Source organism: Hymenobacter endophyticus, from assembly GCF_032464715.1.
Classification (GTDB): Bacteria; Bacteroidota; Bacteroidia; order Cytophagales; family Hymenobacteraceae; genus Hymenobacter; species Hymenobacter endophyticus.
On the sequence record NZ_JAWDJT010000014.1, the window covers coordinates 1 to 56,503 of the forward strand.

Sequence of the window (56,503 nt, forward strand, 5' to 3'; positions counted from 1 at the left end):
GGTGAATCTGTGGCGGATCGTGGACTGGCTAAATACCGTGCCGTTAGCCCAGACTCGTCAGGCTGCTTTTGAGCGATTGATGCCTCCGGCAATGACCTAAAACCAATTCGCCAACAGTATCCCGTTGGAAGAAGAACCCCATAGTCAAGAATGGCCAACGGCCTACTACCGGGGTGTGGAAGGCGTACCGGAGGAGTTGACTCGAATCAGCGAATGCACGGGGCGCCAGGTGGTATACGTCGGCGAATGGCATTCCCATCCGGACCGGTGCAGCGTACGGCCCAGTGAGGATGACAAAGAGTTGTTCGCTTACCTGCAGCACGAACGCCTGACAGACGGGTTACCAGCGGTAATGGCCATTGCTGGGGAGCATGGTACTACGGGATGGTACGTAGCCGATATTGCAGCTGGTGCAGAGCATCGCCTACCAATTTAGGCCGTGATGTGCAGCTCAACCCACAGTCGCTCGGCGCTGGTATCTTCCCGCACCTGGTCCAGGAAAGGCTGCCATTGGCTGGCGGATACCCCTTCAGGGCGGGCAGGTATTCCCGTATCTGCCCGTAACAGGCGGCCTTTCGTTTTGGATTGTAGCCGTTCGTAGAGTGGACCGAATGGCATGGCCCACCGCTTACGGCGAGCCTGTTCCTCGTCGACCGGCACCAGGGCCACTAAGTCCTCTCGCTCCATAAGCTCAAGGCCCTGCACCGATAACGTCGCGTTGTGGCTACCGTGGTGCCCTACTTTATAGACAGCTACCCGGCGAAGTAAATCAAGCCCACTAACTGATTTACCGCCGTCCTGCCACCGCACATCTGCCCACGATAGCCAGTTTCCGGCTTGCGCATCGCCAGGAAACAGCAACACTTTGCCACCCGGCAACTCGAAGGCTAATACCAAGCTGGTATTGTTCGTGTCGCTATCTAGGTCAAGTGCCAAGTGCTCGGCTGCCCCAAGCCAGTCTTGGTCGATGCGCCGCCAAGCGGGACCACCTTCACTTACGCCCTTAAAGCCGTAGTGGTCACGGAAAAAATGGGCGTGCTCTATCTGCTTATGCGAGTCGGCCAAACTGCCAAGGGGCAGCACAAACTGTTGGTTGAAGGGCGCGTCTGTCGCCATATTGTCTGACAACGCTGCCGCATAAAAGCCGCCGGAGCGTAAGCTGGCCTCCTGGTCCGCAAAGGCTTGTGGTCTGGCTTGCTCGTACACCTGTCCTTTTCGCGGATTAGACCGCTTGAGCAGTAGTTCATCTTGTGGTGGACCTAGTACGTAGGTCTGCACAGCAGGGGAATTAGGCAAAGCACGGGGCGGTTGCCCAGGCCAGCAATAGCGCACGGGTCCAAGAGTCTGCACAAACTGCATCTGCTCGGCCGTACTGGCCATTGCAGCCGCTCCCATTTCGCCGTGAAATGCCAGTACCTCTTGTAGTTCAACGGCCCGTGGGTCGTTGGCTGCCTGCATGCGTTGGGTGGCCGCTACCAGAGCGGTCAGAGCCTGTTGCCGGTTTTCACGCAGCTGACGCGCCAGTGGGTTTTGCATGTCTTCGGTCCAAGCGACCCACACTTCGCCGATGTGCAGGCGCTCAAACACTTCCTTGGCAAAGCTGAAGCCCGCAAGGTGGTCCCAATGCTCATGGGTGGCCACCAGAATATCTAAACGCCCCCCGGTGGAAGCCTCGATGTCGGCGGCAATGAGTTGCATGCGCTGTTGCGCACCAGCAGTTCCGAAGAAGACGCCACAATCAATTAACACATAGCAGGGAGACTCACCTGGCCCAGCAAAAGCCAGTAAAAAGCAGTCACCTAGCCCGCCTGAGCGATACATTCGAATAGTAGCTCCCGTTGGTGGGGGCAGTAGTAGTGCAGCCATGGTGTGGTAGAGTTATGATTGAGCGCCTTGGCGGTGCAACATCGCAAAAGGCTCTGGCAGGCCATCCTCTTTTAGCTCGCCGCGACTACCGAAATAGGTGCCGCGCACCGCTGGAATCCACTGTTGTTGTAGGTGCCGTCGCTGTTGTTCGAGCCGTTGCTCGCTCAGCACATCCTTGCGAATAGCATAGCGCACCGCTCCCGAGTCCAAATCAACGAGTAGGGTGCAGCCCCCGCGAAAAATAAAGTCTGCGGTTGGCGGCTCCATGAGGCCCTGGTCTACTTTGGCTTGAGTGGCAGCATCGAAGTAGCCGCGCCGGCGCTGCGTTGCTACGATGACTAAGTCGGTGCGTACCTCCCCGCTCGGACCGATGCGCCTTGCCGGGCGCACCGCATGAATTTCTATGGTCGGGTAGCCCTTAAAAGTAGAACTTGGGAAAAAGGATGCCGGCACCTCGGGGCCGATGGTGAGACCTAGGGCACGCACAGCGGCCAAATGAGGCGGGTCAAATAATCCATTCTGTAGCTTTTCCTGATTCCTTTGGGCCTGGTCAAAAACTGCCCGCCGGTTAGACGACAGCCCCCAGTCCGGGCATAGGCCTCGCAGGACAGCTGCGTCACCCAGCGCATTGGCTAAAGCAGTTGCTTCTTCATCTGTAGGAGCCTCCCAAAGCAGGCTTTCTTCGGATAGGTTACGAACCCCTTCCGGGTAAATACCCCAACGTCGAAAGGAGTCGATAAGGGCTACGCGGTAATAAAGCGTATCATCAGCGACCACATCCCGGTCGGCCGTGATAAGTGCCCGTAGGTAGTCACCAAAGGTCAGGTCCACGGGAGGGCAGTAATCGAGTGCCCGTATGCACATCCGCAGCATGTGCCGGGCCGCGCTAGCGGCCTCCTGTGCCAGTCGATTAATAAGGTCGGGGTGCAGGGCCCCAGCTGGCAGAATACCCGTGCCGGCCGTAGCAATACGGAGCAAATCTGCTGTACGAGTCTGATAGATTTGCAGGAAGGCGCCGAAAATCGCCGCTACCAAGATGCTGCCTCTGGCGTGTGGCTCGGTGGCTTGACTTAAGGCCAGCGGGTCGGGTACCACAGGATGCCAGGCGTTTGTAACCGGGTCGTGCCTGCCGAGAGTGTCACGTAGAGCCCCATGCGAGCCAATAGCCTGCCCAAATTCTTGGGCCAGCTCGCCAAGTAGATTTTGGCTGGCGAGGTCCCCTCGCGTACGGGCTAGTTGATGACGCAGTACATCCGGATAAGAAAAGTGCTGCAGCAGTGCCACTAGGTCGGCAAAGGCTTCGTGAAAGGCCAGCACGTCCGGATTGCTCGGCTCGGCGAAGCGGCGATGCATGCCATCGAGTAGCGCGTGCGTGACTTCATGCGCAATAACATCGTGCGACAAGCAGGTAAACACCAAACCCCCAGGCAATGCCAAGGCCGCTTGCCGGGGGGTAGCATTGAAATAGCCGAATAACAGCGCTTTCTTGTCCGGGCTATAGTAGGCGTTGGCCTCGCGCAGTGCATGCGGATAAATGCGGAGCCGCTGCACATACTGCCATCGGTCAGGCCCGGCGTGGCCTTGCCGGGGGACAGACCAGAGCACCCGCCGACCAAGAGCCTCTTCAAACCGCTGAATGGTAATCATGGCCACGGCATACAGCATCTGCTGATGGAAGCGCGGGTCACCTTCTGACGGAGCCAAGCCATCTTGTGCGAGTAGATAGGGGTCGTTTAAGTCTACTGGTGGATAAGCTGCCCCCGACGCCGGGTCCACATCCACAATCTCCAAGTATTCGCCTACTGGCCCCGGCTCTAGGTTTTCCCAGGCCACCGAAAGCGTGAGCTGGTTGATGGCAACGGTATCAAGCCTGGTCGTAAGACTCGGGTCAAACGCAAATACCCGCAGGCGGCGCTTAGGTGGTACAGGGTACGAAGCCATGGGTAGAAACTGTGCTAGGTCAACTTAATTAAGGCTTAGCGGAAAGAGGCGCGTTTGGTGCTTGGCGTCGCAACCGCACCCACGGTGGTCAGCACGTAAGTTCTTGGGCATATGTCCACATTGCTGGCAAGCCAAGGCCTCGGCTAGGTCGTAGGCGGCTTGGCCGAACTCACGCACGTCGTTATCCGACCAGTCGTTGCCCAATGAGTTAAAGTGAGCACCTACCTCATTGCGGATAAGCTTTATTGCATCGAGCTTTTCGTGGTGCCGTTTCAGCGCAATCTTTATCCAGTTTTCTTCCAGATGGGGTGCTATGGGATTCCCCTGAGCATCGCGCCGCACCCGCTGCACTTTGGCTTCTTGAAATAGCTTTTTGGTGGTGCGGAGTAAGTCTCCTAGCGTGTGCCCACGACCAGGCCTGTATTTCAAGCTGCACTCATAGTAGGCTGCCAAATTATCCAACACATTTTCCAACAGGACGCCGGCTTTAGACGCTACCGCTTGCCGGTCAAATATGTCTGCTTCCAATGCCAATGCCAATTCGGCTATCAAGATTTGGTCTTCATGAGGCCGCAAACCACGGGCTAAAGTCCAGCGTTCGAGCTTGAGGAGGTGCACACCGGCGCCACTTATTTTATAGTAATCGTGCCAGAGTCGGTTGTGCGTGGCCACAATGACTTGTTGGAAATTTGATGCTTGTGCGGCCAACAAGTCGGATATGCGGCGGAAATGCTGCGCATCAACAGAGGTAAATACGTCGTCGAGCACGAGCACGATCTGCTTCGGGTTGTCGCGCTTGGCTAGCGCTAACCAGAGGCAAAAACCAAACGTGTCGAGGTGAGATTCGCTAAAATAAGCTTGTGGCACGACGCCGCTTTTATCTTCAAAAGTGGCCTGCTGTTCGAGCGAAGCCCTTTTGACATCATCCATTTCGAGGCGGTGAAGACCGATTTTTTCACCGGGGTGTATGGCTTGATATAGGGTGTTTACTTCACCGATGATATCATCCAGAATGGTTTGTACAAATTCACGCCGCTTATTAACGACCAAAGTGCATGCACCGCGCAGCCTTTCTAAGCTGGTGTTTAGCCTAGCCACTTCAGCCGTGCTCTCGTTCAGCAAACGGGCCTGCGTTTTGATGTTATTATAAACGGTAAGTCGAGTTTGCAGACTCTCGTGTTCGCTTCCTACCGCTTCGCTTATTGCCATTAAACGCTCACTGAGGGCGACAATAGAAGCGCTTGTGGTATCGCTAGGCTCTGCAACGGCCAATTCGGCTTCATGTGCTTTCCAATCTAGACTCAGTGTCCCTACCGCTGCTGGTTCGTAACTCGCAAAGTGCGTAGTTAGAACCTTCGCTACCCGGACCGTTTCCCGGTTGCAACGGACATTCTCATCGGCCGCCGTTTTTAGACGAATTTGCGCATCACTTAACTTTTGTAGCAGCGAGCGGGAGGTCTGCAGCTGCTCAAGTTGTGACTGAATGCGCAGGCGAAGTTCATCTGCCTGCACTCCATTATCACATAATGGACAGGTGCTTGGGTCAGCAGGCAATGCTAAGTAGCGCTCAGCTGAGCTTAGTAGGCTAATCAGGTCAGAGCTGCGTTCATTGGCACCTTGGTTCAGGTCCTGTAAAGCAGTCTCAGCTGCATCCAACGTGCTTTTCTCTTTGATGTAATTCGTTTGGGCATTTTGCCACTGGGTAACAATAGCTGCTACCTGTTGCATGGCGGCATGCCCCTTTGCCAACTTGTCCAGTTGGTCTTGTAGGTCTCCAGTACTTTCCGCCGCTCGATACGTGGCCCAGGCTAGTGGGTCACTATCTGGCTCTCCCGACTGTTTTTCCTGTTCCCAAAGGGCGCGCAGGGTCTTCTCAGCTTGCGCTCTGGCAGATTCAGCGTTATTAAAAAGCTTTTCTACAGTATTGCAGTCAGTCCGCAACGCCGCCTCTGCATTGTCCACGCCAGTCACGGCAATAAACTCTTGAATGGCCTCGTAGCGTTTTGCCGGTGTGGCCTCGATGAGTTGTAGCAAGTCACGCCGCCGCAAAACCCGAATCTCGGGCATAATAGTGTCGGGGCTTCCTGCGGTGAGGACCACTGTTTTACCGCTCAATTTAGCCTTGCACGTGTGGCCAGCTTTCGTTGTCAGCTCAACCTCTACTGACTGAGCATCTTTGGTAAGCGAGGCAACGTGCTTTTGGGGGGCTTGGATACCAGGACGAAGCAGTGAACCAAAAGAGGCGTTACCGACCACATCAAGTGCATCTACGATGGTTGATTTGCCCGTGCCGTTCTCACCGAAGATGACCACGACATTGGTTTTCAACCCGCCCTTTTCAGGTGTGAATTTTACCGTAACCGGCTGCGTCGCCCCACGAAAGTTCGTGAGCTTAAGATGCGTAATGCGTTGTGGCATGGTCGGTATTGGTAGAGGGTGAAGGTGCAGATTGACTCTTTTCGAGCAACCGGTGCCAGTCACCGGCTTTGGCATTCCCAGTCGTAAGTAGCACAGTAGCTGCCTCCTCGTCTGAAGCACTGATAAACTCGTCAGCACGCAATGCCGACACTATTTGTGCGGCTAATTCTTCGTTGGCGGTAGGCGGCGGGCCCGTTGCGGCGGATAATGACTGGGGCATTTGCGATTTAGAGGAGAATATAAGTGAATTAAGGTAGGTTACGGCGCACTTTGCCCGAGTTCCTGCAGGTTAAAGTTAAAGCCCTAAATGCTGAGCAGCATTAAAGTCCTCCACATCGTTGAGGCGAGCGTAGCGCTCAATCATCGCATCGGTCTTTTGCTTGGTCTGGTTCTTAATGGCCTTGTTGGATTGGCCCTTCTGGACAGCCACCGTCACGAAGGAAGCCCGTAAGGAGTGAGCAGTAAAGTGCGCCCCAAAATGCTTTTGGACCAGCTCATTCATGCCCTTTGCTGTCAGCCGATGCTTGCTCAGGCGCGAGGGCTCGCCGGCCGCTCCCCGGGCCAAGCGCACGAACAAGGGGCCAGTATTTCGTCCCAGTAACTCTTTCCATTCCAGCACCGCCCGCACCGGGCAGAACAACTCGTCCGGGGCGTAGAACACCGCTTTGTTTTCCAGCTCCCCGTACTGGTTGGTTTTGCTGCTGCCCATGTCGATGAGCAGGGACTTCGAGGTGAGCCGCACGTGGTCGACGTCCAAGGCTTCGAGTTCCGAGCGGCGGAAAGCACCGGCGAATCCCAGCAACAACAGGGCCCGGTCGCGTAGTCCAGCGGGCGTGGCGCGGTCCAATCCGCGAATCACCTGCTTGAGATGGTCGACCGTGAAGGCCGGCGCCTGCTTTTGGCGTTTGCCCTTGAGACGGGCGATGCCATCGAGCACCGCGGCCAGTTCGGGTGCCGCGACGGCCGAGTCGTAGCCGCGCAGCTGGTGGTTTTTCTGAATGGCGGCCAAGTGACGCTTGAGGGTTGCAAACTTGCGCGGAGGCCGGGGTGCCGTGGTGGGCCGGGCATTAGCGCGGGGCTCGGGAGGCGTGTCGGCCAGGAAGGTCACGTACTCGATGAGCGTCGCCACGTCGGCTGGCAGCGGGCAGCGGTTGTGCTCGGCGCAGAACCGGTCGAACACGCCTAGGTCCGACAGGTAGGCCCGGCGTGTGTTATCTGCGCCCTGCAGGCCGGCGTCCAGGTAAGCGGACGCGGCCGACGAAACCGTGGAGGACAGGCTGGCTCCGAATGGTTGAGGAACTGGCGCGGGGAGGTGGAACATATATATAAGGAGTAGCCACAGCGGAAAGCCCGCGAAAGAAGAAAAATGACTGCTGCTCCAAAAGTAGGTAATTACCGTCGATAAGTCTTAATTATCGACGGTAATTAATGCAAGTTGAAGAGGACTGTGGTAACAGAGAACATAATGGATTCAAATACCAAAATTGGCATAAGCGCACAAGACCAATTCAACTTACATTTGAAGGCTGTATTAACGCCTACATTCAAACTTGGATTCGCTGGCTTCAGCTTAGAACTTATCGCAGAGCTACAATCAAACAGTCTTTTATATGCAGCAGGTGGGCAAAACGCAGCAAGTTTCAGTGTCCGAGCCAACATGGATTACAACTCATTGGAATGATACCATTTCTTTCTTCACGGAGAACGCTACAGACATAAAAGTCAACGTATTAGGTGCCGCGCTTGGTGCGTTCTTAGGCTTGGTTGCCGCGTATTATGTCTACAAACTGCAGGTATGGGCCTCTAACCGAAGTGAAAAGGAAGCTGCACGCCGAAAGCATCAAGAACACCTCAGCTATTTTGCTGGCGTTCTGCAAGACGTTTTAACGTATGCTACCGCCCAAGCGGACGCATTGGACAAGTTCGTGTCTGAGATAGCTGCGGCGCCCACAACTATTCAACGACTTGGGCTAGTCGTTAGCGGTTCTGTAGGCCGTCTGAACAGGGCAGACAGTGAAGCTACCTTCCATGCTTACAATGCCCTATTTGCCGATAACGCTGAGCATGAAAAGAATTATAAACGCATGCTTTCGCTTACTGATTCTTTGACCGCTCGCGTTGGCGCAGTGCGAGACTCGTTCGAACGCTATAGAGATAGTGCGTACCAGCGCCATTTGCGCTTCAAAGAACAAGTGCAAAAGTCATCCAACGATGTGGCTGCTTTATTGGATGAATATGATGCTTCCCGAACGGAGCGTATCATCAAGCGCGCTGACCCTACAGCCCAAATCATTGCAGAAGCGGAGCTAGGCAAGCTAAATGACTTATTGCTGGATTACGGAAAGCTAAATGCTCGGGTGGTTCCACTTGAATTGTATATGGAACAATATGTACGTCCCTTGAAAGAGTGGCTCAGTGAAAATAATCGCTTTCTCACTCCCAAAGGCAAAAACCTTCGCGAATTGCTCAAGGATGCTTCCGTCGTCTTCACCGACTTGAAGAAAGATGCGTTAGATTTTCAAGCAGCTTTTGCTTCTGGTGATATTCGCAAGACCATCAAAGCTTTAAGTGAGTCGCGCGATGCCTTAAGTTCATCTGTTCCTGAACAGCCAAGCTTGCATAAGGAATAGCTGGTGTCATGCTTCTAAAGGTTATATATTAATAAAAGGCCCATTTTACTTTCCCATTTATGGCAAAACGCTACTTTCTACCCTTTCTACTTCTACTAGTAAGTCTCCCAACGCTGGCCCAGCGGCCCAAGCCTGCCGCCGTTACTCTGCCCCCGGCCGATACGGTCTACTTTGACCGCGACTGGGAGCGCACCGAAACGCTGGAGGAAGTCAGCTACGCCCGCATTGCCCGCCACGACGCAGCCGGTAAAACCGTGGGCACCGTGCGGGACTACTTCTACCCCTCGTGGAAAAAGCAGTGGGAGGGCAAAATGGCCAGCGAGTCACCGGACAAGCCGACCGGTCTGTGCTGCGGCTGGCACGAAAACGGCCAGGTCAGCTTCCGAGGCACCTACCTGAACGGAGTGCAGCAATCGGATTTTCGCAGCTGGCAGCCCAACGGACGCGAAATCAAGTGCATCTATACAACCGAGGATGCCCTGCCCCTGAGCAATGCCACCATCCATTGCAGTACCTGCGTGCATTTGAGTCGGAAAGTGTTTGAAGTGGACGTGCCGGAGGGCACGGCCGGCATCGTGTACAAGCTCGACATCCGCGACGGCGAAACGGCCCCGTCGTGGTCCACGGCCATCGGGCTGGCCAGCGCGCTGAGCAACCCCGCCACGGGCACGGTTGCTTTGCTATCCATGGTATCGGCCACGCTCTCCAAGCAGAACACCGGGCCCACGCCGACGGTGAGCACCAAGTGCCGCTGGTACATCACCACGGACCCGGCGGCGGTGCAGCAGTTCATGGATACGAAAGGCTCAATTACCATCCCCAATTCGTGTTTGCGGGTGGCCAGCAACACGCCCCAGGAAACCCGGCCTATCACCCTGCCACCGGGCACGCGCCGCCTGTACGTCTGCGTGAACAACGATAATTACCGCGCCGACGCTACCGCTACCTTGAGCGTGACAGCCTTGGTGAAAGCCTGTAAATAAGCAGCGCCGGCTTCTGCCTTTAGTAGTGAATAGTCAGGCCGGCGCCCCACTTGTAGTCACTGTCATAGTTTGTGCTCAGGGAAAAGTACTTGCTGACCATGTAGCGGAAGGCGACGTTGTACTCACGGTCGGTGTTCACCAGCAGGTCGGCGAAGAAGTTGTTACTCAGGGGCAGGTCGGTGCGTTCCAACTGCAGACGCACCTTGCCGTTGCTGTCCAGGCGCAGCTCCGAGCGCACGAGCAGCGGCAGCAGGTAGTAGGCGCCCACATCGAACACGCGCCGGTTGTTCTTGGTGTTGCGCTCGCCCTCCGCCAGCAACGTGCGGTTGTTGCGGTAGTCAAAGCCCACGAACGCGGCGAGAAACTGCCGGTTATCAAGGTAGCGCAGCAGGTGGGTTTCGGTCTCGAAGTTGCCCTGGTAGTTCACCCGTCCCTCAAATTCCAGCGCGTTGCGGTTGTTGGTGAGGGTAGTTTCCAGGAAAGCGCCCTGCGAGTGCGCCATCAGGTCGGCCCAGAGGTAGGGCCGGTTGTCTTCCTTTTTCAGCTCCTCGTAGTCGGTGCGGGCGTACTGGTTCTGCGGGGTGCCCTCGTAGCTCACGATGCGGGCCATGCCGGCCATCATGTGGTAAAGGATGTGGCAGTGGAAAAACCAGTCCTGCTCCTCGTTGGCATCGAACTCGATGGTGACCTTGCCCATGGACTGGATGTCGAAGGTGTGCTTCATCGGCGAATAGGCGCCCTGGGCGTTGACGAGCCGGAAAAAGTGCCCGTGCAGGTGCAGCGGGTGGCGCATCATGGTGGTGTTGGTGAAGGTCATGCGCACGTTCTCGCCCTTGCGGATGGGAATCTTGTCGGCCTCGGACAAAGTCTTGTTGTCAAACGACCACACGTAGCGCAGCATGTTGCCGGTCAGGGTCAGGTTAATTTCCCGCCACTGCTTGGTGGAATCCAGCGTGGTGGGGTTGAGGGCCCGCAGCTGGTTGTAGTTGAAGTCACCGGCACTGCCGCTCATTCCGGCCATTCCTCCCATGTCCATGCCCGCCATGCCGCCCGTATCCTGCATGCTGCCCATGCTTTTGCCGGCTTTTTCCTGGGCATTCGCTGGCCGGTTCTGCGGCGAGGGGGCCGTGGTGGCGGGTGCCGAGCCGTGCTGCATGTCCATCCCTGGCATCTGCGAGCCACTGGCCGGCTTCTGGCCCGACATGCCCATGCCTTTCATTTCCCCACCGCTCTGCTGCTTGGTCATGCCGGCGCCGCCCATGTCCATGCCACTCATGTTGCCCATGCTGCCCATTTCGCGCATCATCTGGAAGTAGTTGATGCGGGGCAGGTCAGGCGCTTTCATCGGCTCGCCCTCCCCGATGTAGGTGGAGGTGTAGCCCGTGATGTCGTTGGCCGTGGCCCGAAACTCGGCTGCGCCCATCGCGGGCACCGTGACCAGCAGGTCGTAGGTTTCGGCCGTGGCAATTTCGAGCTTGGTGACCGGGAAGGGCTCCACGTTAATGCCGTCGGCAGCAATTACCTGGATGGGGCCGCCGGCGTACTGCAGGAAAAAGTACGAGGAGGCGCTGCCGTTGATGACGCGCAGGCGCACCACTTCCCCGGGCTTGGCGTCCTTGAAGTAGCCCTTTTCCTGCCCGTTGGTCAGAAACTTGTTGTAGTAGATGTCGGTCAGGTCCATGGCCGGCATGCGGCCCCACTCCTGCTTGAGCTTGTCCTTGAAGTAGCCGGCGGCCAGGGCCTCGCCGTAGCTCTGGGTGGCCCCTTTCTGCACCGCAAACCACTCGCCGGTGCGCTTAAGGTAGCGCAGCACCTCCTTGGACTTGTGGTCGGTCCAGTCGGAGAGCACCAGCACGTACTCCTTCATCTCGTAGGGAATCCGCTTGGGGTGAATGACGATAGAGCCGTACACGCCGTCCTGCTCCTGCAGCATGGTGTGGGAGTGGTACCAGTAAGTGCCGCTCTGAATCAGGGGGAACGTAAACGTGTGGGTGCCGCCGGGCTCGACCGGTGCCGTGTTGAGGTATGGCACGCCGTCCTGCTCGTTGGGCAGCAGCAGGCCGTGCCAGTGAATGGAGGTTTCCATGTGCATCTGGTTGTGCACCCGAATCACGGCCGTGTCGCCCTCGTTGAAGGTGAGCGTGGGGGCCGGAATCTGGCCGTTTATGCCGATGGCCCGGCGGGTGCGGCCGGTGAAGTTGACTAGGCGCTCGTCGACGTACAGGTCGTATTCTACCCGTTTGCCCACGTAGCTGCTGCGGGGCGTCACGACTTTGCCTTGCAGCTCGGCGGCCGGCGGCGCGGACTGGGTCAGGTGGGGCTCGGTGCCCTTGCCCATACGCATGCCGGGCATGCTCTGGGCCCAGGCGGGCAAGGTGGCCAGCAGCGCAGCCAGCAGAAGGATTACTCGCATCGTCAGTTAGTTATTGCTTTTGGGTTGGTTGCGCGCCGGGTTGTTGTCCTCGAAGCGAAACTTGTCCATCGGGCTGGGCATGGCCATGCCGGGCATCGTCCCGGTGCCCTTCATCTCCATTGGCTTGCCATCCTTGCCTTTCATGTCCATGTCCTTCATATCGCCCATGCCGGGCATGGACTCACCCTTTTTCATGCCTGGCATCCCCGACATGTCGTTTGATGCTTGGCGGGTTGCGCCGGGTTTCTGACCGCCGGCGGGCTGCATGCCGGGCATGTTCTCCATCCCCTTCATCGTGCCCATGTTGCCCATAGCAGGTTGGTTCCGGGGTGTGTTTTTCGGGCGGGCGGGCCCCATGTCCATGCCCGGCATGTTGCCCATGTCCATTTGAGCGGGCTGCGCTTTGCGGCCAGGCGCTTGGGCCGAGGGGCGCGGGGTGCTCATGCCGGGCATGTTCATTCCCGGCATATCCGCCATGGCCCCCGGCCGCACGCTGCGGCCTGCCGGTGCTGGCTGCCGTTGGCTGCCCCGCGGTTGGGTGGGCATGTTCATGCCTTCCATCGGCTCCATGGATTGGCTGCGCTTGCCTGGCTGGGCGGCCTTGGGGTCCATGTTCATGCCTTCCATGCCGGGTTGGGCGTTGTCTGGCGGTGTGCCGGCTGGTTGGCGAGTCCCGTCGCTTGTGCCGGGCTCTTCGCTGTGGGCGTCTGCATCCGAAGTCGGCATGTCCATGCCGGGCATTTCTTCCTCCCCACCGTGGCCGTGGCTTTTATCGAGCAGGTTGCCCTGGGGACCCACGCCCTCCACGTACACCAGCTGCGCGCCCCGGTGCCCGGCCACGGAAAGCGCGCCGGCCGCCGCCACTGCCGCCACCAGCACCAGCACCTCGTAGGCCCGGCGCTGCACTTTAAAGTAAAACCCGATGCCGGCTAACAGCAGCGTGATGCCCGAGAGCCAGGTAGTGTAGCTGGCAAACTGTTCGTGGGCCGCGAATACCGCCGCTGCCCGGGGTGATAGGCCCAGGGGCATGGCATGAAACACGGTGCTGGCCGCTACCGCCCCGGCGAAGCCCCCGGCCATTACCGCCAGCGCAATCCAGCGCACCTGGGGCCAGTCCTTAAATACCAGCAGGGCCTGCAACGCCGCGGCGAGCATAATTAGGACAATGGGTAAGTGCACCACCAGGGGGTGCAGATTGGGAAAATCTGAAAACATAGAGCCGAATGAGCTAAGGCTGGTGCACGGAAAAACCCCGGCTCACTGCAAGCAGCAGCGCCGGGGCATTTCCCGATGGACGATGGAGAGGCGGTGCGGACCGCCGGCCCGGGATTTGTTGCTATTCTCTGTAGTGTACCATACGTAGCCGGGCCGAGCCAATGTTTACACGCCAAGGGCCAACCAGTTGCATAATTTCAAGCACCCCGGTAGCTGAGCAAATGCATCGTTCTTGGAGGTAGGCTGCTTTAGAGGGACGTTAAAACACAAAACGCCCGGCTGCGGGGCCGGGCGTTTTATCGGTTTTGATGGTTGCGGTCTAGGCGCCACAGGAGCCCAACTGGAATGACTAGGCCTTAGTCGCCTTGAATCCAGCATCTTCCACCAAGGCCAGCACCTGCTCTTCGGTCACGTCACCGGTCACGGTAAGCACCTTGCTGGGGTTCACCGTGTCCACTTGCCAGGAAGTGATGGCTTTCTCGCCGTTGAGGGTGGGAGTTACGGCTTTGATGCAGCTGCCGCAGTTGATGTTGGTGTTGAATTGAAGGGTTTTCATGGGAGTTAAGGAAGTGTCGCCCAAATCGGGCGGGTTCGATATAAGAACACCCAAAACTAGCGCGCGGTGCACCGTTAGGGGTACAGAATTAAGCTTCAGGCTTGCATGATTTGTGGCCGCTATTCCGCCACCGGACTGCTTGCCACTGCACTGACCGATGTTTTTAGTGGTGGCCCATGCCTCCGCTTAGCAGGTGTTTGCCCACCGCAAAGAGCACCAGCAGCACTAACCCGGCGATAAGCAAATAGCGGCCCCAGGGCGTCGGCAGAGCATCTGCGTGGCCCGCGGCCACGGCTTGGGCGTGAGCCTGCTTTTGCTGCCGCCACTTACCGATGCGCCCCCAGGGTTTGTAGACCGAAATGGCGGTGGCCGCCAGCAAAACCACCAGCGCGGCGGCTGCGTCGGCCAGCAGCTGCAGGCGCAGTCCGCGCAGGTCAGTCACGGATAGGTCGGTTTTGGCAGCTACTTCGGCCAAGTAGGTAACGGGCTGCATGTGCAAAAGCAGCAAGAGTGTGGCACCCACGGTGAGCACCAGCTTCACCAGCACCCAGTAATGCTTGAACAAGCCCCAGGGCGTGCCCAGCGCCTGCACCACGCCGGTGGCCAGCGCAGCCAGGCTGGAAGGCACGATGATAAACCAGCCACTCAGCCCCATGGCCAGGTAGGCCGTGCGCACCAGCAAGGCATCGGAACTGGTGAGGCCGGTGATGGCCAGAGCCAGGAACACGGCCACTGCACCCAGCCAGCCCACCGAAAACGTGATGTGGGCGGTGAGCATGAATTTACGCAGGGTGGGAGCCAGGGTCATCGGCGGGGCGGTTGAGGCGGGTAAATGACCCCGCAAAAGTAGGAGTGTCGCATAAGCTAGGCGTACAGAATTAGGCCGCGGACCAGCATAATTACCAGGTGGTAGCTCACGAAAAAGCCAGCCCGTACGCGACGGACTGGCTTCACAAGGTATTGAGAATACTTAAGCGGCAATGCCCTGACGGCAGGCCTGCTCGCAGCGGCGACAAGCCTCAGCGCATGCGCGGCAGTGCTCGGAGTGGGCACCGTGCTTTTCGCATTCGTCGGCGCAGGCCTTGCAGATTTCAGCGCACTCGCGTAGCAGATGGGCGGCGTGCTCCGAGCCGCGGGCCACGAGGCGGGCGGTGAGGGCACACACGTCGGCGCAGTCGCGGTCCAACAGGACGCAGCGGGCCATCATCTTCACATTGTCTTCCTGCAGGCAGGCCGTAGCGCAATGCTCACAGGCGGCGATGCAGGCGTTGAGGGCGTCGAGCAGGCTTTGGTTTTGGGTATGCATGGTTAAGAGGTGTAAGTGAACGAATAGGGCAGCCCAACTGGGCAGCTGACTAAGTATACCTGCTCTGTGGCCCACAGTTTTACATATTAATCTTCTTCCCTTGCATGATTTGGGGCCTCGTCTTTCACAACCGAAACCATTTCGGCGCGCAGCAGCCGGCGATACGCGGAAGGCGAACAGCGGGCCAGGCGCCGGAACTGGCCGGAGAAGTGTGCCAGGCTGGCGTACCCCAGGCGCCGGGCAATGAGGCCCACGCTCAGGGAAGAAGAAAGCAGCAGCTCCTGGGCATAAGCCAGCCGTTGACTTAGAATGTAGGCCGCCAGCGTCTTGTCACCCACCAGGCGGGCAAAGGCCGCACTCAGCTGCCCGTGGGTCAGGCCCAACTCCCGGGCCACCGCCGCCCCGAAAGCCCGGTGCCGCAGGCTTTCGCCGGGCTCGCGCAGCAAACGGTTTACCGCCACGCTCACCCGTTCCACCAGGGTCTGGTGAAAGGTTTCGAGTAAGGCAAACCGAGCCGCTTCGAGCGTGGCCCGCAGGCGGGGCCAGTCCAGCTCTTCGGCCGCGCCCGCCACCGTGGCGGCGCCCAGGCGCACGTCGAGCACCTGCAATCCCAAACCTTCCAGCTCCTGCCGCACCACCCGGATACCGCGCGCGCAGACCATGTGCTTGATGTAAAGCACAGTAGTGGGCGGAGCAGAATCGGGGCGATTAGGCATCAAGAAGGGAGGTTAAGGCAGGTAGATGCCGCGCTGCCAGCACTCGGTGTAGTCGAGCACCATGTGCAGCAGAAAGCCCACGGCCCAGATGCGGGTCCGCTCAGGCAGCAGCAGCAGCACGTAGCCGCCGATGGCCCAGTAGGTGTGAAAAGTGTGGAAGTTGATGCTACAGCGGTCCGGGTCGTAGAAGGGCGTGGCCCACAGGTGGTCCAGGTCGAGCAGCAGAGCAGCGGCCAGCACCAGCCATACGCGCCGCCAGTGGGGGCGGTGGAAGGACAGGGCGTACAGCCCCGGTACCGTGATGTGGAAAAAGGCGTGCAGCATAACCTAGCGGGTGGGCAGCACCGGATTCCGGTCCGAAGCCGGCGTAAGCGGCTGCGCGTCGAGCTCTTGGGGGTGGTCGTCCAGGCCCGTTTCCTGGTGAGAAGCGAAGTATTGGGCCAGGGCCTTTTCGCCCACCAGCCAGAACACCACGGGCGTCACGATGATGTCGAGGAAGGTGGAGCTGAGCAGGCCGCCCAGAATCACGGTGGCCACCGGATACAGGATTTCCTTGCCGGGCGCGTCCTTGGCCAGGGTGAGCGGCACCAGGGCCAGGGCGGCCACCAGGGCCGTCATCAGCACCGGCACCAGGCGTTCCAGGGAGCCGCGGATAATCATCGGAATGCCGAACTTCTCGCCCTCGTGCTCCACGAGGTGGATGTAATGCGAAATCATCATGATGCCGTTGCGCGAGGCAATGCCGGTGAGCGTGATGAAGCCTACCAGCGAGGCAATGCTAAACGTGCCACCCGTGAGCAGCACCGCCACCACCGAGCCGATGAGGGCCAGCGGGATGTTGAGCATAATCTGGCCCACCATCCACGAGGACTTGAAGTGCGAGAATAAGACCAGGAAGATGCCAGCCAGCGAAAACAAGCTCAGCCACATAATCTTCTGCGAAGCCGACTGCTGGCTCTCGAACTGTCCGCCGTAGGTAAGGTAGTAACCCGGCGGCAGCTTCACCTGCGCATTTACCTTGGCCTGAATCTCCTTGACGGTGGAGCCCAGGTCGCGCTCGGCCACGTTCAGCGAGATGGTGATGCGGCGCTGGGTATTTTCGTGGTTGACGGTGTTGGGACCCGGCTCGTAGACAATATCAGCTACCTGGCTCACGGGTATCATGGCGCCGCTAGGCGTTTCGATGCGCGTCTGCCCAATGGCGGCGATGTCGTTACGCTGCTGCTCGGGCAGCTTCACCACTAAGTCAAAGCGCTTCTGTCCGTCAAGCATCTGCGAGACGACGGCGCCCTGAAACAGGGTTTCCAGGTCGCGCACTACTTCGCCCCGGGCCATGCCGTAGGCGCGCAGGGCCTCATCGCGGGGCCGGATGAGCAGCTGCGGAATCTGCACCTGCTTCTCGACTTGCAGGTCCACCACGCCGGGCACGGTTGCAGCGGCCGTCCGCACTTCGTTGGCGTAGCGGCGCAGCTCCAGCAGGTCGTTGCCGAATACCTTGATGGCTACCTGGGCCCGTACGCCCGACAAGAGGTGGTCCAAGCGGTGGGAAATGGGCTGGCCGATGTTGACGTTGACGCCCGTAATCAGGCTCAATTTCTCGCGCATGTCGGCCAAAATCTCGTCGCGGCTGCGCATGGTTTTGCCTTCCTTTTCCAGCTCCTCCTCGGTCTTGAAGGCCACCTCGATTTCCGAGTTGTTCACCGATTCGGCGTGCTCGTCGAGCTCGGCGCGGCCGGTGCGGCGGGCGGTATAGGCCACTTCCGGAATCTTGAGCATCTGTTGCTCGCCCAGGCTGCCCAGTCGGTTGGATTCGGTGAGGGAGGTGCCAGCCGGGGCCGAGAAGTTGACCGTGAGCGAGCCTTCGTTGAAGGGCGGCAGAAACTCGGTGCCGAAGAAAGGAATCAGCGCCATCGCCGCCACGAACAGCGCCCCGGTTACCCCGAGTATGGCCTTAGGGTGCTGCAGGCCCCAACCCAGCAGGCGGGTGTCCTTTTTCTTGAGCCAGCGCACCAGCCCGCCGTCGGTTTCGGGGTGGTCCATCTGCTTCATCTTCGGCAGCAGATAGTAGCAGAGCACCGGCGTGACGGTGAGCGACACGAACAGCGAGGCCACGATGCTGGTGATGTAGGCGATGCCCAAGGGCGCGAAAATGCGGCCTTCCATGCCCTCCAAAGCAAACAGCGGCAGGAACACCAGCACCACGATGATGGTGGCGTACACGATGGAATTGCGCACCTCAGAGGAGGCGGCATAGATGACCTTGAGCACCGGCTGCGGGTGAGCCTTTTGCTTGTTTTCACGCAGGCGGCGGTACACGTTTTCCACGTCCACGATGGCGTCGTCCACTAGCTCACCGATGGCAATGGCCAATCCGCCGAGCGTCATCGTGTTGATGCTGATGCCCGCCGCCCTAAACACCAGGGCCGTGACTAGCAGCGAGAGTGGAATGGCGACCAGCGAAATGAAGGTGGTGCGCACGTTCAGCAGGAAGGCAAACAGCACGATGACCACGAGAATGGCGCCGTCGCGCAGGGCTTCCTCGACGTTGGAAATCGACGACTTGATAAATTCCGACTGCTTGAACAGGCGCGTGTTGACCTGCACGTCTTTGGGCAGCGAAGGCTTCAATTCTACCAAGGCTTTCTCCACCGCTTCGGTCAGGCCCACGGTGGCGGCGCCGGGCTGCTTCTCGATGCTGAGAATTACGGCCGGCTTACCGTTCACGCTGCCGTCGCCGCGCTTGAAGCGGGCACCAAATTCTACTTTGGCAATGTCGGCCACGCGGATAGGCGACTGCTCGCGGTAGCCGACGATGATATTTTCGATGTCCCCAACCGAGCGCAGCCGGCCCAGGTTACGGATGAGGACTTCCGAGCCCTGGCGGTCGAAGAAGTTGCCGGTGGTGTTGAGGTTGGACTGGCGCAGGGCTTCCTCTACCTGGTTTACCGTGAGGCCCGTGGCGTTCAGGCGCGGCATGTCCAGCAGCACCTGGTACTGCAGGTTGTCGCCGCCAATGGGAATGACCTGGGCCACGCCCGGAATGGAGAGCAGGCGCTGGCGCACGGTGTAGTTCGCCAGCGTGCGCAAATCGGCCGCGTTCGTTTCTTTCCCTCCCGACAGTCCCACCAGCATAATCTGACCCATAACCGAGGAAATGGGGCCCAGCACCGGCGTGATGCCCTCGGGCAGCTGCTCGCCGGTGGTTTGCAGCTTCTCGCTCACAATCTGGCGGGCGGTGAAAATGTCGGTGCCGTAGTCAAACTCCACGAACACCATGCCCAGGCCGATGGCCGAGTTGGAGCGCACCGCCGACACGCCGGTGGCCCCGTTCAGGGCCGTTTCTACGGGTAGCGTCACCAGGGCTTCCACCTCTTCGGGGGCCATGCCGGGCGCTTCCAGAAACACCGTTACGCGGGGCCGGTCCAGGTCGGGCAGCACATCCACCGGCAGCTGGCCAGCCGTGTAGGAGCCGGCAATGATGAGGCCCACGGCAAAGGCCAGCATCAGCAGGCGGTTTTGCAGGGCAAAGCGAATTATCTTGTCAAGCATCGGTTGTTAGCGCAAAGAGGAAGAAGCGAGAGTGGCCTAGTAGCCCCTCCCCTCCGGAAATTCAGCAGCGTCTTGGATGGTAGCCCAGGCCCGCCGGATAGCTTATTTTTTGACCCGGGGGGTGCGGGCCGAGGAGTGGGTGCTCATGATTTGCCACTGCCCGGCGGCGTTTTTGCGCAGCACGGACGTGGCCACCCCGCGGCGCACGATGGGTGCTTTGGCTTCCTTGTCCTGGGGGCCTTTCTTGAGGTTGATGGTGTAGGTATAGGTTTCCGTCGCAAATGCGTAGGGTCCGTCTACCTGCACGGCAGCTTTGTAATCGCTGAAGGTGAACGCGCTGAACTCCTTGAGCTCGGGACCCAGGTGGTGCTCGGCGTAGTGGCGGTAGGTGCCTTCCACGCCGCCCGACTCGAACACCTGAGAGTTGGCCGTGAACAGGCGGGCGGTGCCCGTGGTGTCCAGCTTTTGCACGGCCTGCTGGTACTTGGTCAGCACCGCTTTCACGGCAGCCTCGTCGGCGGCGGAGCTGGCGGCCGGAGCCGTCTGGGCCTGGGCGCTGGCAGCGGTGAGGGAAAGCGTGGCGGTCAGGACCGCGAGGGCAAAGAGGTTTTTCATGGGGAGGGAGGAAGCAGCCACGGCGGAGGGGGACCTATTGGTTGAGGTAAATGGATTTGAGCTGGTAGGTGCCGGTGGTGACCACGCGGTCGTTTTCGTTGACCTGCCCCTGCACGAGCACGGTCTGCTGGCCGTTGACGGCCCCGGGCTGCACGAAGCGAATCTTGAACCGCTCGGGCTCGGTGTGCACGAACACCACGGGCTTGCCATTCAAATCGGTGATGGCCGAGGTCGGCACCACCAGCTGCGGGGTGCCCCCGCCGGTCTGGCCCACGACCTGCACGTTCACGGCCTGGCCGGCGCGGTAGGCGCTGCCTTCCTGCGCGTCCAGCTCCAGCACCAGCTGGCGGGCCTGGTTCACGGGGTTCACCACGTTGCTGAACACTACGAGACTGGCGGGTACGCCGGCTTGACCTTGCAGGCCTTCCACCCGGAACCGGGCCCCGGGCGTGACCTTGGCCAGGTCCTGGGCAAACACCTGGGCTTCGACGCGCAGCTTGCCAGGGTTGATGACGCGAAACAGCTCGTCGCCTTGGTTGACCTGTTGGCCCACGGCGAGGTTGAACACGTCGACGGTGCCGCTCACGGGCGAGGTGATGCTCACGCGGCGCTGGCTGGCCTGCCCGTTCTGGATGCCGGCGTTCTGGCGGGCCTGGCGCAGGCGCAGCTCGGCGGCCACCACGTCCTTGCGGGCGGCGATGTCGGCGATGCTTTGCAGGCGGGCGTAGTCCTGCTGGGCGGCGCGCAGTTCTGCCTGAGCATTGGCCCGCTCGGTGCTGAGGCCGATTTGCTGAGTCGCGTCCAGGGTTTGCTCGATGACGGCCAGCGTCTGCCCGGCGCGCACGGTTTTACCCACCTGCGCGGCGAGGCTCACGATGCGCCCCGTCTGGGGCACCACCACTCGGCCTTCGCCCCCGGCCGCGGCCGATACCGTGCCGTAGAGCGTGGCCCGGCTGTAGGTGGTCGAGTAGGCGGCCAGGCTTGTGCGCACCTCGAACAGGAACTGGCTTTCCTTGGGCAGCAGCACCTCGTCGGTGGACGCCACGCCGGTGCTGGCTTTGGCGGTGCCGCCGTGGTCTTCGCCCCCGTGGGCCTGCACCAGGCCGGGTGGTAGGAGCAGTACCGTGAGTACCAGTCCCGCGGCGGCCGTAGCCGCCAGGAATTTATGCTTGGTTTTCATATCGGGTCGCATTAAGGGAAAGGGGTGCGGCGGCTGGCGGTCAACGCCTGCTCCGAGGTTTGCAGCACTGGTTCCGGGGGCTGACGCCGGCGCCGCATGAGCAGGGCCGTCAGGCCGATGCCGAGCACAAAGGCGCCGACCAGGGCCAGGATGGTTTTCCAGGAAGAGAAAAGCGAAGTGGCGGCGGCGGGGGCGGCGGCCGCTACGGGCAGCTTCTCTCCTACCTTGATGCCTTCGAGCAGCAGCAAGTCGGCCGTCTCGCCGGCCACGATGTTGAGGGCAAAGCTGTAGGCCTTGTTGGCCGGAAACTGGCCTTCCACGAGGTAGATGCCCGGCTCCTGCTCGGTCACCGCCCATTTCAGGTTGGCATCTTCCGGGGTGGTGAGCGTGAGCTTGGCGCCCTTGATGGGAGTATTGGTGGCGTAGTCCGAGAGGAACAGGCGCAAATCGGCGGGCTTGCCCCCTTCCAGGGGCTCGTAGCGCAGCAGCGCCTCGAACTGCTCGGAGAGCGCGACCACCGAAAACGAGGTCGCGCCGGCCGCCGTGCCCGCTTTGGGTCCGTCGCCGTGGTCCTCGCCCCCGTGGGCGTAGGCCGTGCCGCATAGCAGCAGGCCCAGCAGCATAATGAGGAGTTGTTTCATGATGGTTGACGGTTATTCGCCCCGCAGGTAGTTAAGCTCGACCAAAGCCTGGCGGTAGTCGCGGATGGTGGTCAGGTAGGTATTCTGGATGGCAAAGGCCTGGTTCAGGCTCAAAATGAGCTGCAGGTAACTCACTTCCCCGGCCCGGAACAGGCGCTGGGACTGGCTGATGATGGCCCGCGACTGGGGCAGGCCAGTCTGCTCGTAGTAGCCCAGCGAGGCCGAGAATTTGCGCGTATCGGCCACGGCTTGCTGGTATTGAGTGCTGAGCTCCAGGCGCTGGGCCTGCAACTGGTAGCTGGCCGCTTGGGAGCGGGCCGTGGCTGCCTGCAGCTGCGAGCGGTAAGTCCAGAACCAAATGGGCACCGACACCCCAAATTGGAAGCGGTACTTTAGGGCTGAGTTCTCAAACGCCTGGTTCTGATAGCCCACCGTCAGAGCCGGCGTACGCCGGGCCCGCACCAGACTGATGCCCGATTGGCTGAGGGCTACGTTTTGGGTGGCAGCGGCCAAAGTGGGGCTGCGCACCAGGGCGCTGCTGTCTTCGGCGGGCAGGCCCGCGAGGAGCGCCGTGCTCGTTTGGACCAGCTCCGCGCCGGTGCGGCCCAGGTCGGTGCTGGTAGCCAGGGCTTCGCCGGGTCGGCCGAGCAGCAAACCCAAACGGCGTTGGGCGGCCTGGCGGTCGGCGGTGGCTTGCTGCAGCAGCACGGTCACCTGCCGGGCTTCGGCGTCGGTGCTGATGCGCTGCAGCGAGGTGACTTCGCCGGCCGTAAACAGGCGCTCAGTGGCCACCCGCAATACCCGGAACAAGCTGTCTTGGTAGGTGAGCTGCCGCACCTGCGCTTCGGCAAACTGCAGGCTCAGGTAGGCCAAACGCGTGTCGCGCAGCACGCTGGCCCGGCTCACGTCGCGGTTGCGCTCGGCCAGGGTGATACCGGCTTGTGCCACGCGGGACTGCTGGCGGTACACGTTGGGCAGGTCGATGGTTTGCACCACGCCCGGAGCCCACATCTCGCCCGTGGGAGCCGAAAACAGAAAGTCCGGGTTGGCGGGCGCAAACGAGCCGCGCTTGAGGGCGCGCTGCTCCTCGATTTCGCGGTCTGACTGCCGCAGCCGCGGATGCCGGCGCAGGGCCTGGGCCTCGGCACTATCCAGGCCGATAACGGTTTGCGCGCGCACCACGGCCGGGCTCAGTGCGAGGAGCACCAGGGTCAGCATCAATCGGTTCACCACGCGTTTCATTTTCAAATACTTCATATAATCAGGTTGAAGCCAGTCATAGGGCCGCCCACCGTTGCAGCAGCAGACGGCCCAAGACGGAGAAGGCCCGGACGCACTGCGTCCGAAAAACAGGCTCCGCCTAGGCTTTTTTGACCAGGGCCATGCCGCACTTGGGGCAGCTACCGGGCTTGTCGCTGGCACTGCCTTCGCAGTTCATGGGGCAGGTGTAGGCGGCCGACACGGTCTTGCTGGCCTTGGCGGCCGTGTCCAGCTTGTCGAAGCGCACGTTCAGGGCCTCGCTGCCGTTTTTCAGGCTCACGATGGCGGTGCGGGCTTTGGCGCCGGCGGGCAGCTTGGCCACCACGTAGTCGGTGCCGCCAGCCGTCAGCGGCACGGTGGCCGTCTTGTTGTCGGTGGTCTGTACCATCACCGAACCCGTCAATGTCTTATTGGACACGGCGGCCATCTTGTCGCCCAACAGGTAGATGCGCAGCTCAGTGGGCTGCTGCACCAGCTCCATGTGGTAGGGCTTGGCCGAACGCACCATGCCGCCGTGCGGAGCACTGTGGGCGTGGGTTTCGCCGGGAGCAATGTGCTTATCCGCTGCACCGGCGCCGTGGGCGTGCTGAGCCTGCGAGGCCAGGGGTGCGAGGGCGAAAAGAGCGGCGGCAACGAATGAAATCTTTACAATCTTCATGGGAAACGGGTAATTGATATGGTGGGGATGGGTGAGAATAGGCACAAGTCGCGCCCGCCAACCGGCGGTGCGACCTGCCTCCCGGGCATTACATCTTGTCGGTGTTCTGGTCGTGCCAGGCCTTGAAATCGGCGATTTCCTTCTCCTGGGCGGTAATCATCATCTGCGCCATCTCCTTGAGCTTGGTGTCCTTGCCGTGGGCCAGTTCGGCTTTGGCCATGTCCACGGCGCTCTGGTGATGCACCGTCATCATCATGTTGAAGTTCATGTCTGGGTTGGCCACCATGGGGGGCATGTTCTTCATCATGCCATCCATCGAGGCCTTCATCTTGCTGGTGAAGGGGTCGGCCGGGTCGTTGGGTTTGTAGTTGGTCGGGGCGCTGTCCAAGCGGGTGGCCACGGCTTCGAGCTCGGTGATTTCTTTAAGTTGGTCGGCTTTGATTTTCTCGGCCATCTGGCGCATGGTGGCGTCCTTGCCGTCGCGCAACTGAATGTCGGCCATGGCCACGGCGCCCTTGTGGTGCTCCAGCATGTGGTGAGCGAAGTCGTGGTCAGTATTGCCTTTGGGCTTGCTGGCCTCCATCTTCTGCATCATCTCATTCATCGAGGCCATCAGCGGGGAGTCACCGCCCGCGGCGCTGCCCGTAGCCCCGGCCGAGTGGTCCATGCCGGCCATGTCACCGGAGGCGGCGCCTTCCGTAGTGGGCGTTTCAGTGGTCATGGCCGTCGAATCGGCGGTCTTGTCACTGCTGCAGCTGGCCACCAGCAGGGAGCCCGAGCAGAGGGCGGCGAGGAAAAAAGCGGACTTTTTCATGGGTTTGGTTGGGTTAGTGGAAAAATGAAATGGGGAAGCAGGGATGGGGCTAAGCCTGCACGCTAGGCTTTCACGTTGATGGTGAAGTCGCCGGTGTGAATCTTGCCCGCGTGGTTGAACTGCAGGAAGACGCGGTAGAGGCCGGGCTTTTCGAAGTTGGTGTTAAAGCCGATGTTGGGTCCCTTGTCGGCCTGGTCGTTGGGGTGCACGTGCAGGTATTGCTCGGTGTCCTCGCTGATGACCACCACGTGGCCCAGCGCGCCGAGATAATTAGCGAGGTCCGTCACCGGCTGCCCGCCCTGGGTAATGTTGATTTTCATGCCCAGCAGTTGGCCCACTTTCAGGTCTTTGTCAAATGAGAGGGTGGCCTGGTAGCCGTCCTTTTCCCACTGCATGTCGTCGTTCTTGAACTTGACCGGGGCATACGCCGCGCCCTTCACTGTGAGGGGCTGGCGGCCCAGTTGGTGGCCCGAGCCGGTGGGTGTGTAATCCTGGAACAGCACGTAGTCGCCACCCTTGGGGAAGGTGTACTGGACTTTGTAGTCGCCGGCCGCCGTGTACTCGGGGTGTTCGTGGTAGAACTGGCCCAGGTCCTTGGAAACGATAATGAGGTGAATCTTCTTCTCGTGCACCACAGCCAGGGGCACCGGGGCCGACTCATTGCCCGTTTCGCGGGGCGTGAAAGCCAGGGTGGTGGGCTGCCCGGCGGTTACTTCCGTCGGCGTAGGCACGAGCTTCATCTCGTAGGTTTTGCCGTTGGCCACCTTGTCGTTGTGCTCCAGGTTCATGCCGCACTTGGGGCACTTGTCGCCTTCCTTGGTGCTGGTGACTTCGGGGTGCATGGGGCAGGCGTAGGTGTGGCCGCCGCCGTGCTCGGCGGTGCCCTCGGCCGGGCCGTTGGTGGGCGTAGTGACGGTGTCAGTGGTTTTGCTGGACTCCGTTTCGGACGAGCAGCTGGTGACGGTGAGGATGCCGGCCAAGGCCAGCAGGGAAAGCGGTATGCGGTGCATAAAAAGAGAATGGGGTTGAACAGAATGGGGGGCTACACCGAGTAGCCCAGGGTGCTGTTGCCGGGCGGCTAGGCATGCCACTGCTGCCAGAGCACGAAGCCCAGCACGGTGGCCACTACGGCGTAGAGCAGGTAAGAAAGCAGACGACGAACCGGGCCTTTGGGGGCGGGTGCGCCCGCTTCTTCGCAACAACTCTTCATTGTTGGGCGGGATAAAACCAGGAAGATGAGGGAGGGGGCGCAGCCAGGCGCCGGGCGGACACGCCAACGCAAAGGCTCGCCCCAGACATAGCAGCGCTATGCCAGGGCGAGCCTTGGGCACGTCAAATCAATCAGACCGTCAGGGACTGAATAAAGATTCGGATGTCGGGTATTTTGGGGGGCAGGTGCTCGCCGGGCACCAGAACGACCGCATGGGTACGGTCCCACTGTCCGGCCGCGGGCCGGAAAAAGAAGTCGCTACTGGCCGGCAGCAGCGCCGGCGCGGACGCGAGCAGCTGCTTTTCGCCGGGCGTGGCGAGCGACTTAAGAATAGCGGCCGAGTTGTCTTTGCAGCAGTCATCCTGGCCCGCGGGCTTGGAACTGTGCTTGGCATGGTCATGCTTGCCCTTCGTGGACTGCTGCTGGGCCGGGCCTTTGCCGTGACCGTGGCAGCCGGGATGCGAAGGCTTCTGCGGCGGGGTGACCTTGGCCATCGGCGCCGCAACCACCGGGTTGATGGTCGCGCAGTAGCACTGGCCCACGAACACGTTGACGAAGACGAGCAGGAAGCTCGTCGCCAGCAAACGGCGGAAAGGGAACAGGCTACGGAACATGAGAGGCGCTAAGCAACCGCAAAAGTAGACTTCTCTACGAAAAGGCGGTACCGCCTATTTACCCCATTTTTAAATAAAGAGTTTCCGGGCCGTTCCCGCGGCAGGCCGCTGAGCCTCCAAAAAAGGACCGCAAAGAGCCACCAGGCACTTTTAAGCGGCGGTTAGCCGAAATGCTCCCAATTGATGACCGCAAAATTATGCAAGCCTTCGGCCGGATTATGTAAATCCATTGCCGGCCCTCTACGTGCAAATTATGCAAGTTTCAGGTGGGATTCCGTACCAACCCCGCCGCAGGTGCGCCGTTCCTTTGTAAGGAGCTTTCTAGCCCGGGGAACATTGTGTTTTCCGGCCCAATGCAGCACTACAGCTGCTTATTTCTATGGAACCAACAACCAAGACCGAAACCCTCGACATTGAAGGCATGACCTGCGCGTCGTGCGCCTCCTTCGTCGAAAAGTCCCTGACCCGCACGCCCGGCGTGCAGCGGGCCATGGTCAATTTCGCCACCGAAAAAGCCACCATTGACTATCTGCCGACGCAGGCCACCCCGGCCACCTTAAAAGAGGCCGTAATCAAGGCGGGCTACGGCGTGACCGAGCGGACCCCCGATACGTCAGCCGCGGACCGACAGGCCGAAATCGACCAGCAGAAAGCCCTGGCTTATACTAAGCTCAAGCGCCGCTTTTGGGTAGCCACGGTGCTGGCCATTGTCATCATGCCCCTGAGCATGCTAATGCTCTGGCCCGCGATGATGGCACGCGTGAACATGCAGTGGCTGAATTATGGCCTGCTGGTGCTCACGCTGCCGGTGCTGCTGTATAGCGGACGCGAGTTCTATACTTCGGCCTGGAACGGCTTCAAGCACCGGGCCGCCAACATGGATACGCTGATTGCCGTGGGCACCGGCGCGGCTTTCCTCTACAGCCTCGCGGCCACGGTGGTGCCGGGCTGGTTTATGCGTCAGGGCATCATGCCCGAAGTGTATTACGACACCACGGCCACCATCATAGCCCTGATTCTGCTGGGCAAGGTGCTGGAGCTGCGGGCCAAAACGCAAACATCTGCGGCCATCAAGGCCCTGATGGGTTTGCAGGCGAAGACGGCCCGGGTGGTGCGCCCCGACGGCCAGGAAGTCGATGTGCCCATTGAGCAGGTGCAGCTTAACGACCTCATCGTGGTGCGTCCCGGCGAGAAAGTGGCTACTGATGGAGTCATTGAGGAAGGCCACTCGGCGGTGGACGAGGCCATGCTCACGGGCGAAAGCCTGCCGGTGGAAAAGAAAACCGGTGACCCGGTGTTCGGAGCCACGCTGAATAAGACCGGTTCCTTCCGCTTCCGGGTGACCAAGGTGGGCGTCGACACCATGCTCTCGCAGATTGTCAAGCTGGTAGAAGACGCCCAGGGTAGCCGCGCCCCGATTCAGCGGCTGGCCGACAAAGTCAGCGCCATTTTTGTGCCCACGGTGGTGGTCATTGCCATTCTCACCTTTGTGCTATGGTTTGACTTGGCGCCCGTGGAAGCGCGTCTGCCCTTGGCCCTGGTCAACTTCGTGGCGGTGCTCATCATTGCCTGCCCGTGTGCGCTGGGGCTGGCTACGCCCACCGCCATCATGGTCAGCACCGGCAAGGGCGCCGAGCACGGCGTGTTGATTCGCAACGCCGAGGCGCTGGAGAAAGCCCACCAGGTCAACACCGTGCTGCTGGACAAAACCGGCACCATTACCCGCGGGGAGCCCGCCGTGACGGACTTTGTGCCGGCCGAGGGCCAGGATGCTGCCCAGCTGCTGCAGGTCGTAGCGGCCGTGGAGCGTCAATCGGAGCACCCGCTGGCCGAGGCCGTGGTGCGCTACGCTGACGCGCAGGCAGCCACTGCCATTGCCGCCACGGGGTTCCAAGCCATCGAAGGCAAAGGGGCGCAGGCGTCCGTGAACGGGCAGGCAGTGCTCATCGGTAACTTCCGCCTGCTCGATGAGGCCGGTATTTCGCTTTCACCCCTGGTGCGCCGGCAGGCTGACGAGCTGCTTGGCCAAGCCAAGACCGTTCTCTACATTGCCGTGGGCGGAAAGGCAGCGGGTGTTATCGGGGTAGCTGATACAGTCCGCGAAACGTCGGCGGTGGCCATCAAACGGCTGCAAAGCATGGGCCTGGAAGTGGTGATGATGACCGGCGACAACCCCCAGACCGCGGCGCAGGTAGCCGGCCAGGTCGGCATCAAGCGCTACTTCGCCGAGGTGCTGCCCGCCGACAAAGCCGGTAAGGTGAAGGAGCTGCAGGCTGAGGGCCGCATCGTGGCCATGGTGGGCGACGGCATCAACGACGCGCCCGCCCTCGCGCAGGCCGACATTGGCTTGGCCATGGGTGGCGGCACCGACGTGGCCATGGAAGCGGCGGGCATCACACTCATGCGCTCGGATTTGCAGGGGGTGGTCACGGCCATTGAGCTCTCGCGCCAGACCATCCGCACCATCAAGCAGAACCTGTTTTTTGCCTTCATCTACAATACGCTGGGCATTCCTATTGCGGCGGGCCTTCTGTATCCCTTCTTCGGCATTTTGCTTTCGCCCATGCTGGCGGCCGGTGCCATGGCCCTGAGCTCGGTATCGGTGCTCACCAACTCGCTGCGCCTGCGCAGCTTCTCCCCCGCTAAAAACTAAGTTATGGACAGCTCCGAAATCATTGTGACGCTGACGGGCCTGGCCCTGTCGGCCTTCGTTATCTGGTACTTCTTCTTTTCCACCCGCCAGACGGCCAGCGCCGTTTCCACCTCCAGCGGGGTGCAGGAAGTGGACATTACTGTCAAAGGCGGCTACTCGCCCGACGTGATTGAAGTCGAGCGCGGCAAGCCCGTGCAGCTGAGCTTCTACCGCGACGAGGAAAACAGCTGCTCGGAGGAGCTGCTGATGCCCGACTTCAGCATCCGCCGCGACCTGCCCGCCTTTAAAACCACCCTGGTGGAGCTGCTGCCCCAGCAGGCCGGTACCTTTACGTTCACCTGCGGTATGGGCATGCTGCGCGGTAGCTTAGTCGTCAAATAGATGCCGCTCATGAACTCCCAACTCCGCTCCGGCTTCACGCTGCCCGCCCCCGGTACCCACCGGCTGCTGATTAAGAATATGGTGTGCCCCCAGTGCATCCGGGTGGTGACGGAAGACCTGACCGCCCTGGGCCTGCAGGTGCACCGTGTGGTGCTGGGCGAGGCCGACGTGACCACGGCCGACGGCCAGGAGCCCGACCTGGAACCCGTGCGTGCTAGCCTGCTGGCGGCGGGCTTTGCCCTGCTCGAAGACCCGCGGGCCCAACTGGTGGAGCAGATTAAGACCCTGCTCGTGACGCTCATTCACTACCCCGAGCCGGGCCCGCGCCTGCTGACCTATTCGGATTATCTGGTCCAGCACCTGGGGCGCGACTATCATTATTTGTCGCACCTGTTTTCGTCGGAGGAAGGCCTGACCATCGAGAAGTTCATCATCCGCCAGAAGGTGGAGCGGGCCAAGGAGCTCATCGGCTACGGCGAGCTGAGCATTGCTCAGGTGGCCGGGCAGCTGGGCTACAGCTCCCCGGCCCATCTCTCGCGGCAGTTCGGGCAGGTGACGGGCCTGACGCCCTCTGAGTTTCAGCGGCTCGGACCCGCCAGCCACGCCCGGCGCAGCCTGGATTCGCTGCTGTAGCCTTCGAAATTATGCAAGGAAAAAGGCCAACGGTGTAAAAACCGGGCGGGTAGGCTGGGCGTTTATAATGCTCACCATCAGACCCCACCGACCGTGAGCATGAACCGCTTATTCCGTTTGCCTATTCTATCCCTGCTTGTGCTTGTTTCCCTGTTTTCGGCCTGCAAAGACCACGACATGGACGACATGAAGCACGACAGTCCGTTGATGAAAATCATGATGGACATGATGACCCAGATGGACGCGCAGGCCAAAACCCAGGACCCCGACCACGACTTCGCCGCCCAGATGGTGCTGCACCACGACGCGGCCATCAAGATGAGCGAGGAAGAACTCCGGGCGGGCAGCAACCAGGAGATGAAAACCATCGCCCAGGACGTGATTACCAAGCAACGCGCCGAAATCACGCAGTTCAACACTTTCCTGAGTGGGCACCAGCCCATGCAGCCGCTGGTGCCGCAGTTCAACCAAATTCAGAAAACCAACATGGACCGGATGATGGCCGCCAGCAACGCCCGCGCCATGACCATGCGCACCGATTTGGACTACGCCCAGATGATGGTGGACCACCACCAGGCGGCCATCGACAACTCCGAGGCGCTGCTCCAGCACGGCCGCAACGCCACGATGCGTCAGCTGGCGCAGGCCATCATCACCGACCAGCGCCAGGAGATTGCCACGCTGCAAAACTGGATTTCGCGCAACCGGTAATCATTGGCTTTACCCTATCCAAAAAGGCAGCTCCTGCAGGGCTGCCTTTTTTGCTTTTAGAGAGCGGTGGGTAGCCCGGTTTGCCACTCACTGGCTTATTTCACGGAAAGGTACCTAATGCGCACCCTGACTGTTTTACGCCTTATCCTATCCGTGGTCGTTGGCCTGGGGCTAGCCGGTTGCCGGTCCTCCGCCGTTGTCCCGTCGTTCCCAGCTACTGCCGGGTACCGTCACCCGCGACTGGCACCGCGCGTTGATACGGCGACGGTCGTTCCCGCCCAGGAGCGCCCTGCCACCCTGCCGCAGCGGGTAAAGACAGCGGTTCCGCCCCGGGGCGCGGGCGCGCCGGACTATGTGTCCAAGCAGAAAAGGAGCCCGGCGGACCGGCCGGATAGCAGCTTTGCCAAAGTAACGCCCGGGGGTACTGCGCGCGGCGCCACCCCGCCGGTGGCCCCGGGCGGGCGCCGACAGTATGCCACCGCCAAGTTATCCAGTGCCCAAACGCTGGTGCACTATGGCCTGCACTTTGTTTTTCCGGTCGTGCTGGCGCTGGTGTTTTTTCCCTTGGTGTGGCAAACCGCTTACCTGGTGATGCTGGCCACCATGGCCATTGACCTGGACCACCTGCTGGCCAAACCCATTTTCGACCCGCTGCGCTGCAGTATCGGCTATCATCCGCTGCACTCCTTTTACGCCATCCCAGTGTATGCTCTGCTGCTTTTGCTGCCAGCGACACAGATTGTCGCCGTGGGCCTGCTTTTCCACCTGTTCACCGATACGGTGGACTGCTTGTGGAACTTCAGCCACTGCCACGAGTGCTACCTCAACTCCCGGATTTATGCCTTGCGCAACCGGGTGCGGAAGCTACTGGGCCGTGAAGTAATCGAGTAAATAGGATATAAAAGTTTGGCGGGTGGCGCGCTTTTACGTTTTCTGGTGGGAGCGGTAAGTGGGAGCCCGGAAATTATGCAAGTCATGGTTAAGCGTTTCTTATTTGTAATCATTCCAAATAAGCCGACCTTTGTGGCATCTTCCCAAGCAAAGGTTACCTGATGACTCATTTTTTGCGCTGTTTTCCTGCCGTTTTTCTCGGCGGTTTCACTCTTTCTACCCTCTTTTCGCTCCCCACGGCCCAGGCCCAGCAGGTGCCAGCTCCGGACACCACCCGCCGCCAGACCCTGAGCGAAGTCACCGTGACGGGTGCCGCTACGCACTTTGCGGCGCCCGTGGACGGCACCACGATTACGGCCGGGCGCCGCAACGAACTCATCAAGCCCCGTGAGGTCAACGCTAACCTGGTGCAGAACAACATGCGCCAGGTGATGGCCCGCGTGCCCGGCCTGATGGTGTGGGAAAACGATGGCTCCGGCCAGCAGATTAACGTGGCCACCCGGGGCCTGAGCCCCAACCGCAGCTGGGAGTTCAACACGCGTCAGAACGGCTACGACATGAGCGCCGACGCGTTTGGCTACCCCGAAGCCTACTACAACCCGCCCATGGAAGCCGTGGAGCGCATCCAGCTGCTGCGTGGCGGGGCGGGCCTGCAGTTCGGGCCCCAGTTCGGCGGCCTGCTCAACTACGAGCTCAAGCGCGGGTCCCGCGACAAGAAAGTCGAGATTGAAACCAGCAACACGGCCGGCTCCAACGGTCTGTTCAACTCCTACAACGCCGTGGGCGGCACGGTGGGCAAGGTGAACTACTACGCCTACTACCGCCACCGCCAGGGCAACGGCTGGCGGCCCTTCAACCAGTTCAGTGTGGACGACCTGCACGGCAACGTGCACGTGGCCCTCACCGAGCGCCTGACCCTGAACGCCGAGCTAACCTACCTGACCAACCAGCTGCAGCAGCCCGGTGGCCTCACCGACGCCCAGTTTGCGCAGAACAGCCGCCAGAGCACCCGGGAGCGCAACTGGCTCAGCACGCCTTGGCTGATTCCAGCCCTGACGCTGGACTACAAGGCCAGCGAGCGGACCCGCATTAACCTGAAAACCTTTGGCTTAATAGCGTCGCGCAACAGCGTGGGCTTCGTGGCCGCCCTGCCCGCCCTAGACACCGTGAACCGCCGCACCCGGCAGTTTGCTCCCCGCCAAGTGGACCGCGACGACTACCGCAACCTGGGCGCCGAGCTGCGCCTGACCCAGGACGTGGACTTTTTGGGCCGCACCCACACGCTGGCCACCGGCCTGCGAGCCTACCGCGCCACCACCGAGCGCCGGCAGCGCGGCACGGGCACCACGGCCTCGGACTACGACCTGAGCTTGACCGGCAGTGGGCTGTTCACGAACGAGTTTGAGTTTACCACCACCAACGCCGCCGCCTTCGCCGAGCTGCTGTTGCACGTGAGCCCCCGGCTGAGCTTCACGCCCGGCGTGCGCTACGACTACCTGCGCAACTCCGGCACCGGCTACTTGGGTCGGGCGGCTAATGGCACCGAAAACCGCGTGCCCGACCAGAAAAGTCAGCGCAACGTGCTGCTTTACGGACTGGGCAGCGAATTTCAAGTGTCGCCCACCACTAACCTGTACGCCAACTACTCGCGGGCTTTCCGGCCCGTGCTGTTCGGCGACCTGATACCCCCGGCCACGGCCGACGTCATCGACCCCAACCTGAAGGACGCCCGCGGCTACACCGCTGAGATTGGCTACCGCGGCAACTACAAGAATTGGCTGCGCTTCGACGTGGGCTACTTCTTCCTCAACTACGAGGACCGTATCGGCACCATCCGCCGGCCCGTGCCCGGCGGCACCGCCGGCCAGACCCAGCAGTTTCGCACCAATCTGGGCCGCACCCAAACCCACGGCCTGGAGGCCTACGCCGAGCTGGACTTGATTCACTCGATTACCGGCAACTTCAACCTGCCCCACCTCGACCTGTTTGCCGCCCTGAGTTTGCTTGATGCCCGCTACGGCAGCCTGCCTGTAACCACGCTCACCGGCACGGGCACCAATACGCAGATTGTGGAAAGCAACCTGGAGGGCAAATACGTGGAAAACGCTCCGCGGCAGACCCTGCGCACGGGCCTCACTTTCGCTCACAAAAGCTTGTCGGTGACGGGGCAGTTCAGCCAAGTGGGCAAGGTATACGCCGACGCTAACAACACCGAGGAGCCCACGGCCAACGCCCAGACCGGCGCTATTCCGGCCTACCAGGTGGCCGACTTCTCCGCTACCTGGAAGCTGGGCCGCGAGGGCCGCTACCGCCTCAGCGGCGGCGTAAACAACGTGTTCGACGCCCGCTACTTCACCCGCCGGGCCGGTGGCTACCCCGGTCCGGGCATCCTGCCCGCCGACGGCCGCACGTGGTTTGCCGGGCTGGGCCTCACGCTGTAACGGCGGCGTTTAACTCGGAAATTATGCAAGCCTGGGCGGGATTGTCGCAAATCCACGCCTGGGCTTTGCCGTTTTTAAGGGTAGCTTTTTTATTAACGACCGCTACCCATGAACAAGATATTTCGAATGCCCCTGCTCGCGTTGAGCCTGCTTGGGGCTACCCTTTCCGTTACCAGCTGCGACAAGGACGACGACAACGGCTTGGAGCTCATCGGCCACGACGAGAGCGTGTACATGCGCAACATGCACGAGGGCATGGCCATGATGGAGTCCATGCCCAAAACGCAGGACCCGGACAACGACTACTCCACCATGATGATTATGCACCACCAGATAGCCATCAAAAACAGCCAGGAGGAGATTAAAAGCGGCAAAAGTGCCGAGATGAAGGCCATGGCCCAGACGATTATCGACAAGCAGCAGGCCGAAATCGCTCAGTTCAACGCCTTTCTGGCGGGCCACCCGGCGCACGCCCCGGCCGTCCCCGAGTTCAACGCCCTGCAGATGATGAACATGATGCAGATGATGAAGGCCGTGGATTTGCGCCCCCTCACCGGCGACCCGGACTTCGACTTTGCCCAGCTGATGATTGACCACCACCAGGCCGCCATTGAGAATTCGGACGCCCTGCTCAAGTTCGGCCGCGACAACGCCACCAAGGTGCTGGCCCAGCAAATCATTACCGACCAGAAGATGGAAATCAAGATGCTGCAGGACTTTCTGCTGGCCAACAAGAAATACTAGGACTTTCCTCACTCGTATCCCTAAGCAGCGAACCCTCGGGTTCGCTGCTTTTTTACTTTGATTCATGCCCCTTATGGAAATGCACAATACTCCCTGGGCACCGAACTGGGCTCTCTGGGTCTGGTTTGGCCTGACGCTGCTCTCGGTGCTCTACGTGGCCTGGGACCTGTTCACCCGCACGCCCGAAATGAAGGTCATGAAGTGGGGCTGGGTTCTGGTCACGCTCTACACCGGCCCGGTCGGCCTGCTTATCTACTGGTTTTCATGCCGCGAGCCTTCGCCAGGCACCCACGAGGCCTTTATAGCGCCGCTCTGGAAGCAGGCCGTGGGCTCCACAATTCACTGCGCAGCGGGCGACGCGACGGGCATCATCGTGGCCGCGGCCCTCACCGGCTACTTTGGGCTGAGCATGGGCGTGGACATCTGGATAGAGTACGCCGCCGGCTTTGTCTTCGGCCTGTTCATCTTCCAGGCCCTGTTCATGAAAGACATGATGGGCCTGAGCTATGGGGAGGCCCTGCGTCAGTCCTTTCTGCCGGAGTGGATGTCGATGAACGCCATGATGGCCGGCATGCTGCCCACCATGGTGATTCTGATGACCCGCGACATGCGGGCTATGGAAGCCACTTCGCCCTGGTTCTGGGCGGCCATGTCGGCCGCAACGCTGGTGGGCGTGGTGGTCTCTTACCCCGTCAACTACTGGCTGGTTAAAAACCAGCTCAAGCACGGCATGGGCACCGAGCGCGCATTGGGCAAAGGCGGGGCAGCACAGGAAGAAGTCAGTGCTTTGGCGCATGCCGGCCATTCCATGGGCGGTATGTCGCACTCCGTGGCCCCCGCGACGGCGCACGGCGGGCACGCCATGGCCGCGATGCCTATGAGCACGGAAGGCGGAGCCCAGGTGTCGGGCGTGCGCAAAGCGGCGGTCACCTTGATAACGCTGGTGATGCTGGCGGTCGGCTATTGGTTGGCGGCTCGCTACGGCGACTTATCCATGCGGCCGGGCGAGCCGATGGAAGCCATGCCCGGCATGGATATGCCGGGCCACCAAATGTAAAAAGCCAGCGCAGCCCCCAACGAGTTGTGGGGCCGCGCTGGCTAAATCAACATGCAGGGTGTTAGCCTGCAGCGGTTAACCAGCGTTTAGGCTTTTTTTACGAGGGCCATGCCGCACTTGGGGCAGCTGCCGGGCTTGTCGCTGGCACTGCCTTCGCACTTCATCGGGCACTCGTAAGCCGTGCCGGCCACCTTGCCGGCTTTGGCGGCCGCGTCCAGCTTTTCAAACCGGGCGCTGAGCGAGCTGCCGTTGGCTTTCACGCTCACGATGGCCGTGCGCAGCATCGAACCGGCGGGCAGGGCGGCCACTAAGTGGTCGCCGGCGGGCGCGAGCTTGACCGTGCTGGTTTTGCCCGTCGTGCTGAGCAGCATGACGGAGCCCGTGGTACGGTCAACGGCCAGGGAATTTTCTTTGCCGTCGAGCAGGTACACGTGCACTTCGTTGGCGTGCTGCACCAGCTCAATGTGGTACTTGCCCGCCGTGCGCACGGTGCCCCCGTGGGGAGATTTATGCGAGTGGGTTTCCCCGGCGGCCTTGTGACCGTGGGCAGCGGCGCCGGGCTTGTGGTTGTGCTGGGCCGAAAGAGAAAGCGGAGCAGCCAGCAGCGTAGCGGCCAGCAGTAAGTGCGAAGTTTTCATGAGGGAAAGCTGAGGTAGTGCGACCAGTGGCCCATGGTGGGAATACTGCCGGCAATGGTTGCTTGGGCGGGCAGTTATCATCATTTGTGCCAGTTTCATCGGAAGCAAGCAACTGAGCCGACTGAAGGAGGAATGGGGCGCCGGATTTGAGTTGACCGCTATTGAGCACTTCTGTGCATCTTAGCTGCTTTATTGGCCTTACGCTCCTTTATGTCCGCCGCTCTACCGCCCCTTATTCAGCAATACAAGGCCGATTCCGAGTCCGTTTACAACACCTGGTTTATCAACAACGAGGAGCGGCTGAAGGCCTTTCGCTCCATCCGGCGCGGGGTGCAGCAGGTGGTCAAGGACATCAAGGCGGGCAGCTTCGGAAATGACTTCAAGGGCACCTCGCTCGAATTCGTGCTCAGCGTCATCAGCGAGCAGAAGCAGGTGTTTCAGGGCGCGGCCCACCCTTTCTACTGGAAGCCCAAGCTGCGCATCCCCGACATCTACGAGCACGAGGACAACAAGCGCGCTTTCGGGCAATTCCTGGAAAGCTGCCTGGCCGCCACCACCGAGCAGCAGCTGCTCAAGGAAATCGAGATACTCGACCGCCGCAAAATCAAGGGGCTGGGGCCGGCCGTGGCCAGCATCCTGTACTTCCTGCACCCCACCTTGATGCCGCCCTGCAACACGGCCATCGTCAACGGCTTCAACGCCCTGTTTGGCCAGAAAATCAAGCTGGGCTCCTGGCCGGAGTACCTGCGCATGCGCGAGCAGCTGCGCGATTTGAACCTGACCCACCGCCAGCACCTGAGCCTGGACTACAGCGCACTGGCCGGCCTGCTCTTTGACGTGGGCGTGAAAAAGATGATTGCCGGCGACCAGCAATTCACCACCGACGAGGAGCGCGACAAGTACCAGCAGCAGGCCCAGAAGCGCCACAAAGAGGTGCAGTCCGAAGCGCAGGAGGAAAACCAGCACACCGAGATGCAGCACCACCTACTGCGCATCGGCAAGGCTCTGGGCTGCGACGTGACCACGGCCATCAACGACCGCAACCGGCTATGCGGGGGCCAGAAGCTGTCTTTTCTCTGTCTCGACCAGCACCCCGAACTGCCCGTGCCGGCCGACGTGGCCAGCACCATCCGCCTGATTGACATCGTGTGGTTTGCGCCCGGCACGAGCCGGGTAGTGGCCGCCTTCGAGGTCGAGAAGAGCACCAGCATCTACAGCGGCATCCTGCGCCTGACGGATTTGGCGTTTTCCATGCCCGAGCACGAGACGGCGTTGTACCTGGTCGTGCCCGATGCCCGCTAGAAGGAGGTGCAGGTCCAGCTCTCGCGCCCGGCCATCCGAGCTGCTGGCGCCACCATCCACTACATCCTGTTCTCCGAGCTGCGCCAGCATTGCGAAGCGTTATGCAAGTTTGGCGACTCTCCGGCCGCCATGCGCAAGATTGCGCGGTCAGTTTCCTAAGCTAGCCCTCAATGTTAACCGACCCCATCCGACAGGCCATTCTACTTGGTTTTCCTCCGCCGATGAGCCTTTGCGACTATTCCAGCTACCTTTCCCAACGGGTATATCGCCATCTCTCGGATGTTTTCCGCTTTGGGTTGAGCTTCTCCGAATTGGGAATGACCGACCATTTTATCCTGGACTTGGCCAGGTTCTCGCACCGGAACCGGTCCGCCACTGTCAAGGTATACAAGACGTCGTGGCCGGTGGAAACCGTGTTTGGCAACGACATTGATTTATTCGTGGGGGACGGGACCGGCCAGTACGACTGGTACGCGCTGCAGGCCAAGGTGATGTCCCACGAAGGCGAGTTCAATGATTTGAAAATCAAAGTTAAAGGCGAGTTTCACCAGTGGCTCAAGCTGCTGCTACACGAGCGGTTGTTTGGTTCTCAGGCCTTTTACCTGTTGTACGTAGGCAAGTCAAAGACCAATTTTCCAACGATTAAGCCGACCAGTAAGGATTGTCACGGGGTGGCCCCCATCGGGGACTATGGCCTGAGCTTGGTGAAAGCGCTGGACATTCATAAGACAGTCACGCGCACTACTCCCATGAAGTTCACCGAGGTGTTTCCTGACCTGGTGGAGCCGCTGCGGAGCATCTTCTGCTGTCCCCGCCCATTGCCGAAGACCGCGAGAAAATACACCGAAAACGAAATTGTTACCCCTGCTTACCGGCAGGTGTATGCGCGGGATAAAGACGAGGACCCTTACCAGGGTTACAACATTTCGGACCATGTTCTGCCCGATGGCTTTGCTCCGCTTCGCGTCCTGATTGACCTGAACCCGGATGCCGTTGCTGACAAGAATGTCCGCTAAACCATACAAGCGCACTATTTTCACTTGTTGACTTAGTGTATTCTTTGCGCATCATTAATTGCCAAAAGTGGCAATAATGTAATGTATGCGTATCATTAATAGGGCACTTGGTTGTTTGCAATAGGCCTTATTAATGCTATCTTTGCGTAGCATTAACTGGAAGATTGGCAGTTAATGCTGCTTAAACGCATCATTATGGACTGGTACGCTTTGTCAGACGTGGCCGCGGTGCAAGAAATTGGCCGCAACCTGCAGCTTATTCGGCTGAATCAGGACATTACGCAGCAGGAGCTGGCGGTGCAGACGGGCTTGAGTCGGCTGACCATCAGCCAAGTCGAAAACGGCCGGCCCGCTTCCACGCTCACGTTGGTGCAGCTGCTGCGCGCGTTGGGGCGGCTCGATGTGCTGGAAGTGCTGGAAGAGTCGGCCACCATCAGCCCCTTGCAAGCGGCGCGCCTGGCGCGCCAGCAGCGGCAGCGGGCCAGCCGCCGCAACGAGGACGCTTCAACAACTGGATTATGAGTGCGCTGATAACTGCCACGGTATCTATCTGGGGCAAGCCTGTAGGAGCCGTGTTGTGGGATGAAAAACGGCGCATTGGCGTCTTTGAATACGAGCCTTCCTTTGTTCGCACGGGACTGGAGCTAGCGCCCATTATCATGCCGCTGCCAGTGGGACGGAAATCGCGCAAATTTGATTTTGCCACGCTCAACCGGGAAACCTACCAGGGCCTGCCCGGCCTGCTGGCCGACAGCCTGCCCGACCGGTACGGGCGCCAGCTCATCGACGCCTGGCTGGCTTCTAAAGGGCGGGACGCGGCTTCCTTTACGCCCGTGGAACATCTATGCTACCTCGGCCACCGGGGCATGGGCGCGCTGGTGTACGAACCGGCCTCGCAGCCCGCGCTGGAGAAAGGCGCCTCGCTGGAAGTGGGCGAGCTCGTGAAATTTGCCCGGCAGGTACTGACCAACCGGGAAGGCTTGCACACGTCGCTGGCCACCAACGCCGCCGAGGGCTTGGCGGAAATCATCAGCGTGGGCACTTCCGCTGGCGGCGCCCGCGCCAAGGCCGTTATTGCCTATAATTCCGTTACTAAGGAAGTCCGCTCCGGGCAGGTCGATGCCCCCGAAGGCTTTGCGCACTGGCTGCTCAAGCTCGACGGGGTGACCAACGCGAGCTTAGGCGACCCGGCCGGGTACGGCCGCATCGAGTACGCCTACCACCTGATGGCCCGGCAGGCGGGCCTGCAGATGACCGACTGCCAGTTGCTGGAAGAGAACGGCCGGGCGCATTTCATGACACGGCGCTTCGACCGGGTGGACGGCAGCCAGCGCTTGCACATGCAAACGCTGTGCGGGCTGGCTCACTTTGACTACAACAAGCCCGGGCTCTACACCTACGAGCAGGCCTTTCAGGTCTTGCGGAAGCTCCAGCTACCGCACCCGGCCGTGGAGGAGCTCTACCGGCGCATGGTGTTCAACGTGGTGGCGCGCAACCAGGACGACCACACCAAGAACATTTCCTTCCTGATGAACCCGGCGGGCAAGTGGAGCTTGTCCCCAGCGTACGACGTGACGTATTCCTACAACCCCACGGGCGAATGGTCCAGTCAGCACCAGATGTCGCTGGCGGGTAAGGTCGATGATTTTACAGCAGAGGATTTCCTGCAGCTGGCCAAGAACGTGCAGGTGAAAAAGCCCCGGGAGATAATCCAGCAGGTAGTCGACGCGGTAGCTAGCTGGCCCACGTTTGCGGCCGAAGCGGACGTGCCGAAAAAGCAGCAACAGGCTATTGCCGAAACGCACCGCCTACCGCTCTTCAAGGACCTTAATCAGCTGAGCCCTTCGGCGTCCTAACAGTATCAGTACTGCTAGGATGCCGAAGGGCTCAGCAAGGGTTCAAGTGCCAAGAAGGCGGTATTTTCAAAGGAGCGAGTAGCAGAAATTACCTCCCCTACTGCCCAATAACATACACGGGCACGGCCTGCGCGTCGACGCCACGTCCTGTTTCCTTCTTTACCTCTTTGCCATCTAGTAGGATAGCGCAGGTGATTTCAGATGCTGCCGTGCCCCCGTCGATGCTGGCCAGGATGGTCAGGTTGTCGCCCCGTTTCATGGTGCGCTTAAACCGGTAGCTGGCCGGGAGGGGCGTATTGTTGAGCGTCGTGTTGCCGCCGCTTTCGTTGGTGTAGCTCAGGTAATCCGATACCGGGGCGTTCGAGGTGACCTTGTACTCTACCTGGTATTCTTTCGGTCCGGTGGGAGTAGCGTCATCTTTTGAACAGCCGGAGGCCGCAGTCAGGGCTGCGCAGCTCAGCAGCAGATAGGCAAGTCGTTTCATAGTTCAAAAAGGAGAGTTAGCGGAAGTGATAGCGCAGGCCGACACTGGCCATACCCGGCCAGCGGTCGACGAGCGGGTTATTGAAGAGGTAGCCCTTGGTGCCGGTGGCCACCAGGGAGAGGCGGTTGCCCAGGAAGACATCGGCTTCGAGGCCGGCTTGCGGGCCATAGGTGAAGCGCTGGGGCTCACCCGACCCGGTAGCCAGCTCCCCACTGCGGTTTTGGTTGGTCCACTCGTAGCCGGCGCCCGCCCCCACCAGCAGATGGAAATAGGCCACTTCCCCAAGGCGGAACAGTTGGGGAGAGAGCAGCACGCGGCCCTGGTAAACCGAGTACTCCCCGCGCGCCGGCAGCGTGCCGTGTTCGTAGCCCCCACTCAGGCGCAGGGCCAGGCGGTTGGTAAGCATGGGCGTATAGCTCAGCTCGTAGTAGTCGCCCTTTTCGGAGCGGCCGACGTGGGCGCCCCAGGCGGCCAGATGTTTAACGTGGCGCTGCGCGGAGGCCGGCAAGATGCCGGCCCCGGCAGTCAAAAGCACAATAAAAAGAAGCTTTTTCATAGGGCTAGCGCGGCCTGTTTCGGTCCATTTTAATGAGCGCATTCCGGCTCAGCGTCGAGGCGTACACAGCTTCAGCGGCCTGGTGGGCCGGCCCCGCCTGCGAGGCTTCCATGAACAATCGGTCCCCCTGCTCGCGCAGCTGCATGGCCTTAATCATGTTGTCGTTGGAGGAGTTGAGAGCGGCCATCCGCTCCCCCTCCGTCATGGCGTAGCGGCCCGGGTTTTTCAGGGTGGCCTGCATCTCCACGCTTTGCGCGGTCATCTCGTCGGCAATCTTGTAGTAGTTCACGGCCATGGCCAGTTTGCGCTTGGCCATCATCTCCTCGGCCGCAAAAAGGGAAACCGTCGACTCCTCGCGCTTGGCCTGGTACTGGTCGCTGGTCAGGTTGCCGTTGGGGTCGGTTGAGCTAGTGCCGAAGCGCGAGAACACGTCGTACATGGTGTTCACGTCCTGCGCGGGGTTGGTCAGCTGCAGGGCCTGGCGCAGGCGCTGGGCCTTGGCGTAAACCGGCATCATCTGGTTGGTTTGGCTCCGGCCGGACATGGCCAGGGCCCGCGCAAACAGTTCCTGCGGGTTGGAGAGCCGCAGGTCCTGAATGCTCTGCACCTTCCGTAGGTCCGCCTGCACCTGCTTCTGCAAGTCCAGGGCTTCCTGTGTCAGGCTGCGAACCTCGCCGGTAATGTCCTTGGTAACACCGGCAATCTGACGAGCATCCTTGACAACTTGGTAGTTTTTGACCGTTTCGGTCCATTGCGCGAGACGCTTGGCGAAATCCCCGATGTGCACGCCCATATGCACCGGGTCGTTCACGACCATCTGCGCCCGGGCCCGACTAGCCGGAGCAAGTAGCAACGCGACGGCCACCAGGGCCGGAAAAAGAGTCTTTTTCATGGTTGTAGAGTTGGTGAATGGAAAGGGTTAGCGTCCCGACGCCGTGTCCGGTCCCAACTGGCCGGCGGCCGCCGTGGTAATCAGGATGGGGTAGCCATCGGGCAGCAGCACCTCCCGCAGCTTGGTGCGGGTTTTCGGGCGGCTTAACACGTTCATGGCCACGCGCCCACCCACGCCCACCACTGAGTTGGCGGCCGAGGCCGAGCGGTCGATGGCGGTGCTCACTTCCTGCATGGATTGCTGCTGCAGGTCCTGGCCGGCAAGGCTGGCATCTTTGGCGACCCGCTTGACCGGGTCAATCATGATGCCGGGCAGGTAGTTGTAGTCGTAGATGCTGGCCGCGACCCTGGTGGGCCCGAGGCGGTTTACTTCCAGCATCACGTTGTTGGTGCCCACGCTGGCAATGCCGGCAAAAACGGAATTCTTGGGGAAGGTCACGCCCGACACCACCGCGTCTTCCTGCAGGCGCAGCAGGACCACCGAGCCGGTGCGCACCTTCTGCTCCCCGTTAATGACGCACTTGAAGAACACGTCCGGTGTGAGCTCGGCCTGGCTGCCCTGGGCCATCATTCGGGCGGAGTTGCCCACCTTGACGGTGTTAAAGCCGTCCCTGCCGGCAGCGTTAGCACGATTGGCCAGGGTTTGCGCGGCCGCTTTAGGGTCACGAAAGCGCTTGCCGGTCATGCGCTCGTAGGCGGCGCGGGTTTCGGGCGGCGAGGAGCCCAGCATGGCCAGCACGTCCGGGTCCGTTTCAAACGGGGTGCCGTCGGTATCGGTCGCAGGCAGCAGCCCGGCCCGTAGGCCCCGCCCAGCCCGGTAGTTCGCCTGGCGGGCCGAAGCGCCTACTACCTGGCCGGGGCGACGCCGGGGCACCACCAGCGTTTGCGCGTGATAAGAACCCGTGGTGGGGTCCTGCAGGGTCGTTTCAATGGTGTCCACATCAGCCGCGGCCAAGCGGGCTTCCTTCTGATGGCGGCGAGCAGCCAGGGTGGCCGCCGCGGCCCGCCGCTTCCGGCGCAGGGCCTGACCCAGGGTATCGGCCACAAAGGCTTCCACTACTTCATCGGTGTTGGGGCGTACCGGCGTGCTCTGGGCTTCCTGTTCCAGCCGACGCTGCTGCTCGATTTGCGCCGAAGGCGAAACAGGGGCGGTTGGCTCGGTGGGCGCAGCCTTAATCTCCGGCTCAATGTTTTCCGAAGCCGCCGCCACGACTTCCTTTTGTTGCTGGGCGGCCTGCGTGGCCGAGCGCAGCCAGAGGAACAGGCCCCCGGCGACCAGCAAGACCAGCAGGCCGGTCAGGGGTATCCAGTTGTTGCGCAGCAGCCCCAGCGGAGTTGCTTTCGCCTGGTCAGCAGCGGGCCGGTCCGCTCCCAGGCGTCCGTGGTCGTCGTGGTCGGCTGAGCCCGTGGAATGAGATTGAGTATGTGGGTTTGCAGGTTCCATAAGAAGGCAGGGTTAGATGGTGGAGGCCCGATTGATGACCCGCGACGGCACCGGCAGCACCAGCACCCGGGCCCCGTTCAGCTCGCGCAGCGTCACTTCCAGGTAACCCCGGTCGGTCGCCGCGTAGAGCGGAATGGCGTAGGTGAGGTAGCCGGTGGTGCGGCCCGACACAACCTGATTGGTCCCGCCGCCGGAAGGGGCCAGTGGGCGGCGCGCCTCGTTCTTTTTCTTGGCCAGAAACTTCTTCTGGGCGTTTTCCACCAGCTGGAAGTCTGTGAAATCGACGTTGTAGTCGATGGCCGAGTGGTTGATGACTTTAAAGCGCAGGTAGGTAAAGTCCCGGTCGTTGCGCACGTTGGCCAGCGAAAGCACCAGGTCGTTGTCGACCACGGCCACCGACTGGTGCTCCTCCTTGGACTTGCGCAGCGCGGTGAGCTTGCCTTCCACTGCGGCTTTCTTTTCCCGCTCCTTGTCCAGTGCCAGCTCATTCTCAGGAGCCGAGCCCGACACGGAGCCAGCACCATAGTTTAGGCCCAGGGCCCCGTCTTTTTGGAAGTCGTAGAGCTGGAGCACGGGTCGGTTCACGTACACCAGTCGTCCCATCCAGTACTTGCTGCCAAAGCGGATGAGCATGGGCGTTGGCGGCGCGGACTTGCGGCGGGCGCGCACAAACACGGCGTTGGCTTCAATCTTAACCAGGTAGTTGTTGGCCATGCCCACATCAACCAGCGACACGGGGCCGCTGAACACGAGGTAGGTGGTGGAACTGTCCGACACGGCCACGTCCAGCAACGTGGGCGCGGCGGGCACCGCGGAGGAGGACGGCCGCAGCAGGGCCGACGGGGCAGAAGTGGTTTGCGCGGAGCTGGCCGAGGCCAGCAGCACCGGCAGGCCCAGGGCCAGCAGAAGTTTAGAAAACATAGGAATAGGCGTTGGGATGGGAGAAGCTTATTTGCCGGGGGTAGCAGACGAGGCCTGACCAGGGGCCACTGGGGAGACCGGGGCGATGCCGGCGTCGGGAGCCCCCACCCCCGCGCTGCGCTGCGCTTCCTGCAGGGCGCGCTGCCGGTCAGCTTCCTGCTCTTTTAGGGCTTGCAGCTCCTCGCGCGACACCTGGGGGTTGTAGGGGATGTAGTCGAAGTTGGTAATCAGCAGGCCGTAAGGGTTGGCATCCGAGCGGTTGGTTTCGGCCAGGTTGAACTTGGCGGCCAGCGGCAGGGGCTCCTTTTGCTCGCCCCCAATGAAGATGCGCTGCTTGATGTATACCCGGCCCGACCAGGGACGGTGGTTCATATCTACGAGCACGCTGTCCACCGTCACCACGTTGCGGGCGGCGTAGCGCTCGTAGTTCTGCAGCACCTGCCCGCGGGTGAACCCGTCGTAGATGCGCCGGCCCCCGCGCCCTTCGATGAGCGGCAGGGCGGCATCCAGGTTGGTTTTGTAGGTGTACTGGTCGTGCCCAAACATGGTCAGCATGAAGTTGCGCACCAGGTTGCGGGCCTCGTAGGCGGTGTGCGTTTCGGTAGTCGGCGCGGAGAGGGCGGCCACCGAGCCGGTCTGGCCGACCACGTACACGCGGCGGCCACTGTTCTCATAGGCGCGGTACACCAGGAAACCCGCCGCCAGGGCCACGAGCAGCAGGGCCAGCACGCTGCCCATGGCAAGGTTGCGCATGGTGGAGAAAGAGGTACTTAGGTTTTTGGCAGAATCCATTTAAAATGCGGTTTAAGTCATCAAGAGGGGATGTAGGAGGCTGGGATTTTCTTCCCCACGGCCCCTTATTTGGCCAGGGGCAGGGAGATTTGCAGGCCCCGGTAGGGGTAGGTTAGTAAGCCGGCGTCTTTGCCGCCATCCTGGCTGGCATAAGCGTAGAGCACCCCCTAAACCGTGACCGGCTGCGCGGGCCGCATTGGCACCACTTGGCCGCCCCGGTCGATGTCGCTGATGAAAAATCCGCGCAGTGAGTCTTTGGCGGAGGGCAGTTGCAGCTTGCCGATGCCGGGCTTGCTCTTGCCAAAGCCCATCGGCTTCCAGCGCAGCACGACCGCAAAAGGGATGCAGTAGCCGGGTCCTACTTTGGGGTAGCCCCGCTGGGCGCTTCGCAAGCCGGCCGGCAGGGCGAGGATGGCCGCGACCGGGGCCTGGCTGGTTACCGAAACCAGCTCCAGGTACCCTTCTTCGGGCAGCATCTGCGCTACCCCGGGCTCCACGTTCACTGCTGACGCCGGCAGGGCCGGAGGCAACGTAGTGGCTGCTTTCCAGGCTTCCGCTTTGGCTTGCTCAGCAGGGCTGTTGGCGTTGGTTTGCAGCGCGTCGACAAGGTGCGTGGCCGCCTTTTCCTCCTGGGATTGGCAGGCGCTGGCCAGGCCCAGGGCGAGCAGGGCCAGGTAACGGGTTGAATGGTTCATCAGAAAAAGGAAGGATTGGTTAAACCGTCCACAGCCCGGAGGGCCGTTGCCGGTAGGAAGGGTTCAGCGCGTCTGACATGGTGATGGTGGGCAGGCCCGCCGAAGCCGAGCTGCCGCCACTTGGTGACGGTGTTCCGCCGCCAGAGCTGCCACCACCATCACCGCCGCCACCGCCCGCGCTGCCGCTGGCTGCTTTGCTGCCGCCGCCCATGGCGCGGCCGATGGCGCCGGATACGCCGTGCCCGCCGCCGTTCATGCCCGCCGAGACGCCGGCCCCCGCCGCAGCTGCCGAAGCGGCCATGCCCACCACCGAGCCGACAAAGCTTTGTGCGGCCGAGGAGCCGATGATGAGGCTGGTCAGGTAGGGTACCATGAGGTAGAGCATGATGAAAGCGACCGACACCACCAACTGCTTGGTGTCCTGCTCGACGGCTGCCGGCCCCGCGAACACCCCGCCAAACGTGGTATTGGAGGATGTGTAGTAAGTGTAGAGCAAGTCCAACAGGGCAAACGACAACCCCCAGAACTGCACGGCCAGGAAGTTTTGCAGCCACTTCATCGCCAGCTGGCCGAAGGAGGGAATGACCGACAGGCAGATGGAAATGGGGCCGCAGACAAACAGGAACCCGAGGATGAACTGCTGGATGAACTGCATGATTTGCCGAATTAGCAGCACCACTTCCCCGGTCACCAGCTGCAGCAGAATGTTGGTTAAGCTGAAAGAGGTGATGGTTTTGAGCAGGTTGCTGATTTCGTCCACCCCTTGCTCGACCACCGTTTTCTGCGAGAGGGTGTCGGCGCTGCTGATGGTGGTGCCAAGCGCCGAGGCGGCCGTCGAGCCGTCCGGGGTGGCAAAGAGCCGGGTGAAATTGGCGACCCCCGAGCTAAGCGTGTCAATCAGCTCCTGGTAGAAGAAGAGTAGGAAGAATATCCACACCGCCTTAAGGATGGGACCCCAGTCCATGGAGAGCCCGTGACCCGAGAGGAAGCCCCGCCCGACCGTGTAGAGCAGGGCAATGAGCATGAAGGTGGGCGTGATGAAGCGGCAGGCGCGCAGCACGATTTGCAGGGTCTGGTCGCAGGCGCTCAGAAACGTCGGGTCGGCTCCGTAGGCGACCATCAGGTAGAGGCCGCTCATTGGGCCAGCACGCCCATGCGGGCCTGTTTATCTTCCACAAACTGGTCCACCGCATAGTCGAGACGCTGCACCTTCACGGGCTCGTACTGCGGGTTACCCTCGGCGTCCAGCTGCAACCGGCCGCTTTTGTCGAGCACCGGCTTGCGGTTGGTTTGCTGGTAGAACTTCACCAGCTTATTGAGGTAGTTGCGCTCCACGGGCTTGGAGGTGAGAATAGCATCGAGCTGCGGGGAAGCTTCTACCCCGAATATCTTGCCCTTGGCACCCTGTTTGATGAAGATTTCGCGCAGTGCGTCCGTGGAGCGCACCGACTTAATCAGGTCCATCTCGTGGCCGGTTAGCCCCAGTGGGGGCTGCAATTGCGCCAAGGAGTCGGGGTTGACGTGGCGCAGGATAATCTTGGTGGCCGAGTTGTTGATGATGGCCGGGCCAATCTTGCTGCTGGTAATCTCGGTGATGCCCTGGGTGATGATGGTGACCGAGCCGTTGGTTTTGCGGATGGTGCGGTACATGGACTCAATGAACTCCGAGAGCACCCCCGAGAGCATGGTCCAGGCCTCGTCCAGGGCGATGTACTTGATGTCGTCGGGAAACTTGCGGAACAGGTCCAGGCTCAGTTCGGTGATGAGCATGGCCACCACCGGGTACAGGTCGGGGTCGGCCTGCACCTTGGCCAGGTCAAAGCAGATGAGCCGGTACTCCGACAAATCCACGTCGCGCTGAGCGTTGAGCACCCGCTCGTAGCGGCCGCCGGTGATGTACTGGCCCAGCACCAGAAAGAACTGGTGCATGTCGATGTACTTCAGGTTTTTCTGGTACTGCCGGCGTGCCCCGTCCAGTGGGTCAGCTTCTTGCCCTTCGCCGGGCACCGCCACGGGCTTCTGCATTTCGTGGTCGAACTGCTCGACGAACTTATAAAAGCTTTCCATTCCCGGAAACTCCTCATCCTTCTGATTCAGTCGGTCGCTCTCGTTCAGGCAGGCATAATACTCTATCAGAAAGCGGCTCAGAATGGTCCGTTCCGACTTGTCAAGGCCGGTATCCTTGCCGCCCTTCCAGAGCGCAGCCAGCAGGGCCAGGTGGAAGTTGGTTTTCTCGTCGTTGTAGAGCCACTTGCCCGACGCGTCGCGGGGCACGATGAAGGGGTTGAACTCAATCGGACGGGTGGGGTCGTACTCGAAGTAGGTGTTGTCGAAGTCCTCGCCGTTGAGCGACTGCAGCACGTTGCGGTAGGTACCGCCCACGTCCATGATAATCTGGCGGGCGCCCTTCTCGAAGCGCTGCACAATCAAATTGCCGAAGGTGTAGCTCTTGCCCGAGCCCGAGGGGCCGATGACAATGGCGTTCTGGTTGTCTAGGGCCGTGTTGAACAGGTTTACCTGCACCAGGTTGCGGAACCTATCGGTCAGGTACTCCCCCACCGGGTCGGTTTTGTAGGTAGCCGTCCAGTGGGTATAGCACGCCCCACGGTCGGAAGAGCAGGTCAGCCAGCGGTCCGGCACCTGCCAGGCGTTGCCGGGCAGCAAACCGAAGAACACGGGCAGGGCCAAATAGCTTTCCACCACGCTTTCCGTGCCGAACATGTAGCGGAACGCCGCCGTGGCCTTCTCGACGTTTTCGCGCCGGCTGTTGTCGTTGGTGTCCCAGAGCAGCAGCGAGAGGTGCAGGCCCACAATCTGCTTGTTCTCGGCTCGTACTTCCGCCGTGAACTCTTCAACTTCGGCCGCCCGCAGCGCATTGTCCTGGGTGGAGAGAAACGAGAGCGAGGCGTTGAGCTTGCGGTCGGTATCCAGCGAACTGAGCTCGGCGCGGGTGTCCTGCACGAGCAGGGCCTGCGTCAGCACGTGGGGGCACTGCAGCACGTGGGTGAGCGGGTAAAGCATGGGCGCGGTCACCCCGTAGCTGTTCTTGACCGCCGCGTGGGCCTCGCTGCCCTGGCCCACCATTGAGAGTATGTTGACCTTGTGCTCGCCCACGCTGAGCGTGCCCAGGTCGTTGCCGATTTCGCGCTCCTGCCGGGTGGGCTGGCCGTCGAAGTTGAGATTGAAGTACTGCAGGTAGAGCTGGTGCATCTCGCGGCTGCTCATGCGCTCAAACGCCACGCCGCCCAGGTTCTTGAGGCCTTGGGTGAATTCCACGGCGCTGGCCTCGGCCACCTCCAGGGTGTGCACGAGCTGCGCGAAGGGGTTCTTGATGAGGGCTTCCCCGGCCCGGGCCACCAGGGCATTCACGGCATTGGTACGGGTGGTTTTCACCGCAACCGGCGCGAAGGATAGAAACAGGTAGGACTTCTGGAACAGCACCAGCCGCTCGAAGAAGTGCTTGTTCATCTTGCCCTCGAAGTAGGTCTGCTGGGTCTTGTCTTCGCGGTAGGGCCGGTCGTAGTAGATGTCGGTTTTCTGCACGATGGTGCCCACCGGCAGCGGGCGCAGCACGCCCACAAGCGCCGTTTGGAAGGCGTCGTAGTCTTCGACCGTCCAGCTTTCCATTTCGGCCGGCTCAATCACGAAGCCCACGGCGACGCGGCCGTCCTTGAAGACCACCTTGTTCTCTTCAAAGGAATGCACCGGCATCACCGCGTTAAACGCGGTTGTTTTGGGTGTTTTTGCCATGAGCGGGAAGGGGTAATAGCCCCACCGCCAGGCGGCGGGGCTGAATGAAGGTGTAGGAGAGCCACCCCATCAGGAAGCCCGGCGCTTGCGTCCGGGTGAGGTAGCGCAGGCCCAGCAGCAGGCCGATTTCCGACAGGATGACCAGCAGGTAGACCATGCGCGGAATCTTGACGGCCATGCCCAGAAAGCCGAGCAGCAGCACGGAGCCGATGAACAGGCCCACCAGCAGGCCCAGGTCCTGCAGGTTCATACCCAGCACCTGAGCAGGCCGCTCGATGGATTTATAGGAGCGCATGGCAGCGGCTTAATTGGTCAAGCCCCCGCCCTCGCTGCCGCCCACGGCACTCACCAGGTCGTCCTTGAAGAGCTGGAAGCCGAACCAGAGCAACACCCCGCCCACAAGCCAGCCCAGGGAGCCCAGCGCGTCGGGGGAACCTTGAATAAACTTCATCACCACCCGAATCAGGCCGATGATGAGGATGATAGCAAAAATGACCTGCACGATGCCAATCACCTTCTCCTTGACCTGCGTGAGCGCCGCTTCGGCGCTTTGGGCCCGGGCCGCGCCGGTCGAGAGGGCCAGCACCGTCAGTAGCGCGTAGCCGCGCTGCTCCAGCTTGGAGGGTTGGTAGGTCTGGCCGGCCGCCAGCAGATTCAGGCCGTGGGCGGCGACAGTAGTCGCGCCGCGGCGCAGGGAGGTGAACAGGGGTGTTTGCATGGAAAAAGTAGGAGGGTGAAAGGGTGAATAGGGTGAGCGTAAAGGCCCGCGCCTCAGGCGGTTGCGGGTGCGGCGCGTTGGTTTTCCAGCGCCTCGTTCATCACCAGGCGCATTTTGGCCCGCCGCTCGGCGGCGGTCAGCTCCACGCCGCGGTTGTGCGCGTCGGTCGCCGTGGGTGCCGGGGCCGTGATGTAATTGTGCTTGGCGCCTTCGGGCAGCTGGCCCGCTTCGGCCGTAGCCGTGGGGGTCTGGTCTTCGGCCTGACTGCCATCTGCGATTGATGCGGCCGTTTCCGTCGGAGCGTCCGCCGGGGCTGCTTCCGCTTCTGCCCCCGTCACGTCGGCCGCTGCGGCTGTTGCGGTAGGCGCTTGCGGCGGCGCATCCTGGAAGTCGGCCAGCCGATAGTGCCGGGTGCGCAGCGAGGCGTGGTTGCCGTCAAGGGCGGGCGGAGCCAGGGCGCTGCCGGTGCCAGCTGGCATGGCGTAGCGCCACCAGAGCCCGCCTAGGGCCACTAAGAGCAGAAAGAGCACCAACCACAGCATGGGTTTCAAGCAACAGGTCGAAGTTTTTTATGAGCAATTGCGGCAACTATACGGAGCACTTCCGTATAAGTTCTGCTTTAGGAGAAGTTTTGAAGCAGTTATGCCGAAGCTTTGCGGGTGTTATTGCCCAGAAGCCGACGTGGTTAAATGCCCGCAGCAAGTGCGGTAGTGCAGACGGCCAGCTGGTTTGCTACCTTGCGCGCCCTCCAATTGCTGCTGCATGAACACTTCTATTCCCACTCCCCCGGCTACCACCCCAGTAGAGCCGGTCAATGCGGGCTTTCCTGACCCCGCGCTCATCGTTTCCTATGCCACCGTTCTGCGCTACATCCGCCACCGCCTCAACACGCTACTGCACGGGCAGCTTAAGCCCTGGGCCCAGCAGCACAAGTTCAACTACGCCCGGCTGATTGAAATCAAAAAGCTGGAGGAGGAAACCCAGGCCGTGCTGCTGCAGCGCCTGATGACCCACTTCCAGTTCCCCACCGAGCTGCTGCGCATCATCGTGCACCAGTCGCGCCGCCACTTTTTCCTCTTCACCTCGCCCGACAGCCTGACCCGGTTCAAGGCTGAGCTCAACCTCTTCGACAACCCCCCCTTCGACGCCCCGGCGTCAGCTACTACGCCCACTTCATCCCCTAACTAGCGGAAAGGCCCTGGAGCCTAACCGCTCCACGTTGCTCTTTTCCCTATGCCTGCTTCCGTTGCTTCCCGCCGCCCGGCGAAACCTGCGACTACCCCGGCCGCCCTGGGTCCCCAGCTGCCCAATTCGGCCCTGGCCATAGCTTATGACGAGGCCCGGCGATATGTGCAGCTGCGCCTGCGCAGCCTGCCCCACGGGGGCCTGCGGGCCACCTGCACCGCCTTTGGCTTTCCTTACACGACCAGCGTGGGCCTGAAAACCGGCAGCCTGCAGCGCGAAGAATACCGCCTGGTGCAGAAGCACCTGCGCGTGTTCGGCTTCGAAACAGAGCTGGTGCGCCTGTACGTGAGCGGCCAGCTCTGCGAGCACTACCTCTTTGCCGACTCTGCCCTGCTCGCAACCCTGCGCGAGCAGCTGGCCGCTCACGAGCAGCTGGTCAGCTAGCCGCCCCTCCCCTGTTGCCTTCTGGCTCTTATTCCCGCCCCGGCTTCCGGCGGCGCGGCTGGTTTGTACCCCTTCCTTTCCCTATCTATGCCCGCAACTCCTCCCCCGCGCGACAACGACCCTCAGGAGCTCGACCGCTTCAAGCAATCCATCGACCTGGTTGACTACGCCACCCGGCGCCACGGCTACGACGTGAAAAAGGCCGGCCCCCGCGGCCACTGGCACCAGCTGGAAAAGGACGGCGAGATGCTCATCGTCTCCCGCAAGGGCGACCACCAGGTGTACCTGAACCCCGGCGACGACCGCGATTCGGGCTCTATTATCGACTTCGTGAAAACCCGCGAAAACCAGACGCTGGGCCAGGTGCGGCAGACTTTGCGCCAGTACCTGGGCGAGCCCGAGCAAGGCTGGCAGGCGGCCACATCTCCCCCACCGCCCACCCCGGCGGCGTACGCACCCACGCCCACCGGGCCGGCTGAGATGGAATCGGAGGCCGAGCGCCGGGCCCGCCTCGTCGCGGCGGTGATGGGCACCCACGCTTCGCTAACGGACCGCACCTACCTGCACCAGCGTCACTTGTCGGACGAGACCATCGACAGCCCCGCCTTTCAGGGGCGGGTATTTACCAGCCAGCAGGGGAACTTCCGCAACACGGCTTTCCCGCTCTACAACGAGCACGGCATTGCTACGGTGGAGCAGCGCAACAACGAGTACAAGCACCTGCTGCAGCTCCCTAAAACCGGGGTGTGGGTGTCGCATCCCACCGAGGGCAAGGACACGCCGGTACAGCGCCTGGTGGTGTCGGAAAGCCCCGTGGATGCCATGAGCTACCACCAGCTGCACCACCGCGGCGCGCAAGGGCAGCCCAACACGCTGTACGTGGCCACCAGCGGCACCGTAACCGAGCGGCAGGTGGAGTTGATTCAGAAGCTCATCGACAAGCAGGAGCCGAAAGAAGTGGTGCTGGCCAACGACAACGACGCCGCTGGCCGGCGCTTCAACATCAATTACCTCAACGAGCTGCAGGTGCCGCGGCGGGCCCGCGAAGTAGCCGATGGCCAGGTGGCTTACGACGAGGCGCCCCGCCCGGTGGAGTGGCACGCCACGGCCGCTGGCAAGTACCACACCGCCCTGCGCGTGGAGTATCACCACGCCAGCCGCGCCGAGGGCACTGAGCAAATGAGCCAGCTAACGGCCCAGGTGCAGCAGATACGGCCGGCGGCGGACGAAGCCGTGGCCTTGGAAGTGCAGCGGGCCACCCGGCAGGAAACCGTCGTGCGCCTGGTCGTGCCCAACGCTGATAGCTACGCCCTCGAAGACCTGGCCCGCACCCTGCACGCCCAGCGCGAAACGCAGCGCGAGCAGCTGGAACGCCAGCCTCAGGAACCCGGCCGGCAGCCCGAGAACTTCATTCGCACCGAGTACGCCATCAGCAAGGACTTCAACCGCGACCTGGAGCTGCTCAGCCAGGGCCTCAGCCGCGAGCAGGTAGCCCAGCAGGCCCACGCCGACGAGTTGGCCAAGGAGCAGCAGCGCCAAGTGAAAGCCCGCCAGGAACAAGAGCAGCGCCAGCAGGCCCAGCAGCGGGAAGCAGAGCGAGAGCAGGCCGCCCAATCTCCCGAAGCCCAACGCCGGGAGGCTGAGCAGCAGCAGCGCCAGGCCGCTGGGCTCGTAGTCGCCGCGGCCACCGGCGACCCGGCCCTGCAGCGGGCGGTGCAGCTGACGGTGACCGAACCCACCCCGGCGGACGAGGCCACGCCCAGCCAGGCCCAGCAGATGCGCGAGCTGCTGCGCAAGGCCGGGGCGCAGGTAGAATTGCGAGCGGAAACGGACCCCGCCAGTGGCCAGCTGCGCAGTGAACTCGACGTCCGCTACCACCCCCACGGCACCCCCGGCGGGCTGCGTCAACTCAGTCAGACGCTGGACGCGCTGGATAAGTCACCGCTCGTTGCGCTCAAGGAACCCGTACAAGAGCAGGCCGAGCGCCGCCAGTTAGCCGCCGCTCCCCCGGAGCAGCAATCGGTGACGAAAACAGCCATCATTCGCATCGACGAGCCCGAGCCGCGGCCGGGAGCTAACGGTCAGGCGGAAGCCGTCGCGGAGCAGCTGCGCGACGCGGGCCTGAACACCGGCTCGCTGCGCAGCGCCACCGACCCGGCCACCCACCAGCGCCACAGCGAAATCGAGGTCAGCTACCGGCTCGACCAGCCCAACCTGGCGCGGGTAAGTGCCGCGCTCGATGACGTGGCCCGCCAGCCTGGCGCCCACCTGCACGAGCACGCTGCCGACCGAGCCGAGCGGCACCGTCTGGCACCGAGCGGCGTTACGGCCAGCAACCTAGCCGAGCGCAACGCCGGTCCCGAGCGGTAAAAGCCGGCTGATTCCAAGGCCAGGCGCCCGAACATGTGCGCTGATTCTTTAGTTTTGCAGGAATAGCAAGCTGCTCACCATGCTGGCAAAAACAGGTCCCACTTCTTTTCATGCTCCGTTTGGCCTGCTCCTGGCAGACCAGACCCTGGCACCCGCTGCTCTGCGGCCGCTGCCTATTTCCGAGCGCCCGGCCCTGTTTGTGGGTCCGCATCGAGGCTAATCCACCTTCCTGGTAAACGTCCCACCGCAGCTCTGCGGTTGCCCGCGGCTTGCTTATAGCCGGCGGATGGGACTGTTTTTTTCAGCCCCCGCTAGTGCGGGCGGGCCGGAACCCTCTTTGCATTCCCTTCCACGCTAGTACCCTCCGTTATGATATCTACCGGTCACCGGCCATTTTCCAACTTCTGCCCGGCCATGAAAGGCCTGATTTTACAGCTTATCCGGGACGAATACCAACCCCTGTTGCAACTACCACCGACCCTGTCGGCCGAGGCCTGGTCCGAGGCCGTTACCAAGGCCAACCCCATCCTGTTTTACCTTAACGACGGGGCCCCGCTGATTCAAATTGGGGAAGCGTCCCGCCAAAGCCTGCTCAAGTTTCTCAAGCAGCAATTTGGCTCCGCGCAGTAAGTCGCTGCTCGGCTCGCTGAAACGCCCGGTTGGTTATCCAATCGGGCGTTTTATTTTAAAGCCTAACCTCCGGCCTCCTATTCAGAAGCACAGTGCCGCGCCATTCCACCGTCCGCAGGTTACAGCTGCGACCCATACCTAAGGCAGTTCAGACGCCAGGGGCAGTGGGGGAGAAATGTTTAACTAAGGGCAAATAAATCGTTAATTGTTGTTAAAAAAGCAACAAAAGACGCCAAAAATGCGTTTAATAAGTAAGGAAACGGTTTTAGAAACAGTCACTTAGCCCTTACTTAGCGATGAAAAAGCAAGCCCGCCCCGCCGCCCAAAACACTGCCCGCCCCGATGTGTACCAGATTGTAACCGACCGGGTAATTGAAGCCCTCGAAGCTGGTCAAATTGCTTGGCGCAAGCCCTGGCACGCGGCCTACGGCTTGCCCCGCAACTACGTCAGCGGCCGGGCCTACACCGGCATCAATGCTTTTCTGCTGCACCTGGTCGGCGGCACCCCGTTCTTTCTCACGTTTCGGCAGGCCAAGGAGCTGGGCGGCAACATTCGCAAGGGTGCCAAGGGCATGCCCGTGATTTACTACAACGTCACGACCCGCACCGACAAGCAAACCGGCGAAGAAGAGAAAACGCCCTTTATCAAGTATTACACGGTCTTTTCCGTGGACGACGTGGAAGGTGTGGACATCGTCCTGCCCGAGCAGCCGCA

54 protein-coding genes (1 of these 54 cut by a window edge) are annotated in these 56,503 nt (G+C 61.2%); 20 read left to right on the forward strand and 34 right to left on the reverse strand.

The genetic code is table 11. The features are described from left to right. Positions 1–175 precede the first annotated feature (175 nt). Positions 176–436: a Mov34/MPN/PAD-1 family protein gene (locus ROI90_RS21205; RefSeq protein WP_380230182.1), complete on the forward strand. Its 261-nt coding sequence runs from the start codon at positions 176–178 to the stop codon at positions 434–436. Here the strand turns inward: ROI90_RS21205 and ROI90_RS17655 are convergent. From ROI90_RS17655 to ROI90_RS17670, 4 genes are all read right to left on the reverse strand, one after another. Further along, complete coding sequence (locus ROI90_RS17655; RefSeq protein ID WP_243520683.1) at positions 433–1,866, reverse strand: ComEC/Rec2 family competence protein; 1,434 nt, start codon at positions 1,864–1,866, stop codon at positions 433–435. The genes ROI90_RS21205 and ROI90_RS17655 overlap by 4 nt on opposite strands. A 12-nt stretch (positions 1,867–1,878) precedes the next feature. Further along, on the reverse strand, positions 1,879–3,807 hold the full coding sequence (locus ROI90_RS17660; RefSeq protein ID WP_243520684.1) for a gluzincin family metallopeptidase: 1,929 nt from the start codon (positions 3,805–3,807) through the stop codon (positions 1,879–1,881). A 24-nt stretch (positions 3,808–3,831) separates the two neighbouring features. Further along, positions 3,832–6,225, reverse strand: coding sequence for an AAA family ATPase (locus ROI90_RS17665; protein ID WP_243520686.1), 2,394 nt, complete (start codon positions 6,223–6,225; stop codon positions 3,832–3,834). Between the two features lie 295 nt (positions 6,226–6,520). Next, entirely contained in the window at positions 6,521–7,546 is a 1,026-nt protein-coding gene (locus ROI90_RS17670; RefSeq protein ID WP_243520465.1) for a site-specific integrase, read from the reverse strand. Between the two features lie 289 nt (positions 7,547–7,835). Between ROI90_RS17670 and ROI90_RS17675 the strand changes: the two genes are divergently transcribed. Both ROI90_RS17675 and ROI90_RS17680 read left to right on the forward strand, forming a co-directional pair. Further along, positions 7,836–8,855: a hypothetical protein gene (locus ROI90_RS17675; protein WP_243520467.1), complete on the forward strand. Its 1,020-nt coding sequence runs from the start codon at positions 7,836–7,838 to the stop codon at positions 8,853–8,855. A gap of 59 nt (positions 8,856–8,914) precedes the next feature. Beyond that, positions 8,915–9,838, forward strand: a complete 924-nt coding sequence (locus ROI90_RS17680) for a toxin-antitoxin system YwqK family antitoxin (RefSeq protein WP_315999685.1) — start codon at positions 8,915–8,917, stop codon at positions 9,836–9,838. A 19-nt stretch (positions 9,839–9,857) separates the two neighbouring features. Here ROI90_RS17680 and ROI90_RS17685 read toward each other — a convergent pair whose 3' ends face one another. The 17 genes from ROI90_RS17685 to ROI90_RS17765 form a co-directional block, all read right to left on the reverse strand. Beyond that, complete coding sequence (locus tag ROI90_RS17685) at positions 9,858–12,251, reverse strand: multicopper oxidase domain-containing protein (RefSeq protein ID WP_243520471.1); 2,394 nt, start codon at positions 12,249–12,251, stop codon at positions 9,858–9,860. A 6-nt stretch (positions 12,252–12,257) separates the two neighbouring features. Then, positions 12,258–13,466, reverse strand: coding sequence for a DUF2231 domain-containing protein (locus tag ROI90_RS17690; RefSeq protein WP_243520473.1), 1,209 nt, complete (start codon positions 13,464–13,466; stop codon positions 12,258–12,260). 349 nt (positions 13,467–13,815) lie between these two features. Continuing rightward, positions 13,816–14,022, reverse strand: a complete 207-nt coding sequence (locus ROI90_RS17695; protein WP_243520475.1) for a heavy-metal-associated domain-containing protein — start codon at positions 14,020–14,022, stop codon at positions 13,816–13,818. 163 nt (positions 14,023–14,185) lie between these two features. Further along, a complete protein-coding gene (locus ROI90_RS17700) occupies positions 14,186–14,830 on the reverse strand; it encodes a hypothetical protein (RefSeq protein ID WP_243520477.1) in 645 nt (214 codons plus the stop codon). 162 nt (positions 14,831–14,992) lie between these two features. Further along, positions 14,993–15,328, reverse strand: coding sequence for a four-helix bundle copper-binding protein (locus ROI90_RS17705; protein ID WP_243520479.1), 336 nt, complete (start codon positions 15,326–15,328; stop codon positions 14,993–14,995). An 86-nt stretch (positions 15,329–15,414) separates the two neighbouring features. Continuing rightward, complete coding sequence (locus tag ROI90_RS17710) at positions 15,415–16,044, reverse strand: AraC family transcriptional regulator (protein WP_315999686.1); 630 nt, start codon at positions 16,042–16,044, stop codon at positions 15,415–15,417. Positions 16,045–16,056: 12 nt separating this feature from the next. Beyond that, positions 16,057–16,368, reverse strand: a complete 312-nt coding sequence (locus ROI90_RS17715; RefSeq protein WP_243520483.1) for a DUF6122 family protein — start codon at positions 16,366–16,368, stop codon at positions 16,057–16,059. A 3-nt stretch (positions 16,369–16,371) separates the two neighbouring features. Continuing rightward, a complete protein-coding gene (locus tag ROI90_RS17720; RefSeq protein ID WP_243520485.1) occupies positions 16,372–19,593 on the reverse strand; it encodes an efflux RND transporter permease subunit in 3,222 nt (1,073 codons plus the stop codon). A 102-nt stretch (positions 19,594–19,695) separates the two neighbouring features. Continuing rightward, positions 19,696–20,208: a YybH family protein gene (locus tag ROI90_RS17725; RefSeq protein ID WP_243520488.1), complete on the reverse strand. Its 513-nt coding sequence runs from the start codon at positions 20,206–20,208 to the stop codon at positions 19,696–19,698. A gap of 34 nt (positions 20,209–20,242) precedes the next feature. Further along, complete coding sequence (locus tag ROI90_RS17730) at positions 20,243–21,388, reverse strand: efflux RND transporter periplasmic adaptor subunit (RefSeq protein ID WP_243520490.1); 1,146 nt, start codon at positions 21,386–21,388, stop codon at positions 20,243–20,245. Positions 21,389–21,399: 11 nt separating this feature from the next. Then, entirely contained in the window at positions 21,400–22,029 is a 630-nt protein-coding gene (locus ROI90_RS17735; protein WP_315999687.1) for a hypothetical protein, read from the reverse strand. A 12-nt stretch (positions 22,030–22,041) separates the two neighbouring features. After that, entirely contained in the window at positions 22,042–23,286 is a 1,245-nt protein-coding gene (locus ROI90_RS17740; protein WP_243520494.1) for a TolC family protein, read from the reverse strand. A gap of 103 nt (positions 23,287–23,389) precedes the next feature. After that, positions 23,390–23,947, reverse strand: a complete 558-nt coding sequence (locus ROI90_RS17745) for a heavy metal-binding domain-containing protein (RefSeq protein WP_243520497.1) — start codon at positions 23,945–23,947, stop codon at positions 23,390–23,392. Between the two features lie 88 nt (positions 23,948–24,035). Continuing rightward, complete coding sequence (locus tag ROI90_RS17750) at positions 24,036–24,761, reverse strand: DUF305 domain-containing protein (RefSeq protein ID WP_243520499.1); 726 nt, start codon at positions 24,759–24,761, stop codon at positions 24,036–24,038. Between the two features lie 62 nt (positions 24,762–24,823). Further along, positions 24,824–25,771: a heavy metal-binding domain-containing protein gene (locus ROI90_RS17755; RefSeq protein ID WP_243520501.1), complete on the reverse strand. Its 948-nt coding sequence runs from the start codon at positions 25,769–25,771 to the stop codon at positions 24,824–24,826. A gap of 68 nt (positions 25,772–25,839) precedes the next feature. Then, positions 25,840–25,971 carry a hypothetical protein gene (locus ROI90_RS17760; RefSeq protein WP_262922685.1) on the reverse strand — a complete coding sequence of 44 codons (132 nt, stop codon included), beginning with the start codon at positions 25,969–25,971 and terminating at the stop codon, positions 25,840–25,842. A gap of 131 nt (positions 25,972–26,102) precedes the next feature. Next, complete coding sequence (locus ROI90_RS17765) at positions 26,103–26,585, reverse strand: hypothetical protein (protein ID WP_243520503.1); 483 nt, start codon at positions 26,583–26,585, stop codon at positions 26,103–26,105. A gap of 379 nt (positions 26,586–26,964) precedes the next feature. Between ROI90_RS17765 and ROI90_RS17770 the strand changes: the two genes are divergently transcribed. From ROI90_RS17770 to ROI90_RS17805, 8 genes are all read left to right on the forward strand, one after another. Beyond that, entirely contained in the window at positions 26,965–29,238 is a 2,274-nt protein-coding gene (locus tag ROI90_RS17770; RefSeq protein WP_243520505.1) for a heavy metal translocating P-type ATPase, read from the forward strand. A gap of 3 nt (positions 29,239–29,241) precedes the next feature. After that, entirely contained in the window at positions 29,242–29,619 is a 378-nt protein-coding gene (locus ROI90_RS17775) for a cupredoxin domain-containing protein (protein WP_243520507.1), read from the forward strand. Between the two features lie 9 nt (positions 29,620–29,628). After that, positions 29,629–30,252, forward strand: coding sequence for a helix-turn-helix domain-containing protein (locus ROI90_RS17780; RefSeq protein ID WP_243520509.1), 624 nt, complete (start codon positions 29,629–29,631; stop codon positions 30,250–30,252). Positions 30,253–30,390: 138 nt separating this feature from the next. Beyond that, entirely contained in the window at positions 30,391–30,963 is a 573-nt protein-coding gene (locus ROI90_RS17785) for a DUF305 domain-containing protein (protein WP_243520511.1), read from the forward strand. 354 nt (positions 30,964–31,317) lie between these two features. Then, positions 31,318–31,854 (forward strand): DUF6122 family protein, encoded by a 537-nt coding sequence (locus tag ROI90_RS17790; RefSeq protein ID WP_315999688.1) that lies wholly within the window; start codon positions 31,318–31,320, stop codon positions 31,852–31,854. Between the two features lie 173 nt (positions 31,855–32,027). Next, positions 32,028–34,295 (forward strand): TonB-dependent receptor family protein, encoded by a 2,268-nt coding sequence (locus tag ROI90_RS17795; protein WP_243520513.1) that lies wholly within the window; start codon positions 32,028–32,030, stop codon positions 34,293–34,295. Between the two features lie 108 nt (positions 34,296–34,403). Beyond that, complete coding sequence (locus ROI90_RS17800) at positions 34,404–35,039, forward strand: DUF305 domain-containing protein (protein WP_243520515.1); 636 nt, start codon at positions 34,404–34,406, stop codon at positions 35,037–35,039. Between the two features lie 64 nt (positions 35,040–35,103). Beyond that, positions 35,104–36,096, forward strand: a complete 993-nt coding sequence (locus tag ROI90_RS17805) for a DUF4396 domain-containing protein (protein ID WP_315999689.1) — start codon at positions 35,104–35,106, stop codon at positions 36,094–36,096. Positions 36,097–36,182: 86 nt separating this feature from the next. On the opposite strand, the gene ROI90_RS17810 is transcribed toward ROI90_RS17805, so the two are convergent. Beyond that, positions 36,183–36,734 (reverse strand): heavy metal-binding domain-containing protein, encoded by a 552-nt coding sequence (locus ROI90_RS17810; RefSeq protein ID WP_243520519.1) that lies wholly within the window; start codon positions 36,732–36,734, stop codon positions 36,183–36,185. Between the two features lie 210 nt (positions 36,735–36,944). Between ROI90_RS17810 and ROI90_RS17815 the strand changes: the two genes are divergently transcribed. From ROI90_RS17815 to ROI90_RS17830, 4 genes are all read left to right on the forward strand, one after another. Beyond that, the gene (locus ROI90_RS17815) at positions 36,945–38,036 is read left to right on the forward strand and encodes a hypothetical protein (protein WP_315999690.1); all 1,092 of its coding nucleotides are present in this window, start codon (positions 36,945–36,947) and stop codon (positions 38,034–38,036) included. Positions 38,037–38,206: 170 nt separating this feature from the next. Next, positions 38,207–39,052, forward strand: a complete 846-nt coding sequence (locus ROI90_RS17820) for a DUF6615 family protein (protein ID WP_243520521.1) — start codon at positions 38,207–38,209, stop codon at positions 39,050–39,052. Between the two features lie 174 nt (positions 39,053–39,226). Continuing rightward, positions 39,227–39,574, forward strand: coding sequence for a helix-turn-helix domain-containing protein (locus ROI90_RS17825; RefSeq protein WP_243520522.1), 348 nt, complete (start codon positions 39,227–39,229; stop codon positions 39,572–39,574). Further along, entirely contained in the window at positions 39,571–40,908 is a 1,338-nt protein-coding gene (locus ROI90_RS17830; RefSeq protein WP_243520524.1) for a type II toxin-antitoxin system HipA family toxin, read from the forward strand. The genes ROI90_RS17825 and ROI90_RS17830 overlap by 4 nt, the downstream gene beginning before the upstream one ends. 97 nt (positions 40,909–41,005) lie before the next feature. On the opposite strand, the gene ROI90_RS17835 is transcribed toward ROI90_RS17830, so the two are convergent. From ROI90_RS17835 to ROI90_RS17890, 12 genes are all read right to left on the reverse strand, one after another. Next, on the reverse strand, positions 41,006–41,392 hold the full coding sequence (locus ROI90_RS17835) for a hypothetical protein (protein ID WP_243520527.1): 387 nt from the start codon (positions 41,390–41,392) through the stop codon (positions 41,006–41,008). A gap of 16 nt (positions 41,393–41,408) precedes the next feature. After that, positions 41,409–41,948: a hypothetical protein gene (locus ROI90_RS17840; RefSeq protein ID WP_243520529.1), complete on the reverse strand. Its 540-nt coding sequence runs from the start codon at positions 41,946–41,948 to the stop codon at positions 41,409–41,411. A 4-nt stretch (positions 41,949–41,952) separates the two neighbouring features. Continuing rightward, positions 41,953–42,840, reverse strand: coding sequence for a hypothetical protein (locus tag ROI90_RS17845; RefSeq protein WP_243520531.1), 888 nt, complete (start codon positions 42,838–42,840; stop codon positions 41,953–41,955). A 27-nt stretch (positions 42,841–42,867) separates the two neighbouring features. Beyond that, a complete protein-coding gene (gene traM / locus ROI90_RS17850; RefSeq protein WP_315999691.1) occupies positions 42,868–44,283 on the reverse strand; it encodes a conjugative transposon protein TraM in 1,416 nt (471 codons plus the stop codon). Between the two features lie 12 nt (positions 44,284–44,295). Then, positions 44,296–45,204: a DUF4138 domain-containing protein gene (locus ROI90_RS17855; protein WP_243520535.1), complete on the reverse strand. Its 909-nt coding sequence runs from the start codon at positions 45,202–45,204 to the stop codon at positions 44,296–44,298. 27 nt (positions 45,205–45,231) lie between these two features. After that, the gene (locus tag ROI90_RS17860; protein ID WP_243520537.1) at positions 45,232–45,996 is read right to left on the reverse strand and encodes a conjugal transfer protein TraK; all 765 of its coding nucleotides are present in this window, start codon (positions 45,994–45,996) and stop codon (positions 45,232–45,234) included. A 167-nt stretch (positions 45,997–46,163) separates the two neighbouring features. Next, a complete protein-coding gene (locus ROI90_RS17865) occupies positions 46,164–46,691 on the reverse strand; it encodes a hypothetical protein (protein ID WP_315999692.1) in 528 nt (175 codons plus the stop codon). Positions 46,692–46,710: 19 nt separating this feature from the next. Beyond that, a complete protein-coding gene (locus ROI90_RS17870) occupies positions 46,711–47,829 on the reverse strand; it encodes a hypothetical protein (RefSeq protein WP_315999693.1) in 1,119 nt (372 codons plus the stop codon). Continuing rightward, the gene (locus ROI90_RS17875) at positions 47,826–50,441 is read right to left on the reverse strand and encodes a VirB4 family type IV secretion system protein (RefSeq protein WP_315999694.1); all 2,616 of its coding nucleotides are present in this window, start codon (positions 50,439–50,441) and stop codon (positions 47,826–47,828) included. Before ROI90_RS17875 ends, ROI90_RS17870 begins: the two co-directional genes overlap by 4 nt. Next, positions 50,410–50,736 (reverse strand): hypothetical protein, encoded by a 327-nt coding sequence (locus ROI90_RS17880; protein ID WP_227610273.1) that lies wholly within the window; start codon positions 50,734–50,736, stop codon positions 50,410–50,412. Before ROI90_RS17880 ends, ROI90_RS17875 begins: the two co-directional genes overlap by 32 nt. 9 nt (positions 50,737–50,745) lie before the next feature. Beyond that, positions 50,746–51,159 carry a hypothetical protein gene (locus ROI90_RS17885; RefSeq protein WP_243520545.1) on the reverse strand — a complete coding sequence of 138 codons (414 nt, stop codon included), beginning with the start codon at positions 51,157–51,159 and terminating at the stop codon, positions 50,746–50,748. A 53-nt stretch (positions 51,160–51,212) separates the two neighbouring features. Next, entirely contained in the window at positions 51,213–51,710 is a 498-nt protein-coding gene (locus ROI90_RS17890) for a hypothetical protein (protein ID WP_315999695.1), read from the reverse strand. Positions 51,711–51,921: 211 nt separating this feature from the next. Between ROI90_RS17890 and ROI90_RS17895 the strand changes: the two genes are divergently transcribed. The 5 genes from ROI90_RS17895 to ROI90_RS17915 form a co-directional block, all read left to right on the forward strand. Beyond that, positions 51,922–52,347, forward strand: coding sequence for a hypothetical protein (locus tag ROI90_RS17895; protein WP_198979026.1), 426 nt, complete (start codon positions 51,922–51,924; stop codon positions 52,345–52,347). A 45-nt stretch (positions 52,348–52,392) separates the two neighbouring features. Further along, positions 52,393–52,788: a hypothetical protein gene (locus ROI90_RS17900; protein ID WP_315999696.1), complete on the forward strand. Its 396-nt coding sequence runs from the start codon at positions 52,393–52,395 to the stop codon at positions 52,786–52,788. A gap of 87 nt (positions 52,789–52,875) precedes the next feature. Continuing rightward, entirely contained in the window at positions 52,876–55,158 is a 2,283-nt protein-coding gene (locus ROI90_RS17905) for a toprim domain-containing protein (protein WP_243520551.1), read from the forward strand. 369 nt (positions 55,159–55,527) lie between these two features. Further along, the gene (locus ROI90_RS17910) at positions 55,528–55,788 is read left to right on the forward strand and encodes a hypothetical protein (RefSeq protein WP_196956832.1); all 261 of its coding nucleotides are present in this window, start codon (positions 55,528–55,530) and stop codon (positions 55,786–55,788) included. Positions 55,789–56,084: 296 nt separating this feature from the next. After that, positions 56,085–56,503, forward strand: the start of a protein-coding gene (locus tag ROI90_RS17915; protein WP_243520554.1) for an ArdC family protein. It continues 895 nt past the right edge of the window; only the first 419 of its 1,314 coding nucleotides appear in the window; the start codon lies at positions 56,085–56,087; its stop codon lies beyond the right edge, outside the window.

Excerpts from the sequence above, each read along its gene's own strand:
- ROI90_RS17675 (WP_243520467.1), top strand. The coding sequence starts at position 7,836 with ATGCAGCAGGTGGGCAAAACGCAGCAAGTTTCAGTGTCCGAGCCAACA.
- ROI90_RS17805 (WP_315999689.1), top strand. The coding sequence starts at position 35,104 with ATGCCCCTTATGGAAATGCACAATACTCCCTGGGCACCGAACTGGGCT.
- ROI90_RS17690 (WP_243520473.1), bottom strand. The coding sequence starts at position 13,466 with ATGTTTTCAGATTTTCCCAATCTGCACCCCCTGGTGGTGCACTTACCC.
- ROI90_RS17840 (WP_243520529.1), bottom strand. The coding sequence starts at position 41,948 with ATGAAAAAGCTTCTTTTTATTGTGCTTTTGACTGCCGGGGCCGGCATC.
- ROI90_RS17770 (WP_243520505.1), top strand. The coding sequence starts at position 26,965 with ATGGAACCAACAACCAAGACCGAAACCCTCGACATTGAAGGCATGACC.
- ROI90_RS17655 (WP_243520683.1), bottom strand. The coding sequence starts at position 1,866 with ATGGCTGCACTACTACTGCCCCCACCAACGGGAGCTACTATTCGAATG.
- ROI90_RS17685 (WP_243520471.1), bottom strand. The coding sequence starts at position 12,251 with ATGCGAGTAATCCTTCTGCTGGCTGCGCTGCTGGCCACCTTGCCCGCC.
- ROI90_RS17665 (WP_243520686.1), bottom strand. The coding sequence starts at position 6,225 with ATGCCACAACGCATTACGCATCTTAAGCTCACGAACTTTCGTGGGGCG.
- ROI90_RS17815 (WP_315999690.1), top strand. The coding sequence starts at position 36,945 with ATGTCCGCCGCTCTACCGCCCCTTATTCAGCAATACAAGGCCGATTCC.
- ROI90_RS17775 (WP_243520507.1), top strand. The coding sequence starts at position 29,242 with ATGGACAGCTCCGAAATCATTGTGACGCTGACGGGCCTGGCCCTGTCG.
- ROI90_RS17660 (WP_243520684.1), bottom strand. The coding sequence starts at position 3,807 with ATGGCTTCGTACCCTGTACCACCTAAGCGCCGCCTGCGGGTATTTGCG.
- ROI90_RS17845 (WP_243520531.1), bottom strand. The coding sequence starts at position 42,840 with ATGAAAAAGACTCTTTTTCCGGCCCTGGTGGCCGTCGCGTTGCTACTT.
- ROI90_RS17820 (WP_243520521.1), top strand. The coding sequence starts at position 38,207 with ATGTTAACCGACCCCATCCGACAGGCCATTCTACTTGGTTTTCCTCCG.
- ROI90_RS17825 (WP_243520522.1), top strand. The coding sequence starts at position 39,227 with ATGCTGCTTAAACGCATCATTATGGACTGGTACGCTTTGTCAGACGTG.
- ROI90_RS17735 (WP_315999687.1), bottom strand. The coding sequence starts at position 22,029 with ATGAAACAACTCCTCATTATGCTGCTGGGCCTGCTGCTATGCGGCACG.
- ROI90_RS17800 (WP_243520515.1), top strand. The coding sequence starts at position 34,404 with ATGAACAAGATATTTCGAATGCCCCTGCTCGCGTTGAGCCTGCTTGGG.
- ROI90_RS17875 (WP_315999694.1), bottom strand. The coding sequence starts at position 50,441 with ATGGCAAAAACACCCAAAACAACCGCGTTTAACGCGGTGATGCCGGTG.
- ROI90_RS17730 (WP_243520490.1), bottom strand. The coding sequence starts at position 21,388 with ATGAAAACCAAGCATAAATTCCTGGCGGCTACGGCCGCCGCGGGACTG.
- traM (WP_315999691.1), bottom strand. The coding sequence starts at position 44,283 with ATGGAACCTGCAAACCCACATACTCAATCTCATTCCACGGGCTCAGCC.
- ROI90_RS17855 (WP_243520535.1), bottom strand. The coding sequence starts at position 45,204 with ATGTTTTCTAAACTTCTGCTGGCCCTGGGCCTGCCGGTGCTGCTGGCC.
- ROI90_RS17905 (WP_243520551.1), top strand. The coding sequence starts at position 52,876 with ATGCCCGCAACTCCTCCCCCGCGCGACAACGACCCTCAGGAGCTCGAC.
- ROI90_RS17860 (WP_243520537.1), bottom strand. The coding sequence starts at position 45,996 with ATGGATTCTGCCAAAAACCTAAGTACCTCTTTCTCCACCATGCGCAAC.
- ROI90_RS17710 (WP_315999686.1), bottom strand. The coding sequence starts at position 16,044 with ATGCCTAATCGCCCCGATTCTGCTCCGCCCACTACTGTGCTTTACATC.
- ROI90_RS17715 (WP_243520483.1), bottom strand. The coding sequence starts at position 16,368 with ATGCTGCACGCCTTTTTCCACATCACGGTACCGGGGCTGTACGCCCTG.
- ROI90_RS17895 (WP_198979026.1), top strand. The coding sequence starts at position 51,922 with ATGAACACTTCTATTCCCACTCCCCCGGCTACCACCCCAGTAGAGCCG.
- ROI90_RS17870 (WP_315999693.1), bottom strand. The coding sequence starts at position 47,829 with ATGAGCGGCCTCTACCTGATGGTCGCCTACGGAGCCGACCCGACGTTT.
- ROI90_RS17830 (WP_243520524.1), top strand. The coding sequence starts at position 39,571 with ATGAGTGCGCTGATAACTGCCACGGTATCTATCTGGGGCAAGCCTGTA.
- ROI90_RS17705 (WP_243520479.1), bottom strand. The coding sequence starts at position 15,328 with ATGCATACCCAAAACCAAAGCCTGCTCGACGCCCTCAACGCCTGCATC.
- ROI90_RS17865 (WP_315999692.1), bottom strand. The coding sequence starts at position 46,691 with ATGAACCATTCAACCCGTTACCTGGCCCTGCTCGCCCTGGGCCTGGCC.
- ROI90_RS17780 (WP_243520509.1), top strand. The coding sequence starts at position 29,629 with ATGAACTCCCAACTCCGCTCCGGCTTCACGCTGCCCGCCCCCGGTACC.
- ROI90_RS17725 (WP_243520488.1), bottom strand. The coding sequence starts at position 20,208 with ATGAAAAACCTCTTTGCCCTCGCGGTCCTGACCGCCACGCTTTCCCTC.
- ROI90_RS17720 (WP_243520485.1), bottom strand. The coding sequence starts at position 19,593 with ATGCTTGACAAGATAATTCGCTTTGCCCTGCAAAACCGCCTGCTGATG.
- ROI90_RS17745 (WP_243520497.1), bottom strand. The coding sequence starts at position 23,947 with ATGAAGATTGTAAAGATTTCATTCGTTGCCGCCGCTCTTTTCGCCCTC.
- ROI90_RS17760 (WP_262922685.1), bottom strand. The coding sequence starts at position 25,971 with ATGAAGAGTTGTTGCGAAGAAGCGGGCGCACCCGCCCCCAAAGGCCCG.
- ROI90_RS17900 (WP_315999696.1), top strand. The coding sequence starts at position 52,393 with ATGCCTGCTTCCGTTGCTTCCCGCCGCCCGGCGAAACCTGCGACTACC.
- ROI90_RS17680 (WP_315999685.1), top strand. The coding sequence starts at position 8,915 with ATGGCAAAACGCTACTTTCTACCCTTTCTACTTCTACTAGTAAGTCTC.
- ROI90_RS17750 (WP_243520499.1), bottom strand. The coding sequence starts at position 24,761 with ATGAAAAAGTCCGCTTTTTTCCTCGCCGCCCTCTGCTCGGGCTCCCTG.
- ROI90_RS17880 (WP_227610273.1), bottom strand. The coding sequence starts at position 50,736 with ATGCGCTCCTATAAATCCATCGAGCGGCCTGCTCAGGTGCTGGGTATG.
- ROI90_RS17810 (WP_243520519.1), bottom strand. The coding sequence starts at position 36,734 with ATGAAAACTTCGCACTTACTGCTGGCCGCTACGCTGCTGGCTGCTCCG.
- ROI90_RS17695 (WP_243520475.1), bottom strand. The coding sequence starts at position 14,022 with ATGAAAACCCTTCAATTCAACACCAACATCAACTGCGGCAGCTGCATC.
- ROI90_RS17740 (WP_243520494.1), bottom strand. The coding sequence starts at position 23,286 with ATGAAGTATTTGAAAATGAAACGCGTGGTGAACCGATTGATGCTGACC.
- ROI90_RS17910 (WP_196956832.1), top strand. The coding sequence starts at position 55,528 with ATGATATCTACCGGTCACCGGCCATTTTCCAACTTCTGCCCGGCCATG.
- ROI90_RS17755 (WP_243520501.1), bottom strand. The coding sequence starts at position 25,771 with ATGCACCGCATACCGCTTTCCCTGCTGGCCTTGGCCGGCATCCTCACC.
- ROI90_RS17670 (WP_243520465.1), bottom strand. The coding sequence starts at position 7,546 with ATGTTCCACCTCCCCGCGCCAGTTCCTCAACCATTCGGAGCCAGCCTG.
- ROI90_RS17885 (WP_243520545.1), bottom strand. The coding sequence starts at position 51,159 with ATGCAAACACCCCTGTTCACCTCCCTGCGCCGCGGCGCGACTACTGTC.
- ROI90_RS17835 (WP_243520527.1), bottom strand. The coding sequence starts at position 41,392 with ATGAAACGACTTGCCTATCTGCTGCTGAGCTGCGCAGCCCTGACTGCG.
- ROI90_RS17700 (WP_243520477.1), bottom strand. The coding sequence starts at position 14,830 with ATGACCCTGGCTCCCACCCTGCGTAAATTCATGCTCACCGCCCACATC.
- ROI90_RS17765 (WP_243520503.1), bottom strand. The coding sequence starts at position 26,585 with ATGTTCCGTAGCCTGTTCCCTTTCCGCCGTTTGCTGGCGACGAGCTTC.